Raw genomic sequence first — 57,268 nt, 5'->3', positions numbered from 1 at the left:
GGATGGTCTGGCAGGACGGGCGGCGGCAGCAGGAGTACGACATGTTCCGCCGCGCGGCCCCGACGGAGTCCGAGCCTTACGGGGAGCCCTGGCTGATGCCGCAGTGGCGCACCCAGGAGATCCTGCTGGCCCGGCTGCGCGAACTGGGCGGTGACGTCGCCTTCTCCACCGCGCTGACCGGCCTGGACCAGGACGCGGACGGTGTCACCGCCCAGCTGGCCACGGGTCCGGTCCGGGCCTCCTTCCTGGTCGCGGCGGACGGCGGGCGCAGCACGGTCCGGCGGGCGCTGGGGATCGCGATGGCCGGTGAGGAGGTCGACCCGGCGCCGATGCTGGTCGCCGACGTACGGGTGGCCGAGGACGCGCTGGACCGGCTCAACTGGCACGCGACGCGCGGGGAGCAGGGCTTCCTCACGCTCTGCCCGCTGCCCGGCACGGCGGACTTCCAGCTGGTCGCCCAGTTCAGGGAGGGCGAGCCCGACACGTCCCCGGAGGGGGTGCGCGCGCTGGTCGCCGCCCGCACGCATCTCGCGGCCACGGACATCACCGAGGTCCGCTGGTCGTCCGACTTCCGGCCGCGCGCCGCGCTGGCCGACCGGTTCCGCGAGGGCCGGGTCTTCCTGGCGGGGGACGCCGCGCATGTGCACTCCCCCGCCGGTGGCCAGGGCCTGAACACCAGCGTGCAGGACGCGTACAACCTGGGCTGGAAGCTCGGGCTGGTCCTGCGGCACGGGGCGCCCGTCGCCCTGCTCGACAGCTACGAGCGGGAGCGCCGCCCGGTCGCCGCCGACATGCTCGGCCTGTCCACCCGGATCCACCGGGGCGAGCAGGAACGCGGTGCGGCGACCCAGCAGCTCGGCCTCGGCTACCGCGAGGGCCCGCTGTCGGTGGGAAGGGCCGGGGTCCTGCACTCCGGGGACCGCGCCCCGGACGGCCCGACGGCCGGGGGCCGCCGCCTCTTCGACGTCTTCCGGGGCCCGCACTTCACCCTGCTGGCGGTCGGCACGGACGCCGAGCTCCCGGCGTTCGACGGCGAACAGCTGCGCGTGCACCGCACGGACGCCTGTGAGGCGTACGGCAAGGGCCTGTTCCTGGTCCGCCCCGACGGCTACATCGGCTGGGCGGGCGAGGACGCCTCGGGCCTGGCGCGGTACCTGGCCCCGCTGGGCGTCCCCGAGGTCACACGCTGCTGAGCGAGAGCTTCGCCGCGAAGCCGAGGAAGAGCAGACCGGCCGCCGAAGTGGCCCCCGCCGACAGCCGCTTGCGGCGGCGGAACGCGGCGGACAGCCGGGTGCCGCCGAGGATCAGCATCGACAGATAGAGGAAGCTGGCTATCTGCAGCAGGGTCCCCAGCACCAGGAACGACAGCGCCGGATAGGCGTAGTCCGGGTCGACGAACTGCACGAAGAACGAGATCAGGAACAGGATCGCCTTCGGGTTGAAGAGGCTGACCACCAGCGCCCGCCGGTAGGGCCGCTCCATCGCCTCCGCGACCGCGGGCCCGGCGTCCTCCCCGGTCAGCTCGGCCACCCGACGGTGCCGCTCGCGCCACATGGCCACCGCGGCCCGCAGCATGCCGATCGCCAGCCAGGTCAGATAGCCCGCACCGGCGTACTTGACGACGGCGAAGAGCACCGGCGTCGTCTGCAACAGCGACGAGGCCCCGAGCGCGGACAGCGTCATCAGCACCGTGTCCCCGGTCCACACCCCGGCGGCCGCCACATATCCGGTCCGTACCCCGCGCCGGGCGGCGACGGAGAGCACGTACAGCGAATTCGGCCCCGGCAGCAGGACGATCAGCACCAGGCCGGCGAGATAGGTCGGAAGATCGGTGACACCCAGCATGAAACGGAGTGTCGCACGCGGGTACGGCACTCCGTCCAGCGGTTATCGGGAAGGCGCGGGTTCAGTCCTCGTCACCGTCGAGGAGCCGGTCGACGGAGAGCTTCATCTCGATACCGACCACGTCCGGCACGGCGAACGAGGTCCCGCGCTCGTGGTGCGCCTTGTTCTTCACCCGCGCGGGTACCCGCCGCCTCGGAACGCCACCTCGGAACGCCCCCTCAGAACGCGTCCGACGGCACATACCTCCCCCACACCTCGCGCAGCGCGTCGCAGACCTCGCCCACCGTCGCCCGTGCCCTGAGCGCGTCCTTCATCGGGTACAGGACGTTGTCCGTGCCCTCGGCCGCCTTCCGCAGCCGGGCCAGCGCGGTGTCCACCGCGTCCTGGTCGCGTCCGGCGCGCAGCTCCGCCAGGCGGGCCGCCTGCTCGGCCTCGATCGCGGGGTCGACGCGGAGCGGCTCGTACGGCTCCTCCTCGTCGAGCCGGAAGCGGTTCACGCCGACCACGACGCGTTCCGCGCTGTCGGTCTCCAGGGCGATGCGGTACGCGGAGCGCTCGATCTCGCTCTTCTGGAAGCCGCGCTCGATCGCGCTGACCGCACCCCCCATGTCCTCGACCCTGGCCATCAGCTCCAGGGCCGCGGCCTCGACGTCGTCGGTCATCGACTCCACGACGTACGACCCGGCGAACGGATCGACCGTCGCGGTGACATCCGTCTCGTACGCCAGGACCTGCTGGGTGCGCAGGGCCAGCCGGGCGGACTTGTCGGTGGGGAGGGCGATGGCCTCGTCGAAGGAGTTGGTGTGCAGCGACTGTGTGCCGCCGAGGACCGCGGCCAGGCCCTGCACGGCGACGCGCACCAGGTTGACCTCGGGCTGCTGGGCGGTGAGCTGGACGCCCGCGGTCTGGGTGTGGAAGCGCAGCATCAGCGACTTGGGGTTCTCGGCGCCGAACTCCTCCTTCATCACCCGGGCCCAGATCCGGCGGGCCGCGCGGAACTTGGCGACCTCTTCGAGGATCGTCGTACGGGAGACGAAGAAGAAGGAGAGCCGGGGCGCGAAGTCGTCGACGTCCATGCCGGCCGCGACGGCGGTACGGACGTACTCGATGCCGTCGGCGAGGGTGAACGCGATCTCCTGCGCGGGCGAGGCCCCGGCCTCGGCCATGTGGTAGCCGGAGATCGAGATGGTGTTCCACTTCGGGATCTCGGCCCGGCAGTACTTGAAGATGTCGGCGATCAGCCGCAGCGAGGGGCCGGGCGGGAAGATGTACGTGCCGCGCGCGATGTACTCCTTGAGCACGTCGTTCTGGATGGTGCCGGTGAGCTTCTCCGCCGGGACCCCCTGCTCCTCGCCGACCAGCTGGTACAGCAGCAGGAGCAGCGCCGCGGGGGCGTTGATCGTCATGGACGTGGAGACCCGGTCCAGCGGGATCCCGTCGAAGAGGACCCGCATGTCGTCGATCGAGTCGATCGCGACCCCGACCTTGCCGACCTCGCCGGAGGCGATCGGCGCGTCGGAGTCGTGGCCCATCTGGGTGGGCAGGTCGAAGGCGACGGAGAGGCCCGTCGTGCCGTTGGCGATCAGCTGCTGGTACCGGGCGTTGGATTCCGTGGCCGTACCGAAACCCGCGTACTGACGCATCGTCCACGGCCGGCCGGTATACATCGTGGGGTAGACGCCGCGCGTGAAGGGGTAGGCACCCGGCTCTCCCAGCTTTTCGCCGGGGCTCCAGCCGTCGAGTGCGTCCGGCCCGTAGACCGGCTCGATGGGCAGTCCCGACTCCGTCTCGCGCGTCATCTGCTGTGCCTCCCGCTGAAGCTGCCCAGTAAAGCTACTTATCGGTAACCAAGGTTCCCGCGACGGACTGTAGTGGCGGGCGCGAGACCGTTGGAGGGGCAGGGGCTGGGACCTTGCTCACAGCCCTCCCCCACGGCCCCGTCGCCGCTCTCCCCATCATGCGCGGGCTTTGACGACCGGGCAGAGCGGGAATCCGTCCAGGGGAACACCGGAGACACAGGGGGCCGAGATGATGGACAGCACCACCAGGAGCACATCGCGCACCGCGATACGGGGCCGGGCGGGGACCGCGGCGGTGCTCGCCGTCCTCGCCGTCGCCACCGCGGCGGGCTGCGAGGCGCAGGTCACCGGAAGCGCACCGGCGGCCCCGGCGGCGCCGCCACGGGCCACGGCCACCGACGACGACAAGCCCGCCGCCCAACCGCCGTCGCCGTCACCCGCCGTACCGTCGCCGCGGGCCACCGCGCCGTCGCCGGAGGCACCCACGTCACCCACGCCGGAGCCCGACCCGCAGGGCACGACGCTGATGGCGAGCGGATCCGAGAGCGGGCAGGTGCGGGAGCTCCAGGCCCGACTGCGGCAGATCGGCCACTTCGACCGCAGCCCCACCGGCTACTACGGCTCCGTCACGGTCGCCGCGGTCCGGTCCTTCCAGGACAAGCGCGGCCTCTCCCGTACGGGCAGGACGGACACCCTCACCTGGCGGAAGCTGCTCGGCATGACGCACGAGCCGACGGCCGCCGAGCTGAATCCGCCGACCACCCGGCAGGTCGCCAAGCCGGACAAGCGCTGCATGACCGGTCGGGTGCTCTGCATCAGCAAGAACAGCCGGACGCTGTCCTGGATGATCGACGGCCGTGTCGTGTCGGCGATGGACGTCCGCTTCGGCTCCCAGTACACGCCGACGCGCGAGGGCACCTTCTCCGTCTACTGGAAGTCCCGCCACCACGTGTCGACGATCTACCACACGGCCATGCCGTACGCGATGTTCTTCAGCGGCGGCCAGGCGGTGCACTACTCGGCGGACTTCGCGGCCCGCGGCTACAACGGCGCCTCGCACGGCTGCGTCAATGTCCGGGACGAGGGAAAGATCGCCTCGCTCTTCGCCCAGGTGAAGAACGGGGACAAGGTCGTCGTCTACGGATAGGACCCGGAACGCGAAGAGAAAACGCGAAGAGAAGAGGCGCGGACGGGACCGGGGGAACGTGTCCCGCCCGCGCCATGTGCGCTGAGCCGTAGGTACGGGGGGAACCCCCGGCTCTGTGCGCGGCCGATGACCAGTCGGCTCACTCTGTACTGCGTCACGGCCTCGAAAAACGTCACACCCGGCGGCGGAAGGCTGGAAAAAGCCTGTCGCACACGGCTCCGAGCGGCTCGGCTCAGCCCGGAGTCCGGGCCGACGGGGTCAGGGAGAACGGGTTCGAGGGCCGTCGCACACCCTCGGCGAAACGGATCGACGAGGGCAGACCGGAGCCGAGGCCGCTGCCACCGCCGCTCCGGTTCCCGCCGCCGTTGCCCTGTTCGTCGTCGTCACCGTCGTCGTCGCCCTGACTGCCCTGACCGCCTTGACCGTTCTGGCCGTTGCCGGACCTCGCGATCACCCGGTCGCAGAACCGGTCCAGGTTGCGGGCGCCCTTCGCCAGCGCTTCGAGCCTGCGTCTACTCGTGTCATCCAGCTTGCCGTCGCGGTAGGCGCGGCAAGCCTTGAGCGCCTTGGCGTACCACGCGCCGGAGCCGGTGGCACCGGAGTTTCCGGGCAGATTGCCGTTCCGGGTGCCGTCCGCCGAACCGGTCGCGGAGCCGCTCGCCGAGCCACCGGGCTTCCGGTCGCTGCCGCCGCCGTGCTTTTTCGTCCGGCCCGAGCCGCCGGGGTCCGGGTCCCCGGGCGGGGTGGCGGGGCGGGCGGGGGGCGAGGAGGTGCCCGCTCCGGGCGTGGCGGACGGCGGCGGCTGCGGGTTCTCCTCCTCGGTGAACCCCGAACCGAGCTCCTCGGGCGTCGCCGCGGCCGAGACGGAGGTGGCCGGCACGGGGGCGCGTTCGCCGAACGGCCCTGGAAGCATCCCGGTCCCCGCCGCCACGGCCACTCCGCCGAGCGCGCAGCCCGCGAGGGAGGCGACCAGGCCGAAGCGGACCGGCCGGCTCCAGCGTGCGGTACGGAACCGGCCGGGGCCCGCGGACGGGGCGGGGGCGTGCGGGACGGAAACGGCCCCGATGCGTACCGGTTCGAGCACCTCGACACCGGCCGGCCCGCCCGCCTGCTCAGCGGCGCCCCTCGCCCGCGCGTTCGTCCGGGTCCTCACGTGCGCGGAGCGGGTGGCGGTGCGGAAGGCGGCCAGCGCGGCGGCCTCGCCGGGCAGTTCACCGGTGGCCGGGCGGACGCTCCGGGCGGCGGCGTCCAGCGCGGCCGCCAGCCTCTCGGCATCCGTACACGAGTGACCGCCGACGGGATCGACCGGCTCGCCGCGGAGCAGTTTCTCCGCGGCGCCCTTGTCAAGCCATTCGTACTGCTCGTCGGCCATCACATGTCCCTCTGCGTCCACGGACGCGAATGCGTCACACCCGCCGGCGCCGCCAGGCCGTTGCGTACGGGGCGCTGGGCGGGCACTCCGCCGAGTTCCGCCGTCCGGCCCGCCGCGCCCGGTCGCGGGGTGGACGGATCCGCCGGATCCCCGGGGAAGGCGCCGTCGTCGCCGGTGTCCGCGCCACCCGTGCCGGCGCTGCCCGTGTCCGTACTGTCGGTCCTGGTGCCGCCCATGGCCGTGCTGTCCGTGTCCGTGCTGTCCGTGTCCGTGCTGTCCGTGTCCGTGCGCAGCAGCTCGGCCAGCCGCTTCAGTCCGCGGTGCGCGGCGGTGCGTACCGCCCCCGGGCGCTTGCCCAGCGTCTGCGCGGCGCTCTTCGCGTCCAGTCCCACCACCACCCGGAGCACCACGGCCTCGGCCTGGTCCTGGGGCAGCCGGGCGATGAGCGACATCGTGCGGCCGGTGGCCAGGGACTCCATCGCCTCGTCGGCGGTGTCGGACTCGGCCGCCTTCTCGGACAGTTCCGACTCGTCGCCGCCGACCGCGGGGCGCCTGCCGCGCATCCGCAGGTGGTCCAGCGCACGGTTGCGGGCTATCCGCGCCGCCCAGCCGCGGAAACGGTCGGCGTCGCCGCTGAACCGGTCGAGGTCGCGCGCTATCTGCAGCCAGGACTCGGACGCCACGTCCTCGGCGTCCGGTTCACCCACCAGCGTCCGTATGTAGCCCAGCAGCCGCGGCTGCACAGCGCGGTACACAGTCCGGAAGGCGTCCTCGTCCCCGTCCTGTGCCGCGAGTACCGCGGCAGTGAGCTCCGCGTCGTCCCCCAGCACTCCCTCAACCTGCCCTGCTGTCCCGAATCGCAGCTGGTCATCACTGCCGCGCCACCCTGCGCGACTCAGCACGCTACGTCCTCGGCGGGGGTCACGTCCATGACTTGTACAACCCGCAACATTCCTCGGAGACCGGTGCGGTGTGACAGAAAACGCAGCGACGGCGCTGAGTGGAGTACGGGGTCGTCCTACGGCCCCGCGGAAGACGACCGGGGCCTCTCCTGTGGGGGGTGGCGGCCCCGGTCGTCGCCCCGGTCCGCACCGCTCTGACCAGGCACTTTCCTGGGCCTGGAACCTCTGCTCGCCGTCCGTCACATGCCATCCGTAGAACGAGGGAAGCATGAGGGCAACGACGGATGGCCTCATGGGAGCCACTGCTGAGAGGAAAGGGCCGCGACATGCAGGGATGGCCGATCTACCTGGGCCTGCTTCTGGTCATCGCCCTGTGGGCAGGCCGCCAGTGGCTGATGCGGCGACAGGTGCGTCAGCTCACGGGAGAGGTGACCGCTGAACCGCCCGTGCCCACACCTGACCGGCCCGAGCCGGTGCTGCGCGCGGCAGCGGCACAGGGGGAGGCGCGGGCCATGCTCGAACTCGGCGACCTGGGCCTGCTCAAGCGAGACGCGCCCCAGGCGCTGTCATGGTGGACGAAGGCCTTGGAGGCGGGCGACGATCTGGCGGCCTACCGCCTTGCCGATCTCCACCGGGTACTCGGTGGCACAGAGAAGGCCTCGCTCCATTTCCGGCACGCCGTCGAGGCCGGAGTGCCCGGAGCCGCCAACGACTACGCCATGTTCCTGATCGGCCAAGGCGACGAAGCCGGCCATGGACAACTGCTGCGCGCCGCCGAGGAAGGCGACGCGTTGGCCATGTACAACCTGGCCTACCTGGCGGCTGAACGCGGCGACCCGACCGAGAACGAGCGATGGAGCCGCGCCTCCGCCGAGGCCGGACACCCCGGCGGAGCGTTCTCCCTCGGCCTCCTCGCCTACGAGCGCGGTGACCTGGAGGCGGCGGAGACCTGGTACCGCAAAGCAGCCGGGGCACAGTACGCGGATGCCATGTTCAACCTCGGGAACCTCCTGCGCGAGCGGGGAGACCGCGACGGCGCGGAACACTGGTACGGCCGGGCCGCTGCCGCAGGTGTCGCGGAAGCCGCCGAAAACCTCGCCATCCTGCGCCGCACCAGCGGCTGATCGCACACCGCCACCGGGGTCCGCGCACGGCCGAGAGCCGCGCGGGCCCCGTCGTCGCTCCCGGGCCGCCGAACGCACCGCCCGGGACCGACCGGCGCCACTGGTACGACCCGACCCCCGCATCGGCCTCCAGCCGGGCCATCTCGCGGAAGTACGTGAATGGGCGCGGAGGGTGCGGCCACCCGCTCCCCACCGTTCCTCACCCAGAAATCTCAGCGGCGCGGTGTGAAGCGTGTGGCAGACGGGCAAGGCTTGACGGAATTGGCAGGTACATGTGGCGAACCAGTGAATGCCTTGGGGGGATGGGGTGTTGGGAGACCGGTCCGGCACATGGGGCTGGGGCAGCGGGCGATCGGCGCCGACTTCCCTCGTGGTTCCGAAAGGGTGCGCATGAAGCATTTCCGGCTGCTCGTTCTCGGTAACGGCGTTTCCGCGTACGGCAGTTATCTGAACATGGTCGCGCTGAACGTCTTCGTCTACGACGTCACCGGGAGCGCCCTGGCCGCAGGGCTCTTCATGGCGGTACGGCTGGGGACGAGTGTGGGAGCGGGGTTCGTGAGCGGGCGCCTCGTCTCGGCGTACGACCGCAAACGTCTGATCGTCGGCGCCGATCTCTGCCAGGCGCTGGCACTCCTGGCTCTGCTCCTGGCCCCGGAGGCCGGCCGGGTCTCCTTGCTGTACTGCCTGGCCGTGGTCACCGGGGGCTGCTCGACGCTCTCGCAGGTGGCGCTGCGCAGCAGCATCCCGGAGATCGTGGGGGCCGAGCACCGGAGCCGCGCCAACGGGCAACTGGTCACCGGCCGTTCCCTCGCCATGATCGCGGGCTTCGCCTCGGCGGGTGTGGTGGTGGCGCAGCTCGGGTACACGGCGGCGTTCGTCCTGGACGCGGTCACGTTCCTGTTCTCCGCGTCGGTCCTGCTGATGCTGCCGATCCGCACGAGGGCACGGTCAGAGGGGTCCGGGGGCGCCGAGGACGACGCGCCGGACGCCGGGCGCCGTTCGCTCCGGTTGCTGTGGGCCGGCGCGCCGGTGCTGATGGCGATGATCGCCGTGCGTGCGGTCGACGGGCTGGGATCCTCCTCGCACAACGTCGCGCTGCCCGTCTACTCCAGCCTGCTGGACCCGGATCATCCGGCCACCTTCATCAGCCAGTTCTGGGCCACCTGGGCGGTCGGCACCATCATCGCCCAGCAGGTGCTGGCCCGGTACACCCGCCGGACCGGGCACACCCTGGGCGAGCGGGCCTTCGCGGTCGGCGCCTGTGTCATGTCAGGGGCGTTCATCGTCGTGTTCAGCGGGCTGCCCACCGTATGGACGCTCGCCACGGCACTCGTCGCCGGAGCGGCGGACGGAGTCACCGAAATCGTCTACGTGTCACGGCTCCAGACGGTCCCCGACGAGCAGCGCGGACGCCTCTTCGGGCTCTCCGCCTCGGCCGAGAACGCCGGGTTCGGGCTGGGGATGCTGGTCAGCGGATCGCTGCTGGAGTCCTTCTCCCCGTTCCAGGTGGTCGCCTCCCTGCACGGTCTCGCCATCGTGCTGTGCCTCGCCCTGCTTGCGCTGCTCGTACTGCGCCGTTCCCCGGCCGGGCCCGACCGGGTGCGACAGCCCGGCAACGGCACCCTGCGCGAAGGGAGCGGCCGATGAGCGGTGGCGGGCAGGACCCACGCATCGCCGTGGTCGGAATGGCCTTCCGGCTGCCGGGGGCCGACACACCGGAGGACCTCTGGCGCATCATCCGGAGCGGCGAGGACCGCTTCACCCGTTTCACGCAGGACGAGCTGAAGGCCGCGGGCGTCCCCGAGGAGCTCTACGGGCGCGACGACTTCATCGGGGCCTCGGCCGTCCTGGACGACATCGCCGGGTTCGATGCCCGGCACTTCGGGATGAGCGCCCGCGAGGCCCGGCTGACCGACCCCCAGCACCGCCTGTTCCTGGAGTGCGCGCAGCACGCCCTGGAGAACGCCGGCTACCCGGACGAGCGGGACGGAAAGCGGATCGGGGTCTACGCCAGCACCGGCTACCACCTGTACAACATGCAGTCCTATCTGCTCAACAACGTCCTGCCGAACGAGGACATCGCCGACTGGCTGGCCGGGATGCAGGTCCTGGTGGGCAACTTCACCGACTTCAACGCGACCCGGGTCGCCTACCGGCTCGGCCTCACCGGCCCCGCCGTCAACGTACAGACGGCCTGCTCCAGTTCGCTGGTGGGGGTGCACCTGGCCGCCCAGTCGCTGCTGCTGGACGAATGCGACATCGCGCTGGTCGGCGCCGGTGCCATCCATGTCCCGCAGGTCCTCGGCTACCACTACGTCAAGGGCTCGATCCTCTCCAGGACCGGACGGCTCCGGGCGTTCGACGCGGCCGCGAACGGGACCGTCGGAGGCACCGGTGTCGTGGCCGTCGTACTGAAGCGGCTGACCCGTGCGCTCGCGGACGGCGACACCGTGCACGGCGTCATCCGTGGCTGGGGCATCTGCAACGACGGCGCCGGGAAGCAGGCGTTCGCGGCACCCAGTGCGCGGGGCCAGCAGGAAGCCGTACGCCGGGCGCTGGACCACGCGGGCGTCGGCGCGGACACCATCGGCTATCTGGAGACCCACGGCACCGGCACCCTCAAGGGCGATCCCATCGAGCTGGAGGGTGCGGGCGCGGCGTACCGGCAGGACACGGACCGGACCGGCTACTGCGCTCTCGGAGCCGTCAAGGCCAACATCGGGCACCTCGACGTGGCGTCCGGACTCGCCGGTCTCGTCAAGGCGCTGCTGGTGCTCGGGCACGGTGAGATCCCGCCGATCGCGGGCTTCAGCGATCCCAATCCGCTGCTCGGGCTGGAGGACAGCCCGTTCTACGCGCCCCGCGCCCTCCAGCCGTGGCCCGAGAACGGCACCCCCCGGCGGGCGGGTGTCACCTCGCTCGGGATCGGCGGCACCAATGTCCACCTGGTCCTTGAGGAGGCCCCCTTACCCGGGCCGCGTTCCGCCACCGCGGCCCCGCCGGACGTGCTCCTGGTCTCCGCGACGAGCCGGGACGCCCTCGCCGACAACGTACGGTCCCTGCGCGACCGGCTCCGCGGGCGGACCGCCCCGGCCCTGGCGGATCTCGTCACGACGGCCGCCCTCGGGCGCTCGCACGGCCGGCACCGGATCGCGGTCCGGGGCGGCACACCGTCCGCGCTGGCCGACGCGCTCGACGCCTGGCTGTCCGGCCCCGCACCACACGCGGCCGACGCGGGCCCCGTGCCGCCGGGGGACGCGCCCGCCCGGGTGGTGTTCCAGTTCACCGGCCAGGGTTCCCTGCGCCCCGGAGCGGCGGCGGCCCTGTACGAACGGTTCCCCGTGGTGCGCGAGGTCCTCGACGCCTGCGAGGCGTGGCACCGCGATCTCACCGGTGAACCGATGCTGGCCGGGCTCCTCACCGAGGCGGCGGGCACACCGGGGGCCGCCTGGCCGACCGCGACCGCGCAGCCGGCCCTGTTCGCCCTGCAGTGCGCCCTGGTCCGGCTGTGGGAGGAGGCGGGCATCAGGCCGTGGGCCGTGACGGGCCACAGCGTCGGCGAGTACGCGGCGCTCTTCGCGGCCGGGGCGCTGTCGCTCGCGGACGGCCTGGAACTCAGCACGCACCGGGGCCGGTTGATGCGGGATCAGTGCGCGCCGGGCGCCATGGTGGCGGTGGCGCTGGAGCGGGAGGCCGCCGCGGAGCTGGCCGCCTCGCGGCCCGGCCTGGAGCTCGCCGTGACCAACGGGGAACGTTCCCAGGTGCTGGCGGGTCCCGTCGCGGACGTGGACCGGTTGTGCGCCGCGCTCGACGACCGGGGCATCCCGTACGAACGCCTCGCGGTGGACCGGGCGTTCCACACCGCCGCCACGGAGCCGATGCTCGACGCGTTCGCGGCGGTGCTGGCGAAGACCCCCTTCACACCGGTACGGACCCGCTTCATCAGCTCTCTCGACGGCCGGACCCGCGAGCCCGGCTGGCTGCCGGACCCGGAACATCTGGTCCGCCACGCCCGCGAGCCGGTGCGCTACGACGCGGCGCTGCGTGCCGTCGCGGGTGAACGGCCGGACGTACTCCTGGAGATCGGGCCGCACACCACACTCAGCAGCCTGGCCCGCCGCTCCCTGCCCGCGGTGCGGGCGACCCCGTCCCTGCACCGGAAGACCGGACTCACGGCGCTCTTCGGCGCCGCGGCGGCTCTGCACTGCGCGGGCGCGGATGTCCGCTGGGAGACCTTCCTGGCCGGCACCGGAGGGCGGCGTGTCCCGCTGCCCGGCTACCGCTTCCAGCACCGACACCACTGGGTCGGGACCCCACCCAGGCCCCGCGCACCCATTTCCCCGGCGAGAGAGGAACGCATCATGACATCAGAAGCGATGGAGACCACGCGCCTCCTGGACAGCATCCTCGGGGTGCTCTCCAGAGCCTTCGGAGAGGACCTCACCTCCATCCCGGCCGACACCTCGTTCTTCGATCTCGGTGCGGACTCGCTCCTCATGATCAACGCGCTCCGGGAGATCGAGCAGGAGCACCACGTCAAGGTCACGATGCGCGAGCTGTTCGACGAGACGGGCACGCCCCGGCTCCTCGCCGAACTCGTCGCCGCGCGGCTGGCCGGACGGCCCGGGACCGGCCCCCTGCCGGCCACCGCGCAGCCGCCCCTCCCACCCATATCGCAGCCGTACACGGCGGAGCCCCCCGCCGCCCGTCCGCTGCCCCCGCCCGCCCAGCAGCCGCCCGCCCCCGTTCCGCAGCCGTTCGCCCACCCACCGATACCCGGGCAGCGCACCACACCGCCCTCCCCCGGCACACCGCCGGTCCCGCCCGCCGTCGCGGACGCCGGTCCCGTCACCCGGCAGGAGCTGCTGGAACTGGCCGAACGGGTCCAGCAGTTGTCACAGATCCAGCTCCAGATGCTCACCCAGCTCTCCCAGATCTCCGAGCTGCTCGCGCCCCGGAGCGACGCGACGGCGGCCCTGCCGAACGGCGAGGTGGTCCGGTGACCGAGCAGCAGAGCCTCACGGCCGCCCTGGACCGCGACCTGGCCGCCATGGCCGGACTCTCCCGGCGCATCACCGAGCGGATCGACGCCGGACGGGCCATGACCGGCCCCGCACCACAGCCTCAGGCGCACGGGCCGCGCGTGGTGATCGCCCCCGACGCCGGTATGGTCCGCGCCACCTCGCCCCGCACGCAGCAAGAGCATCTCGACGACCTCGTACGCCGGTACACGGCAAGGACGGCGGCCTCCAGACAGCTCGCCCAGCGCCACCGTCGAAGACTCGCCGACAGCCGGGCGGTCGTCGGGTTCCGCAGGTCGACCAAGGAGATGCTCTACCCCGTGGCGGCCCGTCGCGCGGACGGCGCACGGATCGAGGACATCGACGGCAACAGCTACACCGACATCACCATGGGCTTCGGGGTGCTCCTCTTCGGCCACGAGCCCGGCTTCGTCCGGGACGCCGTGCGCGAGCACCTCTCCCGGGGCATCCGGCTCGGCCCCCGCAGTGTCGAGACGGGCGGCGCCGCCGAGCTGCTGTGCGAACTGACCGGGATGGAACGGGTGGCCTTCGCCAACTCCGGTACGGAGGCCAACGCGGCGGCGATCCGGCTCGCCCGTGCCGCCACCGGCCGGGACCGGATCGTCACCTTCCAGGGCTCCTACCACGGCCATGCCGACCAGGTGCTGGGCCGGCTCGCCGGACACGGTGCCCAGGAGGGGACCGTGCCCGTCTCCCGGGGCATCCCGCACAGTGCCGTCTCCGAGCTGACCGTCCTCGAATACGGCAGCGAGGAGGCCCTGCACGCGATCGAACGGGACGCGTCACGGATCGCGGTCGTCATCGTCGAACCGGTGCAGAGCAGACATCCCTCGCTCCAGCCCGTCGCGTTCGTCCGCAGGCTGCGCGAACTGACCGCCCGCCACGGCATCGTGCTGATGTTCGACGAGATGCTGACCGGATTCCGTCCCGCTCTCCGTGGCGCCCAGGAGCTCTACGGCGTCACCCCGGATCTCGCCACCTACGGCAAGCTCCTCGGCGGCGGATTCCCCATCGGCGCGGTCGCCGGCCGCTCCGACATCATGGACGGGATCGACGGCGGCCACTGGAGCTACGGGGACGACAGCGGCCCGACCGCCGACACCACCTTCTTCGGCGGCACCTACCTCCAGCACCCCGTGTCGATGACCGCGGCGCACGCCGTACTCACCCATCTGAAGGAGCACAGTCCGCGCCTCCAGGAACGGCTCAACGCCCGGACGACCGAACTGGCCACCGGGCTCAACGACTTCTTCGAGGCCGAGGAATTCCCCCTGCGGATGGGCTGGTTCGGCTCCCAGTTCCGCTTCGAGCACCGCGCCGACATGGAGCTCCTCTACTACCACCTGATGCTGCGGGGCGTGCATGTGTGGGAGTGGCGCAACTTCTTCCTCTCCACGGCCCACACCGACGGCGACATCGAGCACGTGGCCGACGCCGTGCGGGGGTCGCTGAGGGACCTGCGGGAGGCCGGTTTCTTCCGCACCGGCACAGCCCCGTCCCGGCGGCCTGCCGAGCGTCCCGTTCCCGTGGCCGAAACCGTCGCCGCCGCACCTCCCGTTCCCGTGGCCGCCCCGGCCCCCGTTCCCGTGACCGCCCCGCCCCCCGCGGCGACCACGACGCCGCGTCGCGCGGACTTCAGCCTCTACTTCTTCGGCGACTACCCGGACGACGGACCCGGCCCGAAGGAGGGCCGCTACGAACTGCTCATGGAGGCGGCCCGGTTCGCCGACCGCCACGGGTTCGAGGCGTTGTGGATGCCCGAACGGCACTTCAACTCGTTCGGCGGCCTCTTCCCGAACCCCGCCGTCCTGGCCGCGGCGCTCTCCCGGGAGACCCGGCGCATCCGCCTCAACGCCGGCTCGGTCGTACTCCCGCTGCACGACCCGATCCGGGTGGCGGAGGAGTGGTCCATGGCGGACAACCTCTCCAACGGACGCATCGGCCTCGGTGTCGCGAGCGGGTGGAACGCCAACGACTTCGTCTTCTTCCCCGAGCGCTTCGGTACGCACAAGCAGGAGATGTACGACCGGCTGGAGCAGGTGCGGAGCCTCTGGCGGGGCGAGCCGCTGCGCCGCACCACCGGGGACGGCGAACGGGAGATCCGGCTCTTCCCGCGCCCCGTCCAGACGATGCCGCCGCTCTACACGGCGGTGGTCGGCAACCCGGAGTCGTACGAACGCGCCGCCGCGCACGACCTGGGCATCGTGACCAACCTGATGACCCAGGACGTCGACCAGCTCCGGGAGAACATCGCCCGCTACCGCCGGACCCGTGCGCTCCACGGCCTCGACCCGGACGCCGGGCGGGTCGCCGTCCTGCTGCACACCTACCTCTCCGAGGACCACGACACCGCCCGGTCCGAGGCCTTCGCGCCGATGGCCCGCTACATGCAGGCCTCGCTGTCCCTGTTCAGCGGCGTCACCAACAGCCTCGGGGTCACCACCGACCTGAGATCGCTCAGCGAGGACGACCTGGACGTGGTCTTCCGGCGCGCCTACGGCCGCTACTGCGACCAACGGGCCCTGATCGGCGACGTGGACACCGTCCTGCCGGTGGTCGAGGCGGTGACCGACGCGGGCGCGGACGAGATCGTCGCACTGGTCGACTTCGGCGTCTCCGCGGACCAGCTGCGCGCCGGTCTCCCCCGGCTGGACGCCCTCCGCCGCCGCCACCGGGAGCGGCGGGCACCCGACCGGGGCGCGCCCCTCTCCCCGGGCCAGGAGCGGATCTGGTTCCTGGAGCGCCTGCTTCCCGGGCGCACCGCCTACAACGAGGTGAAGGCGATCCGTCTGCGCGGTGCGCTCGACACCGAGGCGCTGCACACCGCGCTGCGCCGGCTCGTCGCCCGCCACGAAGGGCTGCGCACCGTCTTCCGGCAAGCCGGCGATTCGGCGGTCCAGCTGGTGCGGGAAGCCGCCGAGCCCGACTTCGGCGTGGTGGACGGCACCCTCCGGGCCGAGGCCGCCGTGCGGGAGGCACTGGCGACGGAGAGCGCCCGCCGCTTCGACCTGGAGAACGGCCCGCTGTTCGTCAGCAGGGCCGTGCGGACCGGGGCCGACGAGCACGTACTGGTCCTGTCCTTCCACCACATCGTGGTCGACGCGGCCTCGGCGACCGTCCTGTGCCGGGACCTCGCCGCCTTCTACCGGGCGGAACTCGACGGTACGGAGGCCCATCTGCCCGCACTCACCTGGAGCTACGCCCAGCACGCACGGGAGCAGCGCGCGGCGGCGGACGGCCCCGGCACCGCGCAGGACCTGGACCACTGGCTGCGCGTGCTCGGCGGTGAGCTGCCGGTCCTCGAACTGCCCACCGACCGCCCCCGCCCGGCGGAGATGACCTCCGAGGGCCGCGCCGTCTTCCGCTCCCTCGACCCCGGCCTGTCCGAACAGCTCAGGCAGCTGAGCCGCGACCGCCACGCCACCCTGTTCATGACCCTGGTGGCCGGCTGGGCGGCGATGCTGCGACGGGTCACGGGGCAGGAGGACGTCGTCATCGGCATCCCGGTCTCGGACCGGCCGCAGCGGGCCGAGGAGCTGGTCGGCTTCTTCGTCAACACCCTCGCGCTCCGGGTCGACCTCACCGGCGATCCCGGATTCGCGACGTTGCTGGACCGGGTGCGTGCCGTCGCGCTCGACGCCTACGACCACGCGGGGACACCGTTCGAGGAGGTGGTGCGCGCGCTCGCTCCGCCACGCCGGACGGACCGCACGCCGGTGTTCCAGGTGTGCGCCGAGTTCCAGTCGGCGGAGCCGTTCCGCCTCGACCTCCCCGGCATCGAGGCGGTCGCCCTGGACGCGGGCCCCGACAAGGCGCTGACCGATCTGACGGTCTACTTCACCGACCGGCCGGAGGGCGTCCGCTGTCATCTGGAGTACAACGCGGACCTGTTCGAGCCGAGCACCGTCGACCGGTTCTTCACGGTCTTCCGGGACCTCCTGGCCTCCGCCGTCGACAAGCCGGGCACACCGCTGTCCCTGCTCGCGCGTGCGGCGGTCGAGGGCGACGAGGTGCCGGAGAGCTGGGAACACGGCCCGGTCCGGCCGGTCGCGGACACCACCGTGCACGACTGGATCGCCCGGCAGGCGGCGGAGCACCCCGCGCGGACCGCGGTGGTGGGCGAGGACGCCGTGCTGACCTACCGGGAGCTGGACGAACGCGCCGGCCGGCTCGCCGCCGTGCTCGCGGAACACCGGGCGGACGGTGACCAGGGATCCGTGGTGGCGGTGTGGCTGCCGCGCTCCGCGGAGTTCGTCGTGGCGCTGCTCGCCGTACTGCGGGCCGGTTGCGCGTATGTGCCGCTCGACCCGTCGCTCGGTGCCGTACGCGCCACGCAGGTGATCGCCGAGAGCGGCGCCCGCACGGTGATCAGCGGCGCGGGCGGAGCGGAGGACCTGCGGCTGCCCGGCCCGGTGACCGTCGTCGCCCCGGACGCCGCTCCGACGGGAGGCCCCGGGTCGGGCACCCGGCCCATGGCCGACACCACCGGCTCGTCCCCCTTCTCCGTCATCTACACCTCGGGCAGCACCGGCACACCCAAGGGCGTCGTGCTCACCCACCGCAGCCTCGTGGATCTCTGCCGGTGGCACCACGAACGCTTCGCGTTCACCGGCGACGACCGGAGTGCCGTCGTGTGCAGCCAGAGCTTCGACGCCTCCCTCATGGAGATCTGGCCGGCGCTGACAGCGGGCGGCACGGTCGTCGTGGCCGGTGAACAGGTCCGCCGCGACCCGCTCGCCCTGGCCCGGTGGTACGCGGACCAGGACATCGCCTTCGGCTTCCTGCCGACGGCCCTGGGCGAACAGGTACTGCGCCTGCCGGTGGCCGATCAGCCCCCGCTGCGCCATCTGCTGCTGGGCGGCGAGGCGCTCCGCACCCGCCCCAGGCCCGAGGCGCCCTACGAGACGGTGAACGTCTACGGCCCGACCGAGGCGACCGTGCTGTGCGTCGCCGACACGGTCGCGCCCGGGGCCGAGGGGCCCGTCCCGGACGAGGGAGCGGACGTGATCGCGATCGGGCGTCCGGTCGACAACGTGACGCTGCGCGTGGTGGACGCGTCGGACAAGCCGGTGCCCATCGGTGCGGTGGGTGAGCTCCTCGTCGGTGGTCCGGGGGTGGCCGCGGGCTACCTGCACCGGCCGGAACTCACCGAGGAGAGTTTCGCGGCCGCCCCGGAGGGCGGGGCGGGCAACCGCTGCTACCGCACGGGGGACCTGGTCCGCTGGACGGCGGACGGGCGGCTCGTGTTCGTGGGCCGTACCGACGACCAGGTGAAGATCCGCGGGTTCCGCGTCGAGCCGGAGGAGGTGGCGCGGGCGCTGGGCCGTCTCGACGGTGTCCGCCGGGCGGCCGTCGTCGGCCTGCGCCATGCGAACGGCGAGACCTTCCTGGCCGCCTATGTGGTGCCCGCCGAGCCGGGCTGCGACAGCACGGCGGAGCAACGGTCCCGCACGGACCGGTGGGCCGAGGAGCTCCACCACCACCTGCCGGAGTACATGGTGCCGCGCGCCTGGCGGGTCCTCGGCGAACTGCCGCTGACCAGCAACGACAAGCTGGACCGGACCCAGCTCCCACCAGTCGATCCCTACCTCCCACCGGCCGGCCCCTCCCTCCCGGCGGACGGCCCCGCTCTCCCCGCGGACGGGGCGGGCACCCGCCCGGCCGACGGCCCGTCGCCGGAGCCCGCGCCCCGCACCGGGCCGGAGAGCGGACTCCGTGATCTCTGGGCGGCCGAGTTCGGCCTCGCCGCGTCCGGCGTCGATCCCGATGTCTCCCTCTTCGACCTGGGCGGCCATTCGCTCACCGCGATGAGACTGGTCAACCGGATCAGGGAGGCGTGGGGGATCGAGTACCCCCTTTCGCGGCTCTACCAGGAACCCACGCTGCGCGCGATGACGGAGTTCGTGCGCGGTGCCGGATCGAGAAGGGTCCTCCGCCGGGGCCCGGCCAGCCAGCAGCAGTCGCGCTTCGCCACCGTGCACGCCCGTCACGCCAAGCCGCAGGTCTTCAACGTCGCCCTGCGGATCACCTTCGCCGGCCCGCTGGACCCCGGATCGCTCCGCACCGCACTCCAGCAACTGACGGATCGTCATGAAGCGCTGCGCACCCGCCTGGTACGGGAGGGTCTCGACTCCTGGCAACAGGAAGTGCTCGAATCCCGCCCCCTGGACCTGCCCGTCGACGACCTCACCTCATGGCCGGAGCCGGAACGGCAGACCGAGGTGGGACGGCTCGCCGAGCAGGCGGCGGAGACACCGCTCGACCTCTTCGAGGGGGACGTGCTCTCCACCCGCCTGCTGCGCACCGGCGCCGAGGAATGGGTGCTGCTGCTCGTGCTGCACCACTGCACCTGCGACGGATGGGCCCTGACCACGCTGCTGAAGGAACTCGCCGCGCTCTACCGTGCGGATGCCACCGGAACCGGCCACGGTCTGTCGGCCTCGGCGCCGCAGCAGGTGGAGTACGCGCACTGGCAGGTCGCCCACGCGGCGGCGACCGGTGCCCGCCGCACGGACTACTGGGTGGAGGAACTCGCCGACGCCCCCTTCGCGGCGGATCTGCCGCTGGACCGGCCGAGGCCCGACACCCTCAGCGGGCGGGGCGAGGTCATCGAATTCACCGTGCCCGCCGAGGTCCGGGCCGCTGTGGAACGGCTGGCCGTCCGGCGGGCGACCACGCCCTTCGTGGTGACCGCCGCGGCGCTCGGCCGGCTGCTGGCGGCGAAGGCGGAGCAGGAGGACGTGGTCATGGGCATCTCCTACGCGGGCCGGGAGACCCGCGAGTTCGAGTCCCTGGTGGGCTGCACGGCCACCGGGTTCGCCCTGCGGGTCCGTGACGCGCGCTCCGGCTCCTTCGCGGAGCTGACGGACCGGGTCACCCGTTCGACGATCCTGGGCATGGAACACGCCCTGTCGCCACGCCAGGTGGCACCGGCGCTGCGGGAACGCAGGGGCGTCGAGGTACCGGACGGCCTGGCCATCCATCTGGCCTACGAGAGTTCGCTGGACACCGGGATCGAACTGCCGGGGCTCACCACCACGGTGGCGGAGATCGCCCCGGCCGCGTCCCGGTCGGAGTTCGTCATGGTGCTGACCCCGGCCGAGGACGTCCTGCAGGGTGCCGTGGAGTATTCGGCCGACCTGTGGGACCGGGCGACGGTCGAGACATGGACACGGGAGTACGTACGGCTGCTGCGGGAGGAGGCCGGGGAGGCCCTCGCCGACGGGACGAGCTGACCCGAGAGGGACAGGGCGTGCGGGCCGGGGGAACTCCCGGCCCCGCGCCCTACCCCAGCCGGCGCGCTCCGCCGGACCCGACGTGCTCAGCGGAAACACACCGAGGGCCGCCCGCTCCCCCTGCGTCCGGGTCAGCTTGCGCACGAAGAGGATGGTCGCGAAGTCGTTCGCGATCCCGGCCGCGATCACGCGGCGGACGTTCAGCTCCGCCGCCACGGCGATGAGCGCCAGCAGCACGACGACGGCCTTCGCGAGCCCTCCGGGCGAGCGCAGGTACTGCTGCGGCGCGTAGAAGGCCGGGACGGGCCGCATCGGGGCCGTCGCCGCACCGGCCGGACCGGCACGGAGCAGACAGCGTCCGTCGTCGGTGACCGGCGGTCTGAGACGGCAGGTGGAGCAGAGCATGGAGCGGAACCCCCCAAGGTTCTGAACACGGGTGTCCGAGCGCGGGATTCCGGGCCCGGACACGAGAACGCGCGCCCCTCCCCGGAACGCGCGGCATCCGGAACCCAACCTCCGCCCACTGCGCTGTCCACGCGGATTCCGCTCAGCCCGCCTTGTCGATCCGTGCGGCCAGGTCCCGGAACCGTTCCCAGCTCAGGGCCGGTTTCCCCGGGACCCACAGCTTCTGGGCGACCGCCCGCAGCGGCATCCGGATGCCCTGCGCCACCTGCTCCGTGGTCTGCGCCTGCGGGAGGTCGCCCCAGACCGCGAACCGGCCGCCGAGGATCTGGCCGGAGTAGCGCGCCGGGACCGGCTGGGTGCCGCGCAGGACGAGCGGGGTCCACTGCTGGTAGATCCGCTCGCCCGTCGGGTAGACGAAATTGTTGGGCTGACCGAGCACGTAATAGAGGTACTCGTCGTTGAGGTTCACCAGGCGCCGCCCCTCGCGCAGATACTCCTCGGGCTGCCGGGCGCCGTACTCCTTGCCCGTCCAGTACTCGACCTCGATGTCCTTGTCGGCGTGGACGGTCCCGTCACGGAAGAAGCCGTCGTTCCACGCCTTGGGCCGCTTGCCGTGCGGGCGCACCACCGCCGCGCGGTCGTTCAGCCAGCCGGTCGCGAGGTCCTTGATGCCGGCCTGCGCCCCGTACTTCTGCCGGGCGGCGCGCTGGAGCTGCGGATACGAGGCGGCCGGGTCCCGTGCCATCAGCGCGAGGTACTCGTCGGCGCCCAGATGCCAGTACGCGCCGCTGAACAGCTCGGTGTACTCGCCGAGGAGTTCGTCGACGAGCTTCGCCGAGCCCGGGTCGGAGATGTCGAGCGAGCCGGGCGAGGGCGTGCCCGACACATTGCGCAGCTGGAGGTCGGGGTGGGCCCGCAGCACCGCGCCGAGGTGCCCCGGCGAGTCGATCTCCGGGACGACCTCGATGTGCAGCCGGGAGGCGAGGGAGACGATCTGCCGCACCTCCGCCTGGGTGAGGTGCTGCGGCGACACCACTTCGGGGTGGGTGCGGGACTCGATGCGGAAGGCCTGGTCGTCGGAGAAGTGCAGGCCGAACTGGTTGAGCTTGAGGTCGGCCATCTCGCGCAGCCGGTCCTCGATCCAGCCGGCGGTGTAGAACTTGCGCGCGATGTCGAGGTTGAAGCCGCGCTGCGGCCGGTCGGGGTGGTCGCGCACCTCGCCCTCCGGCATCACGCCGTCGGCGCGCACCGACTGCTTCAGGGTGCGGGTCCCGTAGAAGACCCCGGCCTGGTCGGGTCCGCTGATCCTGACCCGTCCGTCGTGGACGTCGAGGGTGTACGACTCGGGGGTGCCCGCGCCCGGGGCGAGGGCCAGCTCCACATCGCCCGCGCGGGCGGGGACCTCGCCCCGGTAGTGGATCTTCAGCTCCTTGGCCAGCAGCTGCCCCTCGTCCCCGAGCGTGCCGCTGCCGTGGGCGAGGACGACCCCGCTGTCCTTGCCGGGCCGCCAGCCGGGGCCCCGGGCCGCGATGTGCTCCCGTACGGCGGGAATGGTGCGCGGGGCGGTGGAGAGCGGGTAGCTCCGGGTGGGCGAGGGGGCGGGCGCGGGGGTGCGGGGGTTCGAGGACTCGCCGGCGAGTCCGGTATCGGAGCCTTCGGGCCAGACGACTACGGCGATCGTCGCGGCAGCCGCCGCGGTGAGGACCGCACCGGTCACGAGAGCGCCGCGTGAGGGCGACATCGGTCAGAAACCTCCGTTGTGTACATAAACAAGGCAGAACCAGGCAGAATCAGGCAGACAGCCGGGCATTCTCCTTGGATTACGGTTGACCAGGCGTGTCGAAACTCTCCCGTCCGGGTGAAGTTCGCGCATTTGTCGGACGTCCGTTTCCCCTCCTCGCTAGCTTTGAGGCACATTCGTCTCTCCCTTCACCCCGCATCTGCCTGACCCCCTCCGTCCCTTTCCGCTCCAGGGTCACAGATGCCGTTGATCCGAGGAGCCCACGCTGTCCAGGTCCAGCGAGTCCCCCGCCGGCCTCCCGGAGCAACTGCGGCAACCGGCCACCCGGACGGCCGTACCCGCCCAGAGTTCCGGCTCCGCGCACACCCCCGGCCTCGACCGCTTCAACGCGGTGCCGCCCACCGAGGCCGAGGCCGCCCTGCTGGAGTGCTGCGGCAGCCGCCGCTGGGCGCAGCGGCTGGCCGCCCACCGCCCCTACCCCGATCTGGACGCGCTGCTGGCCGCGGCCGACGAGGCGGGTTACGACCTGTCCCCGGCGCACCTCGCCGAGGCGCTCGCCGTCGAGGTCTCCCCCGGCCTGCACGACGCCGCGCCGCACTCCGCGCATCTCGCGCTGCGGGCCGCGCACGCCGCGTACGAGTCCCGCTTCGGCCATGTCTTCGTGATGTGCGTGGACGGGCTGGATCCGGCCGAGCAGCCGGACCAGGTGCTCGCCGGGATCCGGCGGCGACTGGGCCACGAACCCGATCAGGAACGGGTCGTCACCGCGGACGAGATGCGCCGGCTCGCCCGGGGCCGCATCATCGAGCTGGTATCGGACCCATGGAACTGATTCCGGGCTCATGGAGCCGATGTCGCACCCCTGGAGCCGATACCGAATTCATGGAACTGATATCGGATTCATAACGGAATGGTCTCGGCGGACGGGGTCACCAGCCCCTTCTAGCCCGTCCGTGCCTGTTTGATTGCCACTTTGATCACACCGCGGGCCCCCGCGCGAACGAACCGACGAAGCGTCGCTACGATGGCCGGGGCCGGTGGACCGTACCCGGCCGGGTCAGACCGACAGTCAAGCCGGCCGGCCCCAATCCCCGCTCCCGGAGGGTTCTTCCGTGCCGGCTGGAACGCTGTACCGCGGCCGGGAAGGCATGTGGTCCTGGGTGGCTCATCGAGTCACCGGTGTCCTCATTTTCTTCTTCCTGTTCGTACACGTCCTGGACACCGCTCTCGTCCGCGTCTCCCCCGAGGCCTACGACGACGTCGTGGCCACGTACAAGACGCCGATCGTCGCGCTCCTCGAATACGGCCTGGTGGCCGCGATTCTCTTCCACGCGCTGAACGGTCTCCGGATCGTCGCCGTGGACTTCTGGGCCAAGGGCCCGCGCTACCAGAAGCAGATGCTCTGGTCGGTCGTGGGCATCTGGGTCGTGCTGATGGTCGGGGCGCTGTACCCGGTCCTCGGCCACGCCGTACGCGAAGTATTCGGGAGCTGAGGCCAATGTCCACCGAGTCCTCCGCGATCGGCTCCGTCGAGGGCGTCAGCCTGTACGACGTAGACAACCCGGCCCCGGTCATCGAGCCGCCGCGCAAGCGGACCGGCAAGACCCCCAAGGGTTCGCGCACCAACTTCGAGATGTACGCCTGGCTCTTCATGCGCCTGTCGGGCATCGTCCTGGTCGTCCTGGTCCTGGGCCACCTGCTGATCCAGCTGGTGCTGGACGGCGGCGTGTCCAAGATCGGCTTCGCCTTCGTGGCGGGCCGCTGGGCCTCGCCGTTCTGGCAGCTCTGGGACCTCGCGATGCTGTGGCTGGCCATGCTGCACGGCGCCAATGGTCTCCGTACGGTCATCAACGACTACGCCGAACGGGAGAACACCCGTTTCTGGCTGAAGATGCTGCTGTACACCGCCACGGTCTTCACCGTCCTGCTGGGCACGCTGGTGATCTTCACCTTCGACCCGAACATCCGCTAGGCGCCGGGCCAGAGGGACCAGAGGAAATCATGCAGATCCACAAGTACGACACCGTCATCGTCGGCGCCGGCGGCGCCGGTATGCGCGCGGCCATCGAGTCCACCAAGCGCAGCCGCACCGCCGTGCTCACGAAGCTGTACCCGACCCGCTCCCACACGGGCGCCGCGCAGGGCGGCATGGCCGCCGCGCTCGCCAACGTGGAGGAGGACAACTGGGAGTGGCACACCTTCGACACCATCAAGGGCGGCGACTACCTGGTCGACCAGGACGCCGCCGAGATCCTGTCGAAGGAGGCCATCGACGCCGTCCTCGACCTGGAGAAGATGGGCCTGCCGTTCAACCGCACGCCCGAGGGCAAGATCGACCAGCGCCGGTTCGGCGGTCACACCCGTAGCCACGGCGAGGCCCCGGTCCGCCGGTCCTGCTACGCCTCGGACCGCACCGGCCACATGATCCTCCAGACGCTGTACCAGAACTGCGTCAAGGAGGGTGTGGAGTTCTTCAACGAGTTCTACGTCCTGGACCTGCTGCTCCAGGAGGTGGACGGGGTCAAGAAGTCCGCAGGCGTCGTCGCGTACGAGCTGGCGACCGGCGAGATCCACGTCTTCCAGGCGAAGGCGATCATCTTCGCCTCCGGCGGCACCGGCAAGTTCTTCAAGGTGACGTCCAACGCGCACACCCTGACCGGTGACGGCCAGGCCGCCGCCTGGCGCCGGGGCCTGCCGCTGGAGGACATGGAGTTCTTCCAGTTCCACCCGACGGGCATCTGGCGCATGGGCATCCTGCTGACGGAGGGCGCCCGCGGTGAGGGCGGCATCCTCCGCAACAAGGACGGCGAGCGCTTCATGGAGAAGTACGCGCCGGTCATGAAGGACCTCGCGTCCCGAGACGTCGTGTCCCGCTCCATCTACACGGAGATCCGTGAGGGCCGCGGCTGCGGTCCCGAGGGCGACCACGTCTACCTCGACCTCACGCACCTGCCGCCGGAGCAGCTGGACGCCAAGCTCCCGGACATCACCGAGTTCGCGCGCACGTACCTCGGCATCGAGCCCTACACGGACCCGATCCCGATCCAGCCGACCGCGCACTACGCCATGGGCGGCATCCCGACCAACGTCGAGGGCGAGGTGCTGGCCGACAACACCACCGTCGTCCCGGGCCTGTACGCCGCCGGCGAGGTCGCCTGTGTCTCCGTGCACGGCGCCAACCGTCTGGGCACCAACTCGCTGCTCGACATCAACGTCTTCGGACGCCGCTCGGGCATCGCCGCCGCCGAGTACTCCGCGAAGCACGAATTCGTCGAGCTTCCCGAGAACCCCGCGCAGATGGTCGAGGAGCAGGTCGAGCGGCTGCGCAACTCGACGGGCACCGAGCGCGTCGCGACGCTCCGCCTGGAGCTGCAGGAGTGCATGGACGCCAATGTGATGGTGTTCCGCACCGAGCAGACCATCAAGACGGCCGTCGACAAGATCGCCGAGCTGCGCAGGCGCTACCTCGACGTGTCCATCCAGGACAAGGGCAAGCGGTTCAACACGGACCTCCTGGAGGCCATCGAGCTGGGCAACCTGCTCGACCTGGCCGAGGTCATGGCGACCTCCGCGCTGGCCCGCAAGGAGTCCCGCGGCGGTCACTACCGCGAGGACTTCCCGAACCGCGACGACGTCAACTTCATGCGCCACACCATGGCGTACCGCGAGGTCGCGGCCGACGGCACCGAGTCGATCCGGCTCGACTACAAGCCGGTCGTCCAGACCCGCTACCAGCCGATGGAGCGTAAGTACTGATGGCAACCCCGACTCTGGACAAGGTCGAAGCGCAGTCCGCCGCCTCGCCGTACATCACGGCGACCTTCCGGATCCGCCGCTTCAACCCCGAGGTCTCCGACGAGGTCCAGTGGCAGGACTTCCAGATCGAGATCGACCCGAAGGAGCGTGTGCTCGACGCCCTTCACAAGATCAAGTGGGACATCGACGGCACCCTGACGTTCCGTCGCTCCTGCGCGCACGGCATCTGCGGTTCCGACGCGATGCGGATCAACGGCAAGAACAGGCTCGCCTGCAAGACGCTGATCAAGGACGTCAACCCGGAGAAGCCGATCACGGTCGAGGCCATCAAGGGCCTCACGGTCCTCAAGGACCTCGTGGTCGACATGGACCCGTTCTTCCAGGCGTACCGCGACGTCATGCCCTTCCTCATCACCAAGGGGAACGAGCCGACCCGTGAGCGCCTGCAGTCCGCCGAGGACCGCGAGCGCTTCGACGACACCACCAAGTGCATCCTCTGCGCCGCGTGCACGTCCTCGTGCCCGGTGTTCTGGAACGACGGCCAGTACTTCGGCCCGGCGGCGATCGTCAACGCGCACCGCTTCATCTTCGACTCGCGCGACGAGGGCGGCGAGCAGCGCCTGGAGATCCTCAACGACCGTGACGGGGTGTGGCGTTGCCGCACCACCTTCAACTGCACGGACGCCTGCCCGCGTGGCATCGAGGTCACCAAGGCGATCCAGGAGGTCAAGCGGGCGCTGATCACGCGCCGCTTCTGACCGCCACCCGCACGGCAGACGCATCCGGCCCCGTTCCCCGCGGCAACACCGCGGGGAACGGGGCCTCTTGCTGCGCCGCCCGGACCGTGACGGTACGGTCGTGCGGAACCGGGCACCGGTTCGCCGTCGCCGGGCAGCAGAGCCCGGGGCGCACAGGCTCGACCGAGAGCGGGGAACGTTGAGCGATCCCAATCCGTACGCGGACGACTCGTACAAGTGGGGGCCGCCCCAGCAGCCGGGCACTCCGCCCCCTGACGCCGGTGGCCAGGGGCCGGGTCCGGGCGCCCCGGCGTACGGCTACCCGCAGCCGCCGCCCGGGTCCGCGGCCCAGCCGGGCCCCGGCTACGGCTATCCCCCGGGCTTCGCGGCCCAGCCGGCCATGCCCGGTCAGGGCTTCCCGCCGCCGGGCGCCCAGCCCGGCCCCGGCATGCCGGTGCTGGCGTTCGGTGACATCGCCGTCATGCAGGACCAGATCATGACGCCGGCCGGTCCGATGCCGCTCAAGGGTGCGGTGTGGACGGCGACGGACCTGTCGCGCACCGAGGAGAAGATCCCGACGGTGGGGATCGTGCTCGCGATCGTCTTCGCGCTCTTCTGTCTGGTCGGTCTGTTGTTCCTCCTGATGAAGGAGAAGCAGACGACCGGCTTCGTCCAGGTCTCGGTGACCAGCGGCGGACGCCACCACTCGACGATGATCCCGGCGGTCGGCCCCGACACCTTCCCCATGGTGATGGCCCAGCTCAACACGGCCCGCGCGATGAGCCTCTGACGGCCGTCGCCGATGCCCCGCCTCCACCACACCGTCACCGTCCGCGCGCCGGACCGTGAACGGCTCGACGCGTACGCCGGGCTGGTCTGGGATCTCGTCGAGTCCACCCGGGCCCGAGGCCGGTCCGTGGTACTGCCTGACGGGCGGGCCGTCCCCGGCCTCACCCTGGTCGAGGGCCACCATCTGCGGCCCGGCGCCCGGTACGAGTCCCACGGCCCCGACTCCGGCGAGCCGGACACGACGGTGATACGGGAGTGGCGGCGCGGCAGCGTGATCGCCGTCGAACAGCTGATGCGGTCACCGGAGTCGTCCGGGCGGATGGCCCTGCGGCTGCGGAGCCCTGACCGTCCGGCGTCGCTGGAGGCCGAGGGGCGGCTGCGGGGGCCCGAGGGCTCGGGTTCGCTGCACCGCCTGTCGGGCAGGGCCTCGCTCGACCTGGCCGCCTGGTGGGCGGCGGCCGCCCTGCCGCCGGGGGCGCCCCCGGTGGCCCGCGCGCCGGCCACCGTACGGCTGAAGCACCGGCTGGGGGTCGCCCGCCTGTCTCTGCGACCGCGCCGGGCGGAGCCGGGCCTGTGGCGCGTCGATGTCACGGTGGTCGTACACGGGCGGCTGCTGCTGCGGCCGGTCGCCGCGTTCGCGCTGCTGCTCGCGGGCGTGCCGCTGCGCCGGGGTTTCCGCTCCTCGGTGGAGGAGGCGGCCGGGCGGTGGGACGAGGCGCTCGGGCGGTTCCTCGCGAAGGACCTGGACGAGCTGAGGGCGGAGCTGGCCGAGAGCGCCGTGGCCGGTCCCGACGAGGCGGCCGACGGGCCCCGCTGAACGCACGGGCGAACGCCCGTGCGTTCAGTCCCGGGCGGCGCCGCGTGGCCCGCTGCCGGACGCTCTCAGTCCCAGGCGGCGCCGCCCCGGTCCTCCGCGACCACCATGACGCGCCGCAGCATGTCGTTGAGCAGCGTGCGTTCGTCCTTGTCGAGGACGCCGAGCAGCCGGTACTCCTCGTGACCGAGGACGTCCATCGCGCCCAGCCAGGTCGAGCGGCCCTCGTCGGTGAGCTCCACGTCGACCCGCCGGCGGTCGGTGGTGGAGGGCGTGCGGCGGACGAAGCCGCGCCGTTCGAGCGCGTCCAGCCGGCCGGTGACGGAGGCGGGCGCGAGGTCGAGGTCGGCGGCGAGTTCGGAGGGGGCCGCCTTCCCGCCGCGTCCGGCCAGCTTGTGGAGCGTGTCGAACTCCTGGCGGTCCAGGTCGAAATCGACCAGGGACTGTTCGCGTACCCGGCGCAGATGGACCGAGAGCTTCTTCATGCGGGTCACCGCGCCCTCGACCTCGGGATCGAGGCCGGGAAGCACGGGCTTCCAGCGCTCCACATGTCCATCGGTCCAGTCGCGTCGCTCCATGGGGAGAGCCTACGCCCGGCCACCAGGAATCCTTCGGAATCAAATATTTCGTTGACGAATAATTCGGTACCGAAATAGATTCGCGCGCATGCCGCACCCCTTGCGCACGCGCGCCTTCCGCCTGCTCTTCATCGGCCGCACCCTCTCGCTCCTCGGTGACGCCGTCATCCCCACCGCGCTCTCCCTGGCCGTCTATCTGGCCACCGGCTCGACCGGGGCACTCGCCCTCGTCCTGGGCTGCGCGATGGTCCCCAAGCTGCTCCTGCTGCCCCTGGGCGGCGTCGTGGGCGACCGCCTCAACGCCCGTACGGTCGCGCTCACCACGGATCTCGTACGGTGCGCGACGCAGCTCTTCGTCGGCGTGGAGCTGCTCGGCGGCGCCCCCGCGCTCTGGCAGATCGCCCTCGCCGAGGCGATCGGCGGGGCCGCCGGGGCGTTCGCGATGCCGACCACCTCGCCCCTGATCCGCGGCACCGTGCCGGAGTCCGGGCTGCTGCGCGCCAACGCACTGATGGCGGTCGTCAACAGCTCCACCCGGCTCGGCGGACCGGCCCTGGCCGGGGTGCTGATCCTCACCGCGGGTCCGGGCTGGGCCTTCGTGCTGGACGGCGCCAGCTTCGCGGTGAGCGCCGTACTGCTGTCCGCCGTCGAGGTCCGGCACGTACCCATCCCGAGGCGCTCGCTGCTCACCGACCTCAAGGAGGGCTGGAGCGAGGTCCGGGGCCGCGACTGGTACTGGACGAGCCTGATCGCGCACGCCGCCTGGAACGGCGCGGCGGCCGTCCTGATGACGGTCGGCCCGGCGCTCTTCGTCCGGGAGCCGGGCGGCAAGGGCGTCTGGGTCGCCCTGCTCCAGACCGGCGCGGTCGGCCTGCTCCTGGGCTCCCTGCTGGCCGGCCGGATCCGCCCCCGCCGCCCGGTCCTGGTGGCCAACCTGGGCCTCGCCACCTACGCCCTGCCGCTCGGCCTGCTGGCCGCCCACGCGCCCGTCGCGCTCACCGTCGCCGCGTACGGCGTCGCCCAGGCCGGGCTCGGCTTCCTCGGCCCGGTCTGGGAGACCTCGGTCCAGTCCGCCGTACCGGCCCACGCCCTGGCCCGGGTGACCTCCTACGACTGGCTGCTCTCCCTCGGCGCGATGCCGCTCGGCTACGCCCTGGCCCCGCTCGCGACCTCGGCCTGGGGCGCCGAAGTACCCCTGACCGTCGCCGCGGTGGTGGTCGGCGCGGCCTGCCTGGGGACGGCGGCGGCACCGGGCGTACGGCGCTTCGGGGCGCCCGGCAAGCCGGTGGAGCACGCACTCGCGACCCAGGCTTGAACATGTTCAAAAGCAGGTCTACAGTCCATGACAACAGCTTTTGAACGCGTTCAAGGGAGGGTGGGGCATGGACCTCACTGTTGTCGCGTATGTCATCTACCTGCTGATCAGCGTGGCGCTGACCGTCTGGGTCGCGCGCACGCTCAGCCGCAACGGGAGGGTGTTCCTCGCCGATGTGCTGCACGGGAACGAGAAGCTCGCCGAAGCCGTCAACCATCTGCTGGTGGTCGGCTTCTACCTGGTCAACCTGGGCTTCGTCACCCTCTATCTGAGGAACTCCGACGGTGTCGTCGACGCCCGTGGGCTCTTCGAGGCACTGTCGGTGAAGCTCGGCGTCGTCCTGCTCGTCCTCGGTGTGATGCACCTCGGCAATGTCTATGTGCTCAACAAGATCCGCCGCCGCGGCCTGATGGAGCGTGAGCAGACCCCGCCCGTGGCCCCGCAGGGCTGGACGGGTCCGGCCACCGGCCCGTGGGCGGCGCCCGCCCCGAAGGCCTGAGCACCGTGCCGGACGGACCGGGCGGGCCGGGCGGACCGCATGGGCAGCGGCTCCCCGTCGAACGCCTCACGGTGCTGTACGACGCCCGGTGCGCGCTCTGCCTCCATCTGCGGCAGTGGCTGATGAACCAGCGTCAGCTCGTCCCGCTCGATCTCGTCCCGGCGGCCTCCGAGGAGGCGCGCCGCCGCTTCCCCGGGCTCGACCACGCCGGGACGCTGGACGAGATCACGGTGGTCGCCGACCGGGGGCAGGTCTACCGCTCCACCGCCGCGTGGATCGTCTGCCTCTGGGCGCTGGCCGAGCACCGGCCCAGGGCCCACTGGCTGACCACCCCGGCGGGCCGCCCGTTCGCCCGCGCCACCGTGCTCGCCGCCGCGAAGTACCGGTCCCTGACCGCTCCGCCGTGCGGCGGGCGGGACGGGGAGGGTGGCTGTACGGTCCCCGGAGCCGAGGGCTGACGGCGGCGGATACCCTCGGGACTGTGGTGAAGGAAGCGAAGGACGTGAAGGAAGTCAAGGCCCCCAAGAGCGAGCAGACCCGCACACTCATCCTCGAAACGGCGCTCCGGCTCTTCCAGGAGCGCGGCTACGACAAGACGACGATGCGGGCCATCGCCCAGGAGGCCGGCGTCTCCGTGGGGAACGCCTACTACTACTTCACGAACAAGGAACACCTCGTCCAGGGCTTCTACGACCGGCTCGCCGCCGAGCACGCGGCGGCCGTGCAACCGGTCCTGGACGGCGACGAGGACCTCGCGGTGCGGATGCGCGGGGTCCTGCTCACCTGGCTGGACGTGGCGGAGCCGTACCACCGCTTCGCCGCCCAGTTCTTCAAGAACGCCGCCGACCCGGAGAGCCCGCTCAGCCCGTTCTCGGCGGAGTCGGTCGCGGCCCGCGAGGCGGCGATCTCCATCCACCGGCGGTGCCTGGCCGGTTCGGACACCAAGACCGATCCCGAACTGGCGGAGCTGCTGCCGCAGTTGATGTGGCTGATACAGATGGGCCTGGTGCTGTTCTGGGTCTACGACCGGACGGAGCACACCGCGCGCAGCCGCCGCCTGGTCGAACGCGCCGCCCCGATCGGCGCCCGCGCCATCGCGCTCTCCCGGTTCCGGGTCCTGCGACCGCTGGTGCGGCAGATCCATGACGTGCTGGAGGAGTTCCTGCCCGGCGCCGCGAGGCCGGAGGACCGGGAACGGTCCGGCGAACCGGGCTAGGCCCCGACCCGCCGTACACGCCCAAGGCCGACGCGGCCCGGAAACGCGGCGGGCGGTCGTCCGGCAGTGCCGGTACGACCGCCCGTGTGCTGTCCGGCGGGCCGCCGGGGACCGTCAGATCCGCTTCAGCTCCCACAGCCGCCACAGGCCGGTGCCGTCCGAGAGGTACTGCGAGCCGGAGACGTCCGTCGTGCTGACGACGTAGTCCTTCTTCTGCCACAGCGGGACCAGCGGCACGTCCTCGCCGACCTGCGCCTGGATCTCCTTGAAGTCGGCCGCGGTGCGCCCGCGGTCGCTGTACTGGAGGGTGGAGCTGATCAGGCTGTCCACCTTCTTGCTGGAGTAGCCGTTGTGGAGGCTGTTGTCGCGGCCGACCAGCGGCTGGCTGAAGGTGTCGGAGTCCGGGTAGTCGGGGAGCCAGCCGACCGTGTACGCGTCGTACTTGCCGGCCGCGTACGCCTTCTGGAACTGCTTCCAGTCGACGGCGTGGACCGTGAGCTTGAACAGCCCGTCGGCCTCCAGCTGGTGGCGCAGCTCCGCGGTCTCCTTCGCGTAGGTCTCGTCCCCGCCGCGGTAGCCGAAGCTGATGTTCACCGGTGTCTGCACGCCGGCTTCCTCCATCAGCTTCCTGGCGCGGGCCGGGTCGGGCGAGGGGTAGGCGTCGAAGAACGGTGTGCTGTGCCCGATGTAGCCCTGCGGGATCAGCGAGTAGAGCGGCTCGACCGTGCCCTTGTAGACGCCGGTCACCAGTGGCCCGCGGTCGATGATCGAGGCGATGGCCTGCCGGACCTTCTTGTCGGCCAGCGGGGAGCCGGGCCGGACGTTGAAGACGAGGTTGCGGATCTCGGCGCTGTCCGCCTCGGTGACGCGCAGGTCGGGGTCGCCGGGGTTCAGCTCGGCGAGCGTGGCCGGCGGCAGTTCGCGGTGCGTGACGTCGAGCTGCTTGGCCTTCCAGGCGGCCTGGAGGTCGTCGCCCTTGTCGTAGTAGTGCACGGTGACCGGGACACCGGTCTTGCTCAGCGCACCCTTGTAGAGGGGGTTGGGCACCATCTCGGCGATCTGGCCCGCCCGGTACGACTTCAGGAGGTACGGGCCCGAGCCGTCGACGGTGTTGCCCTTGCGGAGCTTGTTCGGCGGGTACGACTCGCGGTCGACGATCGATCCGGCTCCGGTGGCGAGCTTCTGCGGGAAGGTCGCGTCGCGCGAGGAGAGGTTGAACGTGATGGTGCGGCCGTCGGCCACCACGTTCTTGAGGCTCGGGAACAGCACCCATGGACCGACGTCCGTCTTGATCCTGATCATGCGCTCGATGGAGTACTTGACGTCCTCGGCCGTGATCTTGCGGCCGTTGGAGAAGGTCAGGTCGTCACGGAGCTTGCACTGGTACGTCTGGAGCTTCTGGCCGATGAACCCGCAGCTCTCGGCGGCGTCGGGTTCGGGGACGATCGCCCCGGACTTGAACGTCATGAGGGACTGGTAGATGTTGCTGTACATCGCCCAGGAACCCGCGTCGTACGCACCGGCCGGGTCGAGCGAGGTGACCTCGTCGGTCGTGCCGACCGCGATGGGGTCCTTCTTCACCTCGTCCGAGGGCAGCAGCTGCCAGGCGACGACGCCTGCGATGACCAAAACCGCGAGAATCGCGAGAATCCGTAGCCGGATCGACCGCATTGCCGTGCTCTCCCTTACCAGCCCCACCTCGGCGTTGCGCTCAGATACGCACATCACCGCATGCTCACGATCAGCCAATCACACGAATTTCACATCTGGAAGAGCAAAACTGTGACTCATAGCCTTTTGTTCGGCGGTTGAAACCTTGGGTGCATCCGAACGTCCGGAACCTTTCGTCGACGGAGAGTCACGCCCGGAGCGAAGCGAGCTCCACGACCGTGATGTCGGAGGGCGCACCGACCCGTACGGGCGGCCCCCAGGCGCCCGCGCCCCGTGAGACGTACAGCTGGGTGTCGCCGTAGCGGTCGAGTCCGGCGCCCGTGGGATTGGCCAGATCCGCGAGGTAGTTGCCCGGCCAGAGCTGGCCACCGTGGGTGTGGCCGGAGAGCTGGAGGTCCACTCCGTGAGCGACGGCGTCGTGGATGACGACGGGCTGATGGGCCAGGAGGACGGCGGCACGGGTACGGTCCCGGTCGCCGAGCGCGCGGGCGAAGTCGGGCCCCTGCCCCTCGCTCTCCCCGGCGACGTCATTGACGCCCGCGAGATCGAAGCCGCCGATCTCCACCCGGGCGTTCTCCAGCGGATGGAGGCCCAGTTCCCGCACCTGATCGACCCATTCGGCGGCGCCGGAGTAGTACTCGTGGTTTCCGGTGACGAAGAAACTCCCCTGCCGGGAACGCAGCCGGGCGAGCGGCTCCGCGGCAGGCCCGAGATCGGCGACGGTTCCGTCGACGAGATCCCCGACGACGGCGACCAGGTCCGGCTGGGTCCGGTTGATCGTGTCGACGATCCGCTGGGTGTGGGCGCGGCCGAGGATCGGGCCGAGGTGGATGTCGCTGACGACGGCGATCCGGAAGCCGTGCGCGGAGCGCGGCAGCTTGGCGAGCGGCACGGTGATCCGCTTGACCCGCGGCCCGCGCAGCACCCCGTAGGTCCCGTAGCCGACCGTGCCGAGCCCCGCGACGGCGGCGGCGCCGCCGACGGCTCGGGCGACGAACAGCCGCCGCGTGGGGGCGTCGGGACGGCCCGGGGCGGGGGCGTCGGCGACCAGGGTGACGGAGGCCGCGGATGCGGTGGTCTCCGGGGGATCCACACCATGTGAAGGAGGCGTGAAGGGCGCTCCCCCTGTCGGCATCGGGTCCGCGTACGCGCCCTTCGTCCGGTTGGCCCGGCCCGCGAGGGCCCGGCTCAGCAGGGGCCGTACCGCCTCCCCCACCAGCAGAGCCAGCGTCAGGTACAGCACGGCGGCCAGCCACAGATAGCCCGGCCAGGCCAGCACCCGCTGGAGCCAGAAGGGCGCACCCGCGCGGCCGGCGACCAGCGCGCCGACGCTCAGCAGGGGCAGGACGTACGCGGCCACCGTGCCGGCCCTGCGCAGGGCGCTGCCCCGGGCCGTCGTGTCACCGACGAAGCGGCGCCACAGATAGCGGTGCACCCCGGCGAGCAGTGCGAGCACCGCGATCACCGCCGCCGCGAGACCGGCCACTGCCATGCGTTCCCCGCCTCCCCGTCGTACGGCCTGTTATGCGCGTTCGCGGCGCAGGGCCCTGACGCCACGGAACCCGATCACACCGACAGCCGTCCCCAGGAGAAAGGACGTGATCGCGAGCAGCAGATGTACCCAGAAGTACGCAGTCGGGTCACCCGCGTCGTCGAAGGCGAGTCCGCTGCCGTCCTTCCACAGGTTCTTGACGAAAGTGATCCAGATGAACCAGCTCCACACCCCGAAGGCGAGCAGGAACCAGGAGACGGGGCGGCTGAGCTTCATGGACTCAGTATCTCCGCCGCGCTCCGGCAGGGCGGCACGGGGTGGGCTGTCCCGGCGGTACGTCCGGCGGGTCAAGCCATCCGTACCCATTTTCATATCTTCTGCATGTACGTTTCCGACCGTGCCTGCTCTCAAAAAGACCGCGATGACGGTCATCTCTGCCGCCTTGTTGTCCACATTTGTTGTCAGCCCGGCATCGGCAGTCGGCAAGGACGCCTCCGACGACCAGCCGAAGCCGCCCGCGGACATGTCCCAGGTCGGTGGCGAACTGCTGGGCCGGACCGGCACGCAGGTCAAGCTTGGACCGGACGCCCCGGTGCTGCCGAAGGGACTCACGGGCAGGTCCTGGATCGTCGCGGACGCGGAGAGCGGCCAGGTCCTCGCCTCGCACAACCCGCACTGGCGACTGCCGCCCGCCTCCACCCTGAAGATGCTCTTCGCGGACACCGTGATGCCCGCGCTCCAGCCGAAGACCCAGAAGTACACCGTCAAGGACGAGGATCTCGCCGATGTCGGCGAGGGCAGCAGCCTGGTCGGCGTCAAGGAGAAGCTCACCTACACGGTCCACGACCTGTGGCTCGGGGTGTTCCTGCGCTCGGGCAACGACGCGGTGCATGTGCTGTCCGCGATGTACGGCGGCGTCCCCAAGACCGTCGACGCCATGCAGGCGCACGCCGAGGAGTTGCAGGCCCTCGACACGAAGGTGGTGTCGCCCGACGGGTACGACGCGCCCGAACAGGTCTCCAGCGCCTACGACCTGACGCTGTTCGCCCGCAGCGGGATGCAGAAGGCGGACTTCCGGGAGTACTGCTCGACGGCCGAGGCGCAGTTCCCCGGCGAGGAGAAGAACGGGAAGCGCGAGAGCTTCGCCATCCAGAACACCAACAAGCTGCTCACCGGCGCGGACGGCGTCGAGCCGTACAAGGGCATCGCCGGCGTCAAGAACGGCTACACCACGCACGCGGGCAACACCTTCACCGGTGTCGCCGAACGCGACGGCAAGGTGCTGCTCGTCACCGTCATGAACCCGTCGTCCGGAAAGCCCCACGCCGTCTACGACGAAGCCGCCGATCTGCTCGACTGGGGCTTCGACGCGAGCGACAAGGTGACCCCGGTCGGCGAACTGGTGCCCCCGAAGTCCGCCACCACCAGCACCGGGAAGGGCCCGGCGGCCGCGCAGGGCAAGGGCGAGGGCCGCAACGGCCCCGCGCACGCCTCGAAGACCGCCGCGGCCGAGGGCGGAGGAAGCGGCGTCGGGGTCGCGCTCGGCATCGTCGGGGGCGTCCTGGTGCTGCTGGCCGGCGGGGTGTTCCTGGTCAACCGGCGCTGGCCGCTGCCGGACCTGATGCGCCGCCGCTCCCGCCGCTGACGGCCGCCGGCTCCTCCCCGGTCTCCTCGCTGTTCTGCGTCGCCGTCCAGGCGGCGCAGAACAGCAGCAGCCGCGCCGAGAAGTTGATCCACAGCAGCAGGGCGACCGGCACCCCGAAGGCGCCGTACATGCTCTTCGACGCCACGCTCTGCATATAGCTGCCGAGCAGCAGCTTGAGCAGTTCGAAACAGACCGCGCCGATCGCCCCGGCGACCAGCAGCCCGCGCCGCGGCGGCTCGACGCCGGGCAGCAGGGTCAGCAGATAGAGCAGCAGCAGGAAGCCGCCGAGCGCCGCCACGACCAGGGCGGCCACCCGCAGCACCACCCCGCCCGCGCCCCGGTCCGAGATGCCCAGCAGATCCGCGCCCCGGCCGACGGCGACGGAGCCGACCGACGACACGGCGAACGTGGCGAGCGCCGCCCCGCCGAGGCCGAACAGCAGCCCCGCGTCCTTGAGCTTGCGCAACACCGGATTGCCCAGGCTCACGTCGTCCAGTCCCCAGACGGCGCGCAGGCAGTCCCGCATCGAGCCGATCCAGCCGATGCCGGTGAAGAGCAGCAGGGCACCGGCCACCAGTCCGACCGTGCCCGCGTGGGTCACCAGGTTGTCGATGCCGAGCTGGTCGGAGATGCCGGGCACCTGCTCGGCGAGCTTCTCCTCGATCCGGTGGAGCTGCTCGTTGGAGAGCAGCGCGGCACCGATCGCCGCGCCGACCGCGATCAGCGGGAAGAGCGCCAGAAAGCTGATGAAGGTGATCGCGGCGGCGAGCCTGGCCCAGTGGACCCGCTCCAGCGTCTCGTAGGAGCGCCAGGCGTGCGTCGCCATCACCCGGGCGACGATCGGCCCGATGACGGGGAGGTTTCTCAGCCAGTCCATGACGTACGACTACCCTCCCGGGTCCGGAAAACCGGCACCGGGTCCCGCTGCCGTACGGACTGACGCCCCTTCAATCATCCATATCGGTGAGTGTTGTAACAAATACCTCGAAAGGGTTTTCCCGGGCGATACGGTCACGATCATGTCTGTCGACACCGTGTCCCTGACCGGCTGGGGCCGCACCGCCCCGACGACCGCCCTGCGCTTCCGCCCCCGTACGTACGAGGAGGCGGCGGCGACGGTACGCGGCTGCGGACCGCGTGGCTCCATCGCCCGGGGCCTCGGCCGGGCCCACGGCGACGCGGCGCAGAACGCGGGCGGTTCCGTCCTCGACATGACCGCGCTGAACCGGATCCGCACCATCGACGCCGGGTCCGGACGCGTGGTCTGCGACGCCGGGGTCAGCCTGCACCGGCTGATGGAGGTCCTGCTGCCGCTCGGCTGGTTCGTCCCCGTCACGCCCACGACCCGTTACGTCACCGTGGGCGGCGCGATCGGCGCCGACATCCACGGCCGCAACCAGCACCTCGCGGGCTCCTTCTCCCGGCACGTCCAGGAGCTGGAGCTGCTGACCGCCGGGGGCGAGATCCGTACGGTCCGGCCCGGCACCGCTCTCTTCGACGCGACCGCGGGCGGCCTGGGCCTGACGGGTGTGATCCTCTCGGCCACGCTCCGGTGCCACCGCGTCACCAGCGCCTGGATGTCGGTCGACACCGAACGCGCCGTCGATCTGGACGACCTGCTGGACAGGCTCACCGCCGGGGACCACCGCTACCGCTACTCGTCCGCCTGGATCGATCTGCGCGCCCGGGGCCGGGCGACAGGACGCTCCGTGCTCACCCGGGCGGAGCACGTACCCCGGTACGCGCTCCCGGCGCGCGCGCGGCGCACACCGCTCTCGTTCCGCCCGGGGCCGCTGCCGTCCGCCCCCGCCCTCGTGCCGGAGGCGCTGCTCGGGGGCGCCCCGGCCACCCTCTTCAACGAGCTGCGGTACCGGGGCGCTCCCACGTACCGGATCGGTGAACTCCAGCGGCTCGCCGCGTTCTTCCACCCCCGGGACGGTCTGCCGCAGTGGCACCGGGCCGCCGGGCGCGCCGGGTCCGTGCGCTACCAGTTCGCCGTCGGGCACGGCCAGGAGGAGGCGCTGCGCCGGATCGTGCACCGGATCTCCCGGCGGCGCTGCCCGACGTCCGACGCCGTGCTCAAGCGGTTCGGCGCCGGCGACCCGGGCTGGCTGTCGTTCCCGGTGCCCGGCTGGGCGCTCGCCCTCGACCTGCCCGCCGCGCTGCCCGGCCTGGCCCGGTTCCTGGACTCGCTGGACGAGGAGGTGGCGGGGGCGGGCGGCCGGGTCTGCCTGGCGAAGGACTCCCGGCTGAGGCCGGAGCTGCTGGCCGCGATGTATCCGAGGCTCTCCGACTTCCGGTCGCTCCGTGCCGAGCTGGACCCGGGCGGGGCCTTCCGCTCGGACCTCTCGCGCCGCCTGTCGCTCTGAACCACCGCTGCCCGCCCCATCCTCCCCACCCCCACCGTCGCAAGGAGTGTTCCCGTGAAGGACGCCTTCGGAGCCCCCCAGTCCCTGCTCGTCCTCGGCGGCACCTCGGAGATCGCCCTGGCCACCGCGCGGCGGCTGATCGCCCTGCGGACCCGCACGGTCCGGCTGGCCGGGCGCCCCTCTCCCGCGCTCGACGCGGCCGCCGCCGATCTGCGCGCCCGCGGCGCCGACGTCCGTACGGTCGGCTTCGACGCCCTCGACGCCGCATCGCACGAGGCCGTGCTCGGCGCGGTCTTCGCCGAGGACGACATCGACATGGTGCTGCTCGCCTTCGGCATCGCGGGCGACCAGGGACGCGACGAGGAGGAGCCGCTCGCCGCGGTACGGGTCGCCCAGACCAACTACACGGGGGCGGTCTCCGCCGGGCTGGTGTGCGCCGGCGCGCTCCAGGCGCAGGGGCACGGCTCGCTGGTGGTGCTGTCCTCGGTGGCGGGCGAGCGCGCCCGCCGCGCCGACTTCATCTACGGGTCCAGCAAGGCGGGCCTGGACGCGTTCACGCAGGGGCTGGGGGACGCGCTGCACGGGACCGGGGTGCATGTGATGGTCGTGCGCCCCGGCGTCGTACGGTCCGCCACGGCTCAGGCGACGGCCACGGGGACGGCGTCGGGGACCGTGCCGGCCGCGCCACCGACCGCGCCCCGGGGCGGGGCGGCCCTGCTCGCGCCGGAGCGGATCGTCGCGGCCCGGTCCGCCTCGGCCCGGTTCGCCTCGGCACCGCTGGAGGCTTCGCCGCTCACCACGACGCCGGAGGCGGTCGCGGAGGCCATCGTGACGGGGCTGCGGCGGCGCTCGGAGACGGTGTGGGTGCCCGGATCGCTGCGTGCGGTGATGTCGGCGCTGCGGCATGTGCCGCGCCCGCTGTTCCGGCGGCTGCCGATCTGAGCGGGCGGTCCGAGCGGCTGGTCCGAGCGGGCGGCGCCGGGCCGGTCAGTGCAGGGAGGGCTCGTCCAGGGCGGAGCCGCCCTGCGCGGGCACCGCGGAGGCGGCGCCCCCGGCGCCGAACGGGAACTCGTTGATCTTGCGCCAGACGCTGTCCGGGCCCTGCTCGTACAGCGCGAAGGAACCGCAGGTCCAGGCCGCCTCGTAGTCGGCGAGCTCCGCGTACGCCCGGTCCATCGCCTCCTCGGCGATGTCGTGCGCCACGGTCACATGCGGGTGGTACGGGAACTGGAGCTCGCGCACCAGCGGCCCGGAGGAGTCCCGGACCCGCTTCTGCAGCCAGGTGCAGGCCGAGGCGCCCTCGACGACCTGGACGAAGACGACCGGCGAGAGGGGGCGGAAGGTGCCCGTGCCGGACAGCCGCATCGGGAAGGGCCGGCCGCCCGTCGCGATCTGGGCGAGATGCGCCTCGATCGCGGGCAGGTCGGCCGCCTCGGCCTCGGTCGGCGGGAGCAGGGTGACGTGGGTGGGAATGCCGTACGCGGCAGGATCCCCGAAGCTCGCGCGCCGCTCCTGGAGCAGGCTGCCGTAGGGCTCCGGGACCGCGATCGAAACGCCGAGCGTTACGGTCCCCACGTCGTCCTCCTCAATCCTCGATGATCGATGGCCTGTTTTCGGCCATCGACCGATTCGACTTCCCGTCGCCAGTGTGACGCCTGCGGCCGCGAAACCGCCAGGGTCCTTGGACTCAGTGCTTCGCGGGCAGAAAGCCCATCCGGTCGTACGTCAGGGCCAGGGTCTCGGCCGCGACGGCACGGGCCTTCTCGGCGCCCTTGGCCAGGATCGAGTCCAGCGTCTCCGGGTCGTCCAGGTATTCCTGGGTGCGGGTCCGGAACGGTGTGACGAACTCGACCATGACCTCGGCGAGGTCGGTCTTGAGCGCACCGTAGCCCTTGCCCTCGTACTTCTGCTCCAGATCCGCGATACCGGTCCCGGTGAGTGTCGAGTAGATGCTCAGCAGATTGCTGATACCGGGCTTCTCGGCCCGGTCGAAGCGGATGACCGTGTCGGTGTCGGTGACCGCGCTCTTCACCTTCTTGGCGGTGGCCTTCGGCTCGTCCAGGAGGTTGATCAGGCCCTTCGGGGTCGGCGCCGACTTGCTCATCTTCGCCGACGGGTCCTGGAGGTCGTAGATCTTCGCCGTCTCCTTGAGGATGTACGGGTCCGGCACGGTGAACGTGTCGCCGTAGCTGCCGTTGAACCGCTCGGCGAGGTTGCGGGTCAGCTCCAGGTGCTGGCGCTGGTCCTCGCCGACCGGGACCTGGTCGGCCTGGTACAGCAGGATGTCGGCCACCATCAGCATCGGGTACGTGAAGAGACCGACCGTGGTGCGGTCGGCGCCCTGCTTGGCGGACTTGTCCTTGAACTGCGTCATCCGCGACGCCTCGCCGAAGCCGGTGAGGCAGTTCATGATCCAGCCCAGCTGGGCGTGCTCGGGGACATGGCTCTGGACGAACAGCGTGCAGCGCTCCGGGTCGAGACCGGCGGCGAGGAGCTGGGCGACGGCGAGCCTGGTGTTCGCGCGCAGCTCCGCGGGGTCCTGCGGGATCGTGATCGCGTGCAGGTCCACGACCATGTAGAAGGCGTCGTGGGATTCCTGCAGCGCCACCCACTGGCGGACCGCGCCGAGGTAGTTGCCGAGGTGGAACGAGCCTGCGGTGGGCTGGATTCCGGAGAGCACGCGGGGGCGTTCAGAGGCCATGAACTCATTGTCTCAGGTGCGGGCACCGGCCCCCGACCGGCCTGGCGCGCCGGGAAATACAGGTTTCCTCGCCACTGATCCGACCAACGATACAAAGTGGGCACCACCCCCGCCCGCCCCACGACGAACGGAGATCCCGTGTCGACCACGGAAACCGCCATCGCCTCCGCCGAGGCGCACAGCGCGCACAACTACCATCCGCTGCCCGTCGTCGTCGCCACGGCGGACGGGGCCTGGATGACCGATGTCGAGGGCCGCCGCTACCTCGACCTGCTGGCCGGCTACTCGGCGCTCAACTTCGGTCACGGCAACCGGCGCCTGATCGACGCCGCCAAGGCACAGCTGGAGCGGGTGACCCTCACCTCGCGCGCCTTCCACCACGACCGGTTCGCCGACTTCTGTACGCAGCTCGCCGAGCTGTGCGGCATGGAGTCGGTGCTGCCGATGAACACGGGCGCGGAGGCCGTGGAGACCGCGGTGAAGACGGCGCGCAAGTGGGGGTACCGGGTGAAGGGCGTCCCGGACGGCATGGCGAAGATCATCGTCGCCGCGAACAACTTCCACGGCCGGACGACGACGATCATCAGCTTCTCCACGGACCCGGAGGCGCGGGAGGACTTCGGCCCGTACACCCCGGGGTTCGAGATCGTGCCGTACGGGGACCTCACGGCGCTCCGGGAGGCGATGACCGAGAACACCGTGGCGGTGCTCATGGAGCCGATCCAGGGCGAGGCCGGGGTGCTGGTGCCGCCGCCGGGCTACCTCCCCGGGGTGCGGGCGCTCACGCGTGAGCGGAACGTCCTGTTCATCGCGGACGAGATCCAGTCGGGCCTGGGCCGGACCGGGAAGACCTTCGCCTGCGAGCACGAGGGTGTCGTGCCGGACATGTACGTGCTCGGCAAGGCGCTGGGCGGCGGTCTGGTGCCGGTGTCGGCGGTGGTCTCCTCCCAGGACGTGCTCGGGGTGTTCCGGCCCGGCGAGCACGGTTCGACGTTCGGCGGCAATCCGCTGGCCTGCGCGGTCGCGCTGGAGGTCATCGCGATGCTCCGCACCGGCGAGTACCAGCAGCGGGCGGCCGAGCTGGGCGAGCACCTGCACCAGGAGCTGGGGCTGCTGACGGGCGGCGGCGCGGTGGAGGCGGTACGGGGCCGCGGGCTGTGGGCGGGCGTGGACATCGCCCCGGCCCTCGGCACGGGCCGGGAGATCTCCGAGAAGCTGATGGACCGCGGGGTGCTGGTCAAGGACACGCACGGCTCGACGATCCGGATCGCCCCGCCGCTGGTGATCAGCAAGGAGGACCTGGACTGGGGGCTCGAACAGCTCCGCGCCGTCCTGCGCGGCTGACCCCGGCCCCCAGGGCGGGCCCAGGGGCCCGACCCGGGGCCCGCCCTGGCAGACTCGGCGCCGTGAAACCTGACCTGACACTGCTGCGGGACCTGGTCGACGCTTCACCGGGGTTCGGCCGCGGACCGGCCGCCGCCGTGCCGGAGGCGCTGATCGGCGCGGCCGAGGCCCGCGTCGGCCCGCTGCCGGCGTCGTACCGCTGGTGGCTGGCGAGGTACGGCCACGGCCGGGCGGGGGGCGCGGACATCGCGACGGTCGGGCCCGCCGACGACCTGGACGACGACATGTACGAGGCCATCACCGCGGCGTGGCGGCTGACCGGCGACCGGCTCTGCTTCGCCGTCGAGCCGGACTGCGGCGACGCCTACCACTTCGCCCTCGACCGGAGCGGGGAGGCCGGGGCCGGGGAGTACCCGGTGGTGTGCCGGGACGGCGCCGACGGGAGCGAGTACCCGGTGGCGGAGTCCTTCGCCGGGTTCCTGGCCGTCCGGGCGGCGCGGCTGCGCGGGCTGCGGGACGGACCCAATCCCGCGGTCGCCCGGCTGTGGCGGTCGACACCGGGCGTGCTGCTCGACAACGGGGTCCATGTCTACGGTCCGCAGTGCGCCGGGGAACGCAACGAGACCTTCGAGGTGTCCCGGTACGCGCCGGACTGGGTGCTGGTCGGGGACGACAGCGGGGGCGACGGGTTCTTCATGCGCCGCCACGGCCGCGACCGCACCTCCGTGCACCGGCTCGGGCTGGGCGCGATCTGCGCGGACGTCGAGGCGGAGGGCGAGCCGGTGACGGACGACCTGCTCGGCTGGCTGCGGGCGGGCCGCTGCCCGGCCGAGCCGACGGCGAAAGGCCCTAGAGGATGACGTGCGGCAGGAAGCGGGCGTACTCGTCCGTGACCGGGCCCGCCGATTCGCGGATGCCGAGACCGGCCGCCTCGTCCTCGACGACCCACGCGCCCAGCACCACACGGTTGCCGTCGAAGTCCGGCAGCGGCGCCAGCTCCTGGTAGCAGCACGGCTCGTCCCTCGGCACCGCCGGGCCTCCCGGCTCGTGGAGCGTGATCCCGGCCCCCTCCCGGCCGAGCAGCGGCTTGGCGGCATAGCCGCCGGACGCGGCGAGTTCGCGGGGGCCGTCGAGGTGGGAGGGCAGCAGGTTCGGGTGGCCCGGGTAGAGCTCCCAGAGGATCGCCAGCAGCGCCTTGTTGGACAGCAGCATCTTCCAGGCGGGCTCGATCCAGCAGGTCGTCCCCGTACCGCCGCCGTTGTCGAGGGTGTCGAGCACATGCGGGCCGAACCGGTCGGTCGCCAGCCACTCCCACGGGTACAGCTTGAAGCAGCTCCGGATGAAGCGGAGCCGCTCGTCGACGAACCGCCCGCTCAGCCGGTCCCAGCCGATCCGCTCGACGGAGAGCGCCTCGGTCTCGATGCCGGCCTGCGCGGCGGTCTCCCGCAGATAGGCGACCGTCATCAGGTCCTCGCCCAGCTCGTCGCCGTCGGAGTGCACGAAGTGCAGCGGTCCCGGCGGCAGCAGGGCGGCCTGCCGTCTCCAGGCCGCGACGAGTCGTTCGTGCAGCGAGTTCCACTGGTCGGCGCCCGGGAAGCGGTCCTCCATCCAGAACCACTGGGCGCTCGCCGCCTCCACCAGGGAGGTGGGGGTGTCCGCGTTGTACTCCAGCATCTTCGCCGGACCGGTGCCGTCGTACCGCAGGTCGAACCTGCCGTACAGGGAGGGCAGTTCGGAACGGCGCTGCCAGGAGCGGGCGATCAGACCGGCCAGCCGCCGGTCGGTGATGCCGAGTTCGGCGAAGCGGTCCCGCTCCACGATGTGCGCGGCCGCGGCCAGCGACATGGTGTGCAGTTCCTCGACGACCTCCTCCAGCGCCTCGACCTCGGACAGCGAGAAGACGTAGTAGGCGCTCTCGTCCCAGTACGGGCGCAGCGATCCGTCCGGGTAGCGGGTGAGCGGGAAGACGATGCCCTGCTCCTCCACCGTCCGCTGCCAGTCGGGGCGCGGCCGTGCGGTGCGGCGTTCCATGCCGGTCAGCCGCCGCCGGTGCCCGAGCAGCCGAAACCGCCGCGCTCGACCGCGGACTTGTTGAAGCTGCCGCCCTGCACCTTGCCGTTCTTGCTGCTGCCGCCGTAGTAGTACGAGCCCTTGCCGTCGCTGTTCTTGCACTCGTAACTCGGCAGCGTGTCCTGGGTCAGCGGGTCGACGCACCGCTTGTCCGGTTCCGAGCCGCAGGAGGTGATCATCGCCGCGAGCACCCCCATGCCGCCGAGCACCACGGTGCTCGACCTCAGTCTGCGTGTGGCCATGTTTCCGTCTCCCCCGCGATACGCATCAAGCGCATGAATCAAGCAAGCATATGAATCAAGCCAGTACGACCATTCGTCAGATTAAAGGGCCGCCGGGTGCGACAGGAAGCAGGGGCGCCGGACATCCCCAAGTAGAGTCCCCTCGTGCTCTTCGGGATGATCTGCGCGCTCGGCGCCGCTGTCTGCTTCGGTACGGCCTCGGTCCTCCAGGCCGTCGCCGCGCGGGCCGCCGCCGAGCCGGGGTCGGACGCGGGGGTCGATCCGCGGCTGCTGCTGCGCGCCCTGCGCCAGTGGCGCTACCTCGCCGGACTCGCCCTGGACGGCTGCGGCTTCGTCCTCCAGATCATCGCCCTGCGCTCCCTGCCGATCTACGCGGTGGGCGCCGCGCTGGCCGCGAGTCTCGCGGTGACCGCGGTGGCCGCCGCCCGGCTGCTGAAAGTGCGGCTGAGCGCCGTGGAGTGGTCCGCGGTCGGTGTCGTCTGCGCCGGTCTCGGCATGCTGGGGCTCGCTTCCGGCGGCGAGGGCCATGGGACCGGTTCGGCGGCCCTGGCCTGGTCGATGCTGGGGATCGCCCTCGGCATCCTGCTGATCGGCGCGGCGGCCGGGCGGCTGCCGGAGAAACCGAGGGCGCTCGCGCTGGGGCTCGGCGCGGGCTGCGGCTTCGGGGTGGTCGAGGTCACGGTCCGGCTGATCGACGACGTGTCCCCGGCGGCGCTGTTCACCAACCCCGCCGCGTACGCGCTGCTGCTGGGCGGCGGTTCGGCGTTCCTGCTGCTGACCTCGGCCCTGCAACGCGGTTCGGTGACCACGGCGACGGCCGGCATGGTGCTCGGCGAGACGATCGGCCCGGCGCTGGTGGGCGTGATCTGGCTCGGCGACCGCACCCGTACGGGACTGGAGTGGCTGGCGGTCGCCGGTTTCGTGGTGGCGGTGGCGGGGGCGCTGGCCCTGGCCCGGTTCGGCGAGGCCCCGGCGGACGCCCCGGACCCGGCGGTCCCCGAGCACCCCTGAGGACCGTCCCGCAGGGCCTCAGGGCAGCACCCGGCAGAGTGCGTCCAGCGCACCCGCCCAGGCGCTGTCGGTGGGTGTTCCGTAGCCGATGACCAGCGCGTCACGGTCCGGGGTCGCGTCCGGGTGCCGGAAGCGCGACATCCCCTCCAGCGCCAGCCCCTGCCACGCCGCCGCGCGCAGCACCGACGCCTCGCTGCCCGCGGGCAGTTCGAGAACGGCGTGCAGCCCGGCCACCATGCCGCTGACCCGGACGCCGGGGGCCCGTTCCGCCAGTGCCGCGACGAGCTGGTCGCGGCGGTGCCGGTAGCGCAGCCGCATCGCGCGCACATGGCGGTCGTACGCGCCCGACGCGATGAACTCCGCGAGCGTCAGCTGGTCCAGCGCGCTCGACGACCAGTCGCTCAGCCCCTTGGCCTCGGCCACCTCCCCCACCAGCGCCTCCGGCAGCACCATCCACCCCAGGCGCAGCCCGGGGGCCAGCGACTTGCTCGTCGTCCCCAGGTACACCACGCGTTCGGGGTCCAGGCCCTGGAGCGCGCCGACCGCCTGCCGGTCGTAGCGGAACTCGCCGTCGTAGTCGTCCTCCAGGACCAGCCCGCCCGTGCCGCGCGCCCAGTCCACGGCCGCGGCCCGCCGGTCGGGGTGGAGCGGCACCCCCGTCGGGAACTGGTGCGCGGGCGTCATCAGCACCGCGCCCGCGCCGCGCAGCCCCGCCAGTTCACCGGTCCTCGCCCCGAGTCCGTCGACCGGCAGGCGGGGCAGCCGCAGCCCGGCGTCCCTGAGCAGGTCCCAGTGCACGTCCAGTCCGTACGACTCGACGGCCACCTCCCGCACCCGCCGTCTGCGCAGCACCGGCCCCATCAGCTTCAGCGCCTGCACGAAACCCGCGCAGATCATGATCCGCTCCGGGTCCGCGTACACCCCGCGGGCCCGTGCCAGATAGTCGGCGAGCACGGTGCGCAGCTCCATGCGCCCGCGCGGGTCGCCGTAGCCGAAGGCGTCGTTGGGCGCGGCGGTCAGGGCGCGCCGGGACGCCTTGAGCCAGTCGGCGCGGGGGAACGTCGAGAGATCGGGCGACCCGGCCAGCAGGTTGTGGGCGGGCCGGGACGGCACCGCGCGGGTCCGGATGGTCCTGGTGGCCGACCGGCGCGGCTCGGCCCGCCGCGCCACCCGGGTGCCGGAGCCCTGCCGGGCGGTGAGCCACCCCTCGGCGACCAGCTCCGCGTAGGCGTCCGCGACGGTGTTCCGCGCGATGCCGAGGTCGGCGGCGAGGCCGCGGGACGACGGGAGCCGGGTGCCGGGGGCCAGGCGCCCCGTCCGTACGGCCTCGCGCAGGGCGTCCATGAGTCCGGCCCGCAGCCCCACCGCGCCGGTCGTTTCGAGATGCAGGTCGGCCCCGAAAGTGGCCCAGGAATCCGTCATGGAAATGGACCATACCGGTGTGCCATCCACCCCCTAGTGTCGTACCCATGACGACGAACGAGCACCACCACCCGACCTCCGGCCTCACCCCCGAGCACACGCCCCGCCAGCACTGGGCCGAGCTCGCTCCCGATGTCTACAAGGCCATGGTCCGGCTGGACGCGGCGTCCCGCCGGGGCCTCGACCCGGTCATCGGGGAGCTGGTGAAGATCCGCGCCTCGCAGCTGAACCACTGCGCGTTCTGCCTCGACATGCACACCAAGGACGCGCTCGCGGCCGGCGAGTCCGTCCAGCGGATCGTCCAGCTCAGCGCGTGGGAGGAGTCGAAGCACTTCTACACGCCCAGGGAGCTCGCGGCGATCGAGCTGACCGAGGCGGTGACCGTACTGACCGACGGTTTCGTGCCGGACGAGGTGTGGGAGCGGGCCGCGAAGCAGTTCGACGAGACCGAGCTCGCCCATCTCGTCGCCGCGATCACGACGATCAACGCCTGGAACCGCTTCGCCGTGACCACCCGCATGGTCCCCGGCCACTACAAGCCGGGCGACATCAAGCACTGACCCGGCACGGCCGGCCCCGCGGGCCGGCCCTCTCGGAGCTGCCATGCCTTCCGGCCTCCCGGACCTGCCGTGCCTTCCGGCAGGCCCGTGCCCACGCCCCGCCACCGCCCGACATCCCAGGAGCCCCGCGTGACCGCTTCCGTCCTCCGCTCCCTGCACCACGACCGCGCCCCCGGGGACCCGCTGGTCGTCCCCGGCCCGTGGGACGCGGCGAGTGCGCGCGTCCTCGTCGAGGCGGGCTTCCCGGCGCTCGCCACCCCCAGCGCCGGGGTCGCGGCCTCGCTCGGCCACGAGGACGGGGCGACGCCCGCCGCCGAGATGTTCGCGGCCGTGGCCAGGATCGTGCGCGCCGTCCCGGCCTCGGTGCCGGTCTCGGCGGACATCGAGGCGGGTTACGGACTGGCCCCGAAGGAGCTCGTGGAGCGGCTCCTCGATGCCGGAGCCGTCGGCTGCAATCTGGAGGACTCCGCCGACGGTGTGCTCTTCGACGCCCGGCGGCATGCGGACCGGCTCGCGGAGGTGCGGGCGGTCGCGGGCGACGCGCTGTTCGTCAACGCCCGCGTCGACACCTATGTCCGCGGCGTCCCCGACGGCACGGACCCGGAGGCGGAGACGATCCGCCGTGCGCTGCTGTACGTGGCGGCGGGCGCGGACTGCGTCTATCCGATCATGGCCCCGCCCGAGGCGCTGCCCGCGCTGGCCGCCGCCGTCCCGGCCCCGCTCAACGCCCTCGCCCGGCCGGACGGCCCGGCCCCGCGCCGGCTGGGCGAGCTGGGCGCCGCCCGGATCACCTTCGGCCCCGGGCTGCAACGCCGGGCCATGGCGGCGCTGCGCGAGATCGCGGACGGGCTGCGGACCGCGTAGGCGCTTCTGTGGCGGTACGTGGTCGGGCTTGCCTGCCGCCCGGTTGCGGCCCGCGCCATGACCCCATGCGCGCCGCCACGGCCGGAGGCGTCGCGGACGTGACGGCTCCGCTCGCGGCCGTGTACGCCACCGCCCCCGGCAGCGACTGCGGCCGGGGGCGGTGGATGCGCCGGGAGAGGCGTACGGATCAGATCAGGCCGAGCTCGCGCACCGCGTCGCGCTCCTCGGTGAGCTCCTTCACCGAGGCGTCGATGCGCGCACGGGAGAACTCGTTGATGTCCAGGCCCTGGACGATCTCGTACACGCCGTCCTTCGTGGTGACCGGGAAGGACGAGATGATGCCCTCGGGCACGCCGTACGAGCCGTCCGACGGGATACCCATCGAGGTCCAGTCGCCCGCGGCGGTGCCGTTGACCCAGGTGTGCACGTGGTCGATGGCGGCGTTGGCGGCGGAAGCGGCCGAGGACGCGCCACGGGCCTCGATGATCGCGGCGCCGCGCTTGGCGACGGTCGGGATGAAGGTGTCGGCCAGCCACGCCTCGTCGTCGACGAGCTCGGCGGCGTTCTTCCCGGCGACCTCCGCGTGGAAGATGTCGGGGTACTGGGTCGCCGAGTGGTTGCCCCAGATCGTCAGCTTCTTGATGTCGGAGACGGCGGCACCGGTCTTGGCGGCCAGCTGCGAGATCGCGCGGTTGTGGTCGAGGCGGGTCATCGCGGTGAAGCGCTCGGCCGGTACGTCCGGGGCCGCGGCCTGCGCGATGAGCGCGTTGGTGTTGGCCGGGTTGCCGACGACGAGGACCTTGATGTCGTCCGCGGCGTTGTCGTTGATGGCCTTGCCCTGCGGCTTGAAGATGCCGCCGTTGGCGGAGAGCAGGTCACCGCGCTCCATGCCCTTCGTACGCGGGCGGGCGCCGACGAGCAGGGCGACGTTGGCACCGTCGAACGCCTTGTTGGCATCGTCGGTGATCTCGATGCCGCGCAGCAGCGGGAACGCGCAGTCGTCGAGCTCCATCGCGGTGCCCTCGGCGGCCTTCAGGCCCTGCGGGATCTCCAGGAGACGCAGGTTGACCGGCACGTCCGGGCCGAGCAGGTGGCCGGAGGCGATGCGGAAGAGCAGCGCGTAGCCGATCTGGCCGGCTGCGCCGGTCACGGTGACATTCACGGGAGTGCGGGTCATGGCGATCTCCGTTAGACAGCTGGCGGTGGGGGTTCCTGGCCCCTGGTGCTGGACATCCCTGAATCTTGATGTGAAGAGATATCCAGCGATCAGGCTATCCGACCCGGAACCTCCCGGCCGCCCTGCCCCCTGTGGGACCGCACACAACCCGTCACACAGCGCTCACCCGGCCGAATCCCGGTCGCCGGGGAGGCGGCGGAGCCCCCGGTGGCGGCGCCGGTACGGCCCGGCGGCGGAGCCCCGGCCCGGGGCTCCGTTGCCGGACGATCACACGGTGGCGGAATGGTCACTTCCGTGCCACAGGCCCCGGGGATTCCTTGAACCGGCCCACCCCGTCGACCAGGCTGAAGGCCAGACGGGGCAAGGCCGCTCAGGCCGTCTCGCACCAGGGCGTTTCACGTTCCGGTGGGCCCCGATACCGGTGTCCGTCCCTCCTCGGGGGAAGGGACGGACACCTCTGCGGGCGGCACGGCCGCCCGTCCGGGCGCGCTCAGCGGATCGTGAAGTGGACCGCGTGCTCCAGGAACGGGATGTCCAGCCACGGCTTGGGCTGCGCCACCAGCGCGAGCATCACGATGAGGAAGCCGAGCAGCCCGTACGTCACCAGATCGGTGAAGCGGGAACGTACCGCCAGCATGCCCACCGACGGCACCACGAGGCGCAGCACGGCGCCCCCGATGAGGGCGACACCGATCAGCATCGTGCCGACCCGGAAGGCCTCGGCGAACGGGTCGACCGCGACGATCAGCAGCCCGATCCCGGCCGTACAGAGCACGGCGAGCAGCGGCCACTGACGGGCCGGGGCGGGTGCGTCCCCGGACGCGGCCCGGCCGCCGCCCTCGGGGCGCGCGGTGTCCCGGGTGAACGACGGGAACCGCCGCGACGGCCGCGTACCACCGGCCGCTCCCTCGCCCGCGCCCGCGGCGTCGTCACTGGACGCGGCCACGGCCGGATCGGGTGCGGGCTCGTCCGCCGCTCCCTCGTCCGCCGTCCCCTCCTCCGGTGCGGGCTCGTCGGATGCGGACTTGCCGGATGCGGGCTTGTCCGCCGCCCCCTCGTCCTTGCCCGCTGTCCCCTTGTCCTTGCCCGCGCCCGGCTTGTCCGCGCGCGGCGGCACCGCGGACGTGCCGTCCGCCTCGGCGGCCGGGTCGGCCGGACTCGTACCAGCACCCATGGGGTTGTTCCCTCCGGATCGGGTCGGCCGGCTCAGACGGCCGCGGCCGCGTCGCGCTCGGCCGCCTCGACCACGTTGACGAGCAGCTGGGCACGGGTCATCGGGCCGACACCGCCCGGGTTCGGGGAGATCCAGGCGGCGACCTCGGCCACGCCCGGGTGGACGTCCCCGACGATCTTGCCGTTCTCGTCCCGGCTGACGCCGACGTCGAGCACGGCGGCGCCCGGCTTCACGTCCTCGGGCTTGATGATGTGCGGCACCCCGGCGGCGGCGACGATGATGTCGGCCTGCCTGAGGTGGGCGGAGAGGTCACGCGTACCGGTGTGGCACTGGGTGACGGTGGCGTTCTCGGACTTACGGGTCAGCAGCAGCGGGATGGAACGGCCGATGGTGACACCGCGGCCGACGACCACGACATGCGCCCCGTTGATCTCCACGCCGTGGTGGCGGAGCAGCTGGACGACGCCCTGCGGGGTGCAGGGCAGCGGGCCCGTCTCGTTCAGCACCAGCCGGCCGAGGCTCATCGGGTGGAGGCCGTCGGCGTCCTTGGCCGGGTCCATCAGCTCCAGGACGCGGTTGGTGTCGATGCCCTTGGGGAGGGGCAGCTGCACGATGTAACCCGTGCACTCGGGGTTGGCGTTGAGCTCCCGTACGACGTCCTCGATCTCCTCCTGGGTGGCGGTGTCGGGGAGTTCGCGCTGGATGGAGCCGATGCCGACCTGCGCGCAGTCGCGGTGCTTGCCGTTGACGTACCACCGGCTGCCCGGGTCGTCCCCGACGAGCAGGGTTCCCAGGCCAGGGGTGATGCCCTGCGCCTTGAGGGCCGCCACGCGGACGGTGAGATCGGACTTGATCGCGGCTGCGGTGGCCTTGCCATCGAGAATCTGGGCAGTCATGTCCCCATACTCGCGGATGACCCCGCCCGCATACCAATTCGGGCGTCGGCGGTGGACACGAGGTTGCACTTGCGCAACATCCACCAGCCACGGCTGGACAAACTTATGTTCTGCTTATAACGATTATGGCCGCAGTGCCGCAGAAGTACCGGGGGGCGGACCACTGACCTTTCTTTCCTCCGTGCGGCCGCATCGTCCCCGCACGCACGTTGGAGGAACGCCCAGATGAGTTTCGGCGACCCGAACCCGAATCCGAACAACCCGTACGGCCAGCAGCCGAACCAGCCGCCGCAGGAGCAGCCCGGTTACGGCTACCCGCAGCAGGCCCCGCAGGGCGTGCCGCCGCAGGGTCAGCCGGGCTACGGCTACCCGCAGCAGCCGGGCCAGCCGCAGGGTCAGCCGGGTTACGGCTACCCGCCCCAGCAGCCGGGCGGCACCCTCCAGGCCAACAACGGCTACATCAACGTCGCGGGCCTCGGCACCGTCGAACTCGCCACGATGGGGCGCCGCCTGGGCGCGCGTGCGCTGGACGGCGTCGCGTACGGCATCCTCTACGCGATCTTCTCGGCGATCGGCGTCGCGAGCCTCGTGGGCGCGTCGAGTTCCATAGACGACTGCAGCGGCACCGAGTACGGCACCGCCGCCTACACCCAGTGCGTGAACGACGCGGCCGACGCCAGCGTCGGCATCCTCGCGGGCTTCTTCGGCTTCATCGCCGTGTTCGCGCTGATCGCGCTGCTCTACGAGTGGCTGATGGTCTCCATCTGGGGTGCCACGCTCGGCAAGATGGTCCTCAACGTCAAGGTCGTCAAGGAGAGCACCGGCCAGGCCCCCGGCCTGGGTGCGGGCTTCATCCGCTGGATCATCCCGATGGTCGGCTCGCTCTTCTGCGGTCTGGGCACGCTGCTGGTCTACCTCTCGCCCTTCTTCGACAACTCGGGCAAGCTCCAGGGCTGGCACGACCGCGCCGGCAGCACGATCGTCATCAAGACGAAGTGAGCACGCGTCATCACGACGTAGTGAGCATGCTGAAGGTGTAACCACCCTCACCGCATGACGAAGGCCGCCGATTCCCCACTCGTTCCGGGGAATCGGCGGCCTTCCGTCGTACCCGGGCTGCCCGGGTACGACGCGTGGGCTCGTACGACTCGTATCAGTGGAAGAAGTGCCGCGTACCCGTGAAGTACATCGTCACGCCCGCCTTCTTCGCGGCCTCGACGACCAGCTCGTCGCGGACCGAACCGCCCGGCTGGGCCACGGCCTTGACGCCTGCGGCGGTCAGGATCTCCAGCCCGTCCGGGAACGGGAAGAACGCGTCGGAGGCGGCGTACGAGCCGCGCGCGCGCTCCTCGCCCGCCCGCTCGACGGCCAGCTTCGCGGAGTCGACGCGGTTGACCTGGCCCATGCCGACGCCGACCGAGGCGCCGTCCTTGGCGAGCAGGATCGCGTTGGACTTGACCGCGCGACAGGCCTTCCACGCGAAGGCGAGCTCCTTCAGCTCGTCCGCGCTCAGGGCCTCACCGGTGGCGAGGGTCCAGTTGGCCGGGTCGTCGCCCTCGGCCTGGAGGCGGTCGGTGACCTGGAGCAGCGCACCGCCGTCGATCGGCTTGACCTCGACCTCGGCGGACGGGGCCTCGGGGCAGCGCAGCACGCGGATGTTCTTCTTGCGGGCCAGGACCTCGACCGCGCCGTCCTCGTACGCCGGGGCGACGATGACCTCGGTGAAGATCTCCGCGACCTGCTCGGCCATGGCGACGGTCACCGGGCGGTTGACGGCGATGACACCGCCGAAGGCCGACAGCGGGTCGCAGGCGTGCGCGTTGCGGTGCGCCTCGGCGACGTCGTCGGCGATCGCGATGCCGCACGGGTTGGCGTGCTTGATGATCGCGACGCACGGCTCGGCGTGGTCGTACGCGGCCCGGCGCGCGGCGTCGGTGTCCGTGTAGTTGTTGTACGACATCTCCTTGCCGTGCAGCTGCTCCGCCTCGGCGAGGCCGCCGGAGCCGGAGGTGTAGAGCGCGGCGGGCTGGTGCGGGTTCTCGCCGTAGCGCAGGACGTTCTCGCGCTCGTACGTCGTACCGAAGAAGTCGGGGAAGCCCGAGTCGTCGGCGGCGGCGTAGTCGGCGGCGAACCAGGAGGCCACGGCCACGTCGTACGCGGCGGTGTGCTGGAACGCCTCGGCGGCGAGCCGCTTGCGGGCCGTCAGGTCGAAGCCGCCCGCCTCGACGGCGGTCAGCACGTCGGCGTACCGCTCGGGGCTGGTGACGACGGCCACCGACGGGTGGTTCTTGGCGGCGGCGCGGACCATCGAGGGGCCGCCGATGTCGATCTGCTCCACGCACTCGTCGGCGGAGGCGCCGGAGGCGACGGTCTCCTTGAACGGGTAGAGGTTGACGACCACCAGGTCGAACGGCTCGACGCCGAGCTCGGCGAGCTGCTCGCGGTGGGCGTCGAGGCGGAGGTCGGCGAGGATGCCGGCGTGGACGCGCGGGTGCAGCGTCTTGACGCGGCCGTCGAGGCACTCGGGGAAGCCGGTGAGCTCCTCGACCTTGGTGACCGGGACCCCGGCGGCGGCGATCTTCCCGGCGGTGGAGCCGGTGGAGACGAGCTCGACACCGGCCTCGTGCAGACCGCGGGCGAGGTCTTCCAGCCCCGTCTTGTCGTAGACGCTGACCAGGGCGCGGCGGATGGGCTTATTCACCGACATGACCGAGATGAACCTTTCGTCCCTCAATGCGATAGCCGTCGCGGGCGAGCCGCCCCACGGCCTCGACGAGCAGCTTGCGCTCGATTTCCTTGATGCGTTCGTGGAGAGCGGCTTCGCCCTCCGCCGTGTCCTCCTCGGTCACCTCGACCACGCCCTGCGCGATGATCGGACCGGTGTCGACACCGTCGTCGACGAAGTGGACGGTGCACCCGGTGACCTTCACGCCGTACGCGAGCGCGTCGCGCACCCCGTGGGCACCGGGAAAGCTGGGGAGCAGGGCGGGGTGGGTGTTGATGAACCGGCCGCCGAACCGGGCGAGGAACTCCTTGCCCACGATCTTCATGAACCCCGCGGACACCACGAGGTCCGGGCGGAACCGGGCGGTCCCGGCCGCGAGTGCCGCGTCCCACTCCTCGCGGGTGGCGTGGTCCTTGACCCTGCACACGAAGGTCGGCAGTCCGGCACGCTCCGCCCGCTCCAGGCCGACGATGCCGGAGCGGTCGGCGCCGACCGCGACGATCCGCGCGCCGAAGCCCTCGGGGCCGTCGCCGATGGCGTCCAGCAGGGCTTGAAGGTTCGTACCCGAACCGGAGACCAGCACGACCAGGCGTGCCGGGCCGGCGGAGGGGGGCGGGGAGGCCACGGCTGGGCCCTTTCTCGCGTGGTGGTTCTCGCGTGGTGAAGCAGAGCGACGCTGATTTGTATGGTCGTACGAAAGATCCGAGCCCCTCGATACGGGGAACTCTACGAACCAGCCGACCGTCAGCAACGATACCGGCACCTTGAAGGACCCCCGGGGGACGGGGGTCGGCGGCCGTCGGCCGGGCTCCCGGGAAGGGCGACGGTCGCGGGCGGGGGATATCGGCCGTGCGGGCCGCGCTCCCAGCTTTCGGCCCCTCCTGGCCGGGAGGTAGCGTCAGGGGACAGCGAACCGTCCACAGGGCGGAAATGACGAGATGGGGAAGACGTTCACCACATGCCGGACCGACGCCGCCGCACCGCCTTCCGCCAGCCGCTGCCCGAGCGGACCTCACTGCTGATGCGAGAACGCCAGTCCCCCACGGGCTCTTCCTCCTCTTCTCCCTCCTCCTCTTCCGGTTCTCCCTCTTCCTCTTCCGGCCAGTCGGACGACAACCCGTTCGCCGCGCCGCCCGAGAACCGGCCCGACCAGCCCTGGCAGCCCCGCCGCCCCGCCGACACCGGCAACGAGAACGGCCGGGGCGAGGGCGACGGGTCCGCCGAGGGCGGCTCCTCCGGCGACCGGCCGGTCTGGGGCGGCCAGTGGAGCAGCAAGCAGCCCGGCCGCCAGAGCGGCGGTTTCGGCGGCCGCCCCGGAGGCCAGGGCGGGCCGAACGGCCAGGGCGGCCCCGAGGGCGGCCCCGGCGGAATGCGCTGGGACCCGACCGACCCCGCCCAGCGCCGGGCGCGCTATGCGCTGCTGTCCGGCATGTGGGCCTTCTTCTTCGCGCTCTTCGACTTCCCGGAGATCGCCCTGCTGCTCGGCGCACTCGCCGTGTACTGGGCGATCAGCGCGCTCCGGTCGAAGCCGAAGAGCGCCACCGCAACCGGCGCCGCGGCGGCCGGCTCCGCCCCGGCACCGGGTTCCG

General features: G+C 71.8%; 46 protein-coding genes and 1 pseudogene (1 of these 47 cut by a window edge). 27 read left to right on the top strand and 20 right to left on the bottom strand.

The features are described from left to right. Positions 1-1,193, top strand: the 3' portion of a protein-coding gene (locus GA0115234_RS32950) for an FAD-dependent monooxygenase (RefSeq protein ID WP_093549059.1). It extends 235 nt beyond the left edge of the window; 1,193 of the gene's 1,428 nt are visible here — the last part of the coding sequence; its start codon lies off the left edge, out of view; its stop codon occupies positions 1,191-1,193. Here GA0115234_RS32950 and leuE read toward each other — a convergent pair. Both leuE and GA0115234_RS32940 read right to left on the bottom strand, forming a co-directional pair. Then, positions 1,180-1,845 carry a leucine efflux protein LeuE gene (gene leuE, locus GA0115234_RS32945; RefSeq protein WP_093549192.1) on the bottom strand — a complete coding sequence of 222 codons (666 nt, stop codon included), beginning with the start codon at positions 1,843-1,845 and terminating at the stop codon, positions 1,180-1,182. The genes GA0115234_RS32950 and leuE overlap by 14 nt on opposite strands. Before the next feature lie 218 nt (positions 1,846-2,063). Continuing rightward, entirely contained in the window at positions 2,064-3,644 is a 1,581-nt protein-coding gene (locus GA0115234_RS32940) for an acyl-CoA mutase large subunit family protein (RefSeq protein WP_093549057.1), read from the bottom strand. A gap of 232 nt (positions 3,645-3,876) precedes the next feature. Here GA0115234_RS32940 and GA0115234_RS32935 point away from each other — a divergent pair, with 232 nt between their 5' ends. Continuing rightward, on the top strand, positions 3,877-4,791 hold the full coding sequence (locus GA0115234_RS32935) for a L,D-transpeptidase family protein (RefSeq protein ID WP_093549190.1): 915 nt from the start codon (positions 3,877-3,879) through the stop codon (positions 4,789-4,791). A gap of 232 nt (positions 4,792-5,023) precedes the next feature. Here the strand turns inward: GA0115234_RS32935 and GA0115234_RS32930 are convergent, their stop codons facing one another. Further along, positions 5,024-6,163 (bottom strand): hypothetical protein, encoded by a 1,140-nt coding sequence (locus tag GA0115234_RS32930; RefSeq protein ID WP_093549055.1) that lies wholly within the window; start codon positions 6,161-6,163, stop codon positions 5,024-5,026. Continuing rightward, the gene (locus GA0115234_RS32925; protein WP_093549053.1) at positions 6,163-6,993 is read right to left on the bottom strand and encodes an RNA polymerase sigma factor; all 831 of its coding nucleotides are present in this window, start codon (positions 6,991-6,993) and stop codon (positions 6,163-6,165) included. Before GA0115234_RS32925 ends, GA0115234_RS32930 begins: the two co-directional genes overlap by 1 nt. Positions 6,994-7,391: 398 nt before the next feature. On the opposite strand from GA0115234_RS32925, the gene GA0115234_RS32920 reads away from it, so the two are divergent. The 4 genes from GA0115234_RS32920 to GA0115234_RS32905 all read left to right on the top strand — a co-directional run bounded on the left by GA0115234_RS32920 (position 7,392) and on the right by GA0115234_RS32905 (position 20,466). After that, the gene (locus tag GA0115234_RS32920) at positions 7,392-8,189 is read left to right on the top strand and encodes a tetratricopeptide repeat protein (RefSeq protein ID WP_161275705.1); all 798 of its coding nucleotides are present in this window, start codon (positions 7,392-7,394) and stop codon (positions 8,187-8,189) included. A gap of 390 nt (positions 8,190-8,579) precedes the next feature. Beyond that, a complete protein-coding gene (locus GA0115234_RS32915) occupies positions 8,580-9,836 on the top strand; it encodes an MFS transporter (RefSeq protein ID WP_093549188.1) in 1,257 nt (418 codons plus the stop codon). Continuing rightward, complete coding sequence (locus GA0115234_RS32910; RefSeq protein ID WP_093549049.1) at positions 9,833-13,192, top strand: type I polyketide synthase; 3,360 nt, start codon at positions 9,833-9,835, stop codon at positions 13,190-13,192. The genes GA0115234_RS32915 and GA0115234_RS32910 overlap by 4 nt, the downstream gene beginning before the upstream one ends. Further along, positions 13,189-20,466: a non-ribosomal peptide synthetase gene (locus GA0115234_RS32905; RefSeq protein WP_093549047.1), complete on the top strand. Its 7,278-nt coding sequence runs from the start codon at positions 13,189-13,191 to the stop codon at positions 20,464-20,466. Before GA0115234_RS32910 ends, GA0115234_RS32905 begins: the two co-directional genes overlap by 4 nt. Before the next feature lie 547 nt (positions 20,467-21,013). Here the strand turns inward: GA0115234_RS32905 and GA0115234_RS32900 are convergent. After that, complete coding sequence (locus GA0115234_RS32900) at positions 21,014-22,612, bottom strand: beta-N-acetylhexosaminidase (protein ID WP_093549045.1); 1,599 nt, start codon at positions 22,610-22,612, stop codon at positions 21,014-21,016. A 307-nt stretch (positions 22,613-22,919) separates the two neighbouring features. On the opposite strand from GA0115234_RS32900, the gene GA0115234_RS32895 reads away from it, so the two are divergent. The 7 genes from GA0115234_RS32895 to GA0115234_RS32865 all read left to right on the top strand — a co-directional run bounded on the left by GA0115234_RS32895 (position 22,920) and on the right by GA0115234_RS32865 (position 28,711). Further along, positions 22,920-23,444, top strand: coding sequence for a 2-oxo-4-hydroxy-4-carboxy-5-ureidoimidazoline decarboxylase (locus GA0115234_RS32895; protein ID WP_093549043.1), 525 nt, complete (start codon positions 22,920-22,922; stop codon positions 23,442-23,444). Positions 23,445-23,724: 280 nt separating this feature from the next. Continuing rightward, a complete protein-coding gene (gene sdhC / locus GA0115234_RS32890) occupies positions 23,725-24,105 on the top strand; it encodes a succinate dehydrogenase, cytochrome b556 subunit (protein WP_072486591.1) in 381 nt (126 codons plus the stop codon). Positions 24,106-24,110: 5 nt separating this feature from the next. Continuing rightward, complete coding sequence (locus tag GA0115234_RS32885; protein WP_093549041.1) at positions 24,111-24,584, top strand: succinate dehydrogenase hydrophobic membrane anchor subunit; 474 nt, start codon at positions 24,111-24,113, stop codon at positions 24,582-24,584. 29 nt (positions 24,585-24,613) lie between these two features. Then, complete coding sequence (gene sdhA / locus GA0115234_RS32880) at positions 24,614-26,368, top strand: succinate dehydrogenase flavoprotein subunit (protein ID WP_093549039.1); 1,755 nt, start codon at positions 24,614-24,616, stop codon at positions 26,366-26,368. Further along, on the top strand, positions 26,368-27,126 hold the full coding sequence (locus tag GA0115234_RS32875) for a succinate dehydrogenase iron-sulfur subunit (protein WP_093549037.1): 759 nt from the start codon (positions 26,368-26,370) through the stop codon (positions 27,124-27,126). Before sdhA ends, GA0115234_RS32875 begins: the two co-directional genes overlap by 1 nt. Before the next feature lie 178 nt (positions 27,127-27,304). Beyond that, positions 27,305-27,895, top strand: coding sequence for a hypothetical protein (locus GA0115234_RS32870; RefSeq protein ID WP_093549035.1), 591 nt, complete (start codon positions 27,305-27,307; stop codon positions 27,893-27,895). Between the two features lie 12 nt (positions 27,896-27,907). Next, positions 27,908-28,711, top strand: coding sequence for a hypothetical protein (locus GA0115234_RS32865; RefSeq protein ID WP_093549033.1), 804 nt, complete (start codon positions 27,908-27,910; stop codon positions 28,709-28,711). A 65-nt stretch (positions 28,712-28,776) separates the two neighbouring features. Here GA0115234_RS32865 and GA0115234_RS32860 read toward each other — a convergent pair whose 3' ends face one another. Next, entirely contained in the window at positions 28,777-29,286 is a 510-nt protein-coding gene (locus tag GA0115234_RS32860) for a MarR family winged helix-turn-helix transcriptional regulator (RefSeq protein WP_093549032.1), read from the bottom strand. Between the two features lie 88 nt (positions 29,287-29,374). Between GA0115234_RS32860 and GA0115234_RS32855 the strand changes: the two genes are divergently transcribed. The 4 genes from GA0115234_RS32855 to GA0115234_RS32840 all read left to right on the top strand — a co-directional run bounded on the left by GA0115234_RS32855 (position 29,375) and on the right by GA0115234_RS32840 (position 32,316). Further along, positions 29,375-30,601 (top strand): MFS transporter, encoded by a 1,227-nt coding sequence (locus GA0115234_RS32855; RefSeq protein WP_093549030.1) that lies wholly within the window; start codon positions 29,375-29,377, stop codon positions 30,599-30,601. Between the two features lie 67 nt (positions 30,602-30,668). Further along, positions 30,669-31,100, top strand: coding sequence for a hypothetical protein (locus GA0115234_RS32850; protein ID WP_093549028.1), 432 nt, complete (start codon positions 30,669-30,671; stop codon positions 31,098-31,100). Between the two features lie 5 nt (positions 31,101-31,105). Further along, positions 31,106-31,558, top strand: coding sequence for a thiol-disulfide oxidoreductase DCC family protein (locus tag GA0115234_RS32845; protein ID WP_093549186.1), 453 nt, complete (start codon positions 31,106-31,108; stop codon positions 31,556-31,558). Between the two features lie 23 nt (positions 31,559-31,581). Then, positions 31,582-32,316, top strand: coding sequence for a TetR/AcrR family transcriptional regulator (locus GA0115234_RS32840; protein WP_093549026.1), 735 nt, complete (start codon positions 31,582-31,584; stop codon positions 32,314-32,316). A gap of 114 nt (positions 32,317-32,430) precedes the next feature. Here the strand turns inward: GA0115234_RS32840 and GA0115234_RS32835 are convergent, their stop codons facing one another. The 3 genes from GA0115234_RS32835 to GA0115234_RS32825 form a co-directional block, all read right to left on the bottom strand. Further along, positions 32,431-33,987, bottom strand: coding sequence for an ABC transporter substrate-binding protein (locus GA0115234_RS32835; protein WP_093549024.1), 1,557 nt, complete (start codon positions 33,985-33,987; stop codon positions 32,431-32,433). Between the two features lie 187 nt (positions 33,988-34,174). Further along, positions 34,175-35,479: a metallophosphoesterase gene (locus GA0115234_RS32830; protein ID WP_093549022.1), complete on the bottom strand. Its 1,305-nt coding sequence runs from the start codon at positions 35,477-35,479 to the stop codon at positions 34,175-34,177. A 30-nt stretch (positions 35,480-35,509) separates the two neighbouring features. After that, positions 35,510-35,755 carry an SCO4848 family membrane protein gene (locus tag GA0115234_RS32825; protein WP_093549020.1) on the bottom strand — a complete coding sequence of 82 codons (246 nt, stop codon included), beginning with the start codon at positions 35,753-35,755 and terminating at the stop codon, positions 35,510-35,512. A gap of 121 nt (positions 35,756-35,876) precedes the next feature. Between GA0115234_RS32825 and GA0115234_RS32820 the strand changes: the two genes are divergently transcribed. Beyond that, positions 35,877-37,124 carry a D-alanyl-D-alanine carboxypeptidase family protein gene (locus GA0115234_RS32820; protein WP_329195319.1) on the top strand — a complete coding sequence of 416 codons (1,248 nt, stop codon included), beginning with the start codon at positions 35,877-35,879 and terminating at the stop codon, positions 37,122-37,124. Here the strand turns inward: GA0115234_RS32820 and GA0115234_RS32815 are convergent. Continuing rightward, positions 37,072-38,001, bottom strand: a complete 930-nt coding sequence (locus GA0115234_RS32815) for a YihY/virulence factor BrkB family protein (RefSeq protein WP_093549017.1) — start codon at positions 37,999-38,001, stop codon at positions 37,072-37,074. The two genes, GA0115234_RS32820 and GA0115234_RS32815, sit on opposite strands and share 53 nt — an antisense overlap. 142 nt (positions 38,002-38,143) lie before the next feature. Here GA0115234_RS32815 and GA0115234_RS32810 point away from each other — a divergent pair, with 142 nt between their 5' ends. Together GA0115234_RS32810 and GA0115234_RS32805 are read left to right on the top strand one after the other, a co-directional pair. Further along, positions 38,144-39,493 (top strand): FAD-dependent oxidoreductase, encoded by a 1,350-nt coding sequence (locus GA0115234_RS32810; protein ID WP_093549015.1) that lies wholly within the window; start codon positions 38,144-38,146, stop codon positions 39,491-39,493. A gap of 54 nt (positions 39,494-39,547) precedes the next feature. Continuing rightward, the gene (locus GA0115234_RS32805) at positions 39,548-40,435 is read left to right on the top strand and encodes an SDR family NAD(P)-dependent oxidoreductase (RefSeq protein WP_093549013.1); all 888 of its coding nucleotides are present in this window, start codon (positions 39,548-39,550) and stop codon (positions 40,433-40,435) included. Positions 40,436-40,480: 45 nt separating this feature from the next. On the opposite strand, the gene GA0115234_RS32800 is transcribed toward GA0115234_RS32805, so the two are convergent. Next, complete coding sequence (locus GA0115234_RS32800) at positions 40,481-41,068, bottom strand: 2'-5' RNA ligase family protein (protein WP_093549011.1); 588 nt, start codon at positions 41,066-41,068, stop codon at positions 40,481-40,483. A gap of 112 nt (positions 41,069-41,180) precedes the next feature. Further along, positions 41,181-42,194 (bottom strand): tryptophan--tRNA ligase, encoded by a 1,014-nt coding sequence (gene trpS, locus GA0115234_RS32795; protein WP_093549009.1) that lies wholly within the window; start codon positions 42,192-42,194, stop codon positions 41,181-41,183. 138 nt (positions 42,195-42,332) lie between these two features. Here trpS and rocD point away from each other — a divergent pair, with 138 nt between their 5' ends. Next, complete coding sequence (rocD, locus tag GA0115234_RS32790) at positions 42,333-43,538, top strand: ornithine--oxo-acid transaminase (protein WP_093549007.1); 1,206 nt, start codon at positions 42,333-42,335, stop codon at positions 43,536-43,538. Between the two features lie 62 nt (positions 43,539-43,600). Further along, positions 43,601-44,398, top strand: a complete 798-nt coding sequence (locus tag GA0115234_RS32785; RefSeq protein ID WP_093549005.1) for an SMI1/KNR4 family protein — start codon at positions 43,601-43,603, stop codon at positions 44,396-44,398. Here the strand turns inward: GA0115234_RS32785 and GA0115234_RS32780 are convergent. Beyond that, positions 44,388-45,569, bottom strand: coding sequence for a glutathionylspermidine synthase family protein (locus GA0115234_RS32780; RefSeq protein WP_093549003.1), 1,182 nt, complete (start codon positions 45,567-45,569; stop codon positions 44,388-44,390). The two genes, GA0115234_RS32785 and GA0115234_RS32780, sit on opposite strands and share 11 nt — an antisense overlap. Before the next feature lie 5 nt (positions 45,570-45,574). Further along, positions 45,575-45,850 (bottom strand): hypothetical protein, encoded by a 276-nt coding sequence (locus GA0115234_RS32775; RefSeq protein WP_093549001.1) that lies wholly within the window; start codon positions 45,848-45,850, stop codon positions 45,575-45,577. A gap of 156 nt (positions 45,851-46,006) precedes the next feature. Between GA0115234_RS32775 and GA0115234_RS32770 the strand changes: the two genes are divergently transcribed. After that, complete coding sequence (locus GA0115234_RS32770; protein WP_093549184.1) at positions 46,007-46,861, top strand: hypothetical protein; 855 nt, start codon at positions 46,007-46,009, stop codon at positions 46,859-46,861. Positions 46,862-46,879: 18 nt separating this feature from the next. On the opposite strand, the gene GA0115234_RS32765 is transcribed toward GA0115234_RS32770, so the two are convergent. Further along, positions 46,880-48,283 (bottom strand): MocR-like pyridoxine biosynthesis transcription factor PdxR, encoded by a 1,404-nt coding sequence (locus tag GA0115234_RS32765; protein ID WP_093548999.1) that lies wholly within the window; start codon positions 48,281-48,283, stop codon positions 46,880-46,882. A 47-nt stretch (positions 48,284-48,330) separates the two neighbouring features. Between GA0115234_RS32765 and GA0115234_RS32760 the strand changes: the two genes are divergently transcribed. Beyond that, entirely contained in the window at positions 48,331-48,843 is a 513-nt protein-coding gene (locus GA0115234_RS32760) for a carboxymuconolactone decarboxylase family protein (protein WP_093548997.1), read from the top strand. 129 nt (positions 48,844-48,972) lie between these two features. Further along, positions 48,973-49,707, top strand: coding sequence for an isocitrate lyase/PEP mutase family protein (locus GA0115234_RS32755; RefSeq protein ID WP_093548996.1), 735 nt, complete (start codon positions 48,973-48,975; stop codon positions 49,705-49,707). A gap of 187 nt (positions 49,708-49,894) precedes the next feature. On the opposite strand, the gene GA0115234_RS32750 is transcribed toward GA0115234_RS32755, so the two are convergent. The 3 genes from GA0115234_RS32750 to GA0115234_RS32740 all read right to left on the bottom strand — a co-directional run bounded on the left by GA0115234_RS32750 (position 49,895) and on the right by GA0115234_RS32740 (position 52,954). After that, positions 49,895-50,884 (bottom strand): malate dehydrogenase, encoded by a 990-nt coding sequence (locus tag GA0115234_RS32750; protein WP_093548994.1) that lies wholly within the window; start codon positions 50,882-50,884, stop codon positions 49,895-49,897. Between the two features lie 490 nt (positions 50,885-51,374). Continuing rightward, positions 51,375-52,058 (bottom strand): DUF3017 domain-containing protein, encoded by a 684-nt coding sequence (locus GA0115234_RS32745; RefSeq protein WP_093548992.1) that lies wholly within the window; start codon positions 52,056-52,058, stop codon positions 51,375-51,377. Positions 52,059-52,090: 32 nt separating this feature from the next. After that, positions 52,091-52,954: a bifunctional methylenetetrahydrofolate dehydrogenase/methenyltetrahydrofolate cyclohydrolase gene (locus GA0115234_RS32740; protein ID WP_093548990.1), complete on the bottom strand. Its 864-nt coding sequence runs from the start codon at positions 52,952-52,954 to the stop codon at positions 52,091-52,093. 225 nt (positions 52,955-53,179) lie between these two features. On the opposite strand from GA0115234_RS32740, the gene GA0115234_RS32735 reads away from it, so the two are divergent. Next, the gene (locus GA0115234_RS32735) at positions 53,180-53,953 is read left to right on the top strand and encodes an RDD family protein (RefSeq protein ID WP_093548988.1); all 774 of its coding nucleotides are present in this window, start codon (positions 53,180-53,182) and stop codon (positions 53,951-53,953) included. Between the two features lie 154 nt (positions 53,954-54,107). Here the strand turns inward: GA0115234_RS32735 and purH are convergent, their stop codons facing one another. Beyond that, the gene (gene purH / locus GA0115234_RS32730) at positions 54,108-55,661 is read right to left on the bottom strand and encodes a bifunctional phosphoribosylaminoimidazolecarboxamide formyltransferase/IMP cyclohydrolase (RefSeq protein WP_093548986.1); all 1,554 of its coding nucleotides are present in this window, start codon (positions 55,659-55,661) and stop codon (positions 54,108-54,110) included. Further along, complete coding sequence (gene purN, locus GA0115234_RS32725; protein WP_093548984.1) at positions 55,648-56,304, bottom strand: phosphoribosylglycinamide formyltransferase; 657 nt, start codon at positions 56,302-56,304, stop codon at positions 55,648-55,650. The genes purH and purN overlap by 14 nt, the downstream gene beginning before the upstream one ends. A gap of 333 nt (positions 56,305-56,637) precedes the next feature. On the opposite strand from purN, the pseudogene GA0115234_RS32720 reads away from it, so the two are divergent. Next, positions 56,638-57,268: pseudogene (locus tag GA0115234_RS32720) on the top strand (hypothetical protein); the annotation flags it as partial.

It is taken from the genome of Streptomyces sp. DvalAA-43 (genome assembly GCF_900091725.1).
GTDB classification, from domain to species: Bacteria; Actinomycetota; Actinomycetes; order Streptomycetales; family Streptomycetaceae; genus Streptomyces; species Streptomyces pulveraceus.
The sequence above is the reverse complement of the archived record's forward strand: the minus strand, read 5'-3'. Positions and strand labels throughout refer to the sequence as shown.

What these genes read in the sequence shown, in the direction of transcription:
- leuE (WP_093549192.1), bottom strand. Translation starts at nt 1,845, where the DNA reads ATGCTGGGTGTCACCGATCTTCCGACCTATCTCGCCGGCCTGGTGCTG.
- GA0115234_RS32940 (WP_093549057.1), bottom strand. Translation starts at nt 3,644, where the DNA reads ATGACGCGCGAGACGGAGTCGGGACTGCCCATCGAGCCGGTCTACGGG.
- GA0115234_RS32935 (WP_093549190.1), top strand. Translation starts at nt 3,877, where the DNA reads ATGGACAGCACCACCAGGAGCACATCGCGCACCGCGATACGGGGCCGG.
- GA0115234_RS32930 (WP_093549055.1), bottom strand. Translation starts at nt 6,163, where the DNA reads ATGGCCGACGAGCAGTACGAATGGCTTGACAAGGGCGCCGCGGAGAAA.
- GA0115234_RS32920 (WP_161275705.1), top strand. Translation starts at nt 7,392, where the DNA reads ATGCAGGGATGGCCGATCTACCTGGGCCTGCTTCTGGTCATCGCCCTG.
- GA0115234_RS32915 (WP_093549188.1), top strand. Translation starts at nt 8,580, where the DNA reads ATGAAGCATTTCCGGCTGCTCGTTCTCGGTAACGGCGTTTCCGCGTAC.
- GA0115234_RS32910 (WP_093549049.1), top strand. Translation starts at nt 9,833, where the DNA reads ATGAGCGGTGGCGGGCAGGACCCACGCATCGCCGTGGTCGGAATGGCC.
- GA0115234_RS32900 (WP_093549045.1), bottom strand. Translation starts at nt 22,612, where the DNA reads ATGTCGCCCTCACGCGGCGCTCTCGTGACCGGTGCGGTCCTCACCGCG.
- GA0115234_RS32885 (WP_093549041.1), top strand. Translation starts at nt 24,111, where the DNA reads ATGTCCACCGAGTCCTCCGCGATCGGCTCCGTCGAGGGCGTCAGCCTG.
- sdhA (WP_093549039.1), top strand. Translation starts at nt 24,614, where the DNA reads ATGCAGATCCACAAGTACGACACCGTCATCGTCGGCGCCGGCGGCGCC.
- GA0115234_RS32875 (WP_093549037.1), top strand. Translation starts at nt 26,368, where the DNA reads ATGGCAACCCCGACTCTGGACAAGGTCGAAGCGCAGTCCGCCGCCTCG.
- GA0115234_RS32865 (WP_093549033.1), top strand. Translation starts at nt 27,908, where the DNA reads ATGCCCCGCCTCCACCACACCGTCACCGTCCGCGCGCCGGACCGTGAA.
- GA0115234_RS32860 (WP_093549032.1), bottom strand. Translation starts at nt 29,286, where the DNA reads ATGGAGCGACGCGACTGGACCGATGGACATGTGGAGCGCTGGAAGCCC.
- GA0115234_RS32855 (WP_093549030.1), top strand. Translation starts at nt 29,375, where the DNA reads ATGCCGCACCCCTTGCGCACGCGCGCCTTCCGCCTGCTCTTCATCGGC.
- GA0115234_RS32850 (WP_093549028.1), top strand. Translation starts at nt 30,669, where the DNA reads ATGGACCTCACTGTTGTCGCGTATGTCATCTACCTGCTGATCAGCGTG.
- GA0115234_RS32835 (WP_093549024.1), bottom strand. Translation starts at nt 33,987, where the DNA reads ATGCGGTCGATCCGGCTACGGATTCTCGCGATTCTCGCGGTTTTGGTC.
- GA0115234_RS32830 (WP_093549022.1), bottom strand. Translation starts at nt 35,479, where the DNA reads ATGGCAGTGGCCGGTCTCGCGGCGGCGGTGATCGCGGTGCTCGCACTG.
- GA0115234_RS32825 (WP_093549020.1), bottom strand. Translation starts at nt 35,755, where the DNA reads ATGAAGCTCAGCCGCCCCGTCTCCTGGTTCCTGCTCGCCTTCGGGGTG.
- GA0115234_RS32815 (WP_093549017.1), bottom strand. Translation starts at nt 38,001, where the DNA reads ATGGACTGGCTGAGAAACCTCCCCGTCATCGGGCCGATCGTCGCCCGG.
- GA0115234_RS32810 (WP_093549015.1), top strand. Translation starts at nt 38,144, where the DNA reads ATGTCTGTCGACACCGTGTCCCTGACCGGCTGGGGCCGCACCGCCCCG.
- trpS (WP_093549009.1), bottom strand. Translation starts at nt 42,194, where the DNA reads ATGGCCTCTGAACGCCCCCGCGTGCTCTCCGGAATCCAGCCCACCGCA.
- GA0115234_RS32780 (WP_093549003.1), bottom strand. Translation starts at nt 45,569, where the DNA reads ATGGAACGCCGCACCGCACGGCCGCGCCCCGACTGGCAGCGGACGGTG.
- GA0115234_RS32775 (WP_093549001.1), bottom strand. Translation starts at nt 45,850, where the DNA reads ATGGCCACACGCAGACTGAGGTCGAGCACCGTGGTGCTCGGCGGCATG.
- GA0115234_RS32770 (WP_093549184.1), top strand. Translation starts at nt 46,007, where the DNA reads ATGATCTGCGCGCTCGGCGCCGCTGTCTGCTTCGGTACGGCCTCGGTC.
- GA0115234_RS32765 (WP_093548999.1), bottom strand. Translation starts at nt 48,283, where the DNA reads ATGACGGATTCCTGGGCCACTTTCGGGGCCGACCTGCATCTCGAAACG.
- GA0115234_RS32760 (WP_093548997.1), top strand. Translation starts at nt 48,331, where the DNA reads ATGACGACGAACGAGCACCACCACCCGACCTCCGGCCTCACCCCCGAG.
- GA0115234_RS32750 (WP_093548994.1), bottom strand. Translation starts at nt 50,884, where the DNA reads ATGACCCGCACTCCCGTGAATGTCACCGTGACCGGCGCAGCCGGCCAG.
- GA0115234_RS32745 (WP_093548992.1), bottom strand. Translation starts at nt 52,058, where the DNA reads ATGGGTGCTGGTACGAGTCCGGCCGACCCGGCCGCCGAGGCGGACGGC.
- GA0115234_RS32740 (WP_093548990.1), bottom strand. Translation starts at nt 52,954, where the DNA reads ATGACTGCCCAGATTCTCGATGGCAAGGCCACCGCAGCCGCGATCAAG.
- GA0115234_RS32735 (WP_093548988.1), top strand. Translation starts at nt 53,180, where the DNA reads ATGAGTTTCGGCGACCCGAACCCGAATCCGAACAACCCGTACGGCCAG.
- purH (WP_093548986.1), bottom strand. Translation starts at nt 55,661, where the DNA reads ATGTCGGTGAATAAGCCCATCCGCCGCGCCCTGGTCAGCGTCTACGAC.